Below are 57,671 nucleotides of genomic sequence, written 5' to 3'. Positions count from 1 at the left end.
CGTAACACCGCTACCACCATTTGTGATCTCAAATGCACCATGGACAGTAGTAACAGTTTTCGATCCATCTTTTAAATCGGCATAATTATCGTAGCGCTTATTAATTTGTTCACCTACCAGTGAAGTCTTAAAGCTAATATGATACGCCGTTTTAATTTCATTTTTAAAATGAATCGTTAATGTATTGTTATTATCTTTTGTTGGAGTTTCTATCGTATATTCGCTAGATGGAACAGGATCACCTACTTCAAATCCATGTGCACCACCAGTTAATTTCATATGTCGAACTTCAATAGATTCCGGCATTAATTTTTGGTTATCTCTTAGTACGTCAACGATGGAAGGGTCCTTAATCGTCATATTATTATAGTTAAAACCTATGTCCCATTTAATTTCTTTCGTTTGGGCATTGTAAGAACCGTATTTAAACCCGTTTCCTTTTGTGTAGTAATCCGGATCGAATTTATCATTGGATGAACTATTTTTATCGTCCCCATTTATATCTTTCCATGATAAATTTGCTGTATTTTTGAAGGATTTATTATCCTTCTCTTTGGATAGATTCTCGTAATTAAAGTCTGTTGTGTATGTGATAGTTAAAGTTTTATCCATATTAGACTTATAATCACCAGTTAGTTTTACTTCAAATCCCTTATCTGTTACATCAAGTGTGTAATCAAACTTTGGATCAAGCGTTCGCGAGCCGTCTGTAATTTTGAAACTATCTTTCTGTAACGTTAGGCCACCATAGTCAAACGTATCTTTGATAACAGCATCGTTTAACACGTAGTTGTTATCATTTACAATGATTGTCCACTTTGTTGTTTTCGCATTGTAATCTGTATCGCCTGCATTTTTATTATGTTTCTTTATGATGTTTTGTTGTTGTAATGTAACTTTGTTTGTTTTACTCCATTCACCATCTGCGATAATTTTATTTTCGATTTCGCCATCTTTTATGACATCATTCGTAGCTTTCGATGTATAAGTAATCACATAGGCACTATTAATATCTTCAGTAAACTGTAAATCAAATCCCTCATCGGTTTCTTTTACAGTAAAGTTTGTGGCATTGTCACCTGTAACAAGCTTTCCTGCATCATCGTAAGAAGCATTTTTTACCACGATAGAATTTTTATCAACTTTATGAGATTTATCCAAAATATCTTTTAAAAGCGCATCGGCTTTTTTAATATCTCTCTGGTCACCGTTGTAAGTGATCGTCCATTCAATCGTTTGCGTTTTTGGGTTGTACTTACTAGTTTTCTCTAGATGCGTACCGCGTGATACAGTTACAGTTGCCTCTGCAGCTACATCTTTTTGATTTTTGCTTGATACTTTTGCTTCATTTTTGAAACTAGTAACACTTTCATCCGTAATCTTTGTCGCATATTCAATTTCATATGCTTTATTCGTTTCCTTTTTAAAAGCGATATTTAATTTATCAGAGGATGAAGTAAGTTCATATTCTTCCTTAGGAACTTCTGCACCACGAGTTGTCTTTCCGTTAATATCTACCTCTAAATAATAAACTTTAATAGAATCTTCATTGAGACTTGCTCCATTTGGAATGTTATCTTGGAAGACAGCATTTGTCAGTTTATCTTTTGTCTTGTTCATTTCTACTGTCCAATTAATTTGATTCGTATTAATTGGTCTATCAGGTACACCTTTTTTATTTATAGATTGTGTTACTTTAGGTTTAAAATCAAGCTCAATAATAACGTCTTTTTCTTTAATAGGGAATGGGATTTGTTTTTCTGTAGTCCCTGTAATTTTTACTTCATTAAACTCCGTGCGAATGTTTAAATGTCCAGCTATATTAGGATAATCGTCAACATATTCATTAAAAGTCATCGTTACCTTGCCATCAGGCGTAACAACGAATGATCCAATCGTATTTCCTGTTCCATCTATTAAATCTTCTGTAATGGTATTGTGGACGATAAAGTATTCTGGGAGTTGGAAAGTAAAGTAATCACCTTCTTTGGCGTTCAGCGACTTTAAAATTTCCCATGTAAAATCGATTTGGGTAATAGAATCCGGATTTGGACGATTATCCGTATCATTAAATGGCTTACCATCCTTATCCGTTAGTGTGACACCTGTTAAAATATTTTCTGTAATTTGCTTAGGTGATGGATCTGGATTATCAACAGGTTGTTCTGTTGTTTTATCACCAGGATTCTTCGTAGGTTGCTCTGCATCGCCATTCTTTTTCTCTTCTGCAGGATGCTGAGCATCGTTGTTCTTTTTCTCTTCTGCAGGATGCTGAGCATCGTTGTTCTTTTTCTCTTCTGCAGGTTGCTGAGCATCGTTGTTCTTTTTCTCTTCTGCAGGTTGCTGAGCATCGTTGTTCTTTTTCTCTACCGCAGGTTGCTGAGCATCGTTGTTCTTTTTCTCTTCTGCAGGTTGCTGAGCTTCGCCATTCTTTTGCTCTTCCGTAGGTTGTTGGGCAGTATCCTTATTCGTAGTAGGGGAAGCTGGGTTATCTACTTGAACAGGAACTGAAATAGACTTAGCTGTTGTGCCTAGAGGGAATGAGAGTTGAACAGATTTTGCACCAGGCTTTAAATCAGGATTGAATACTGTATCAAAATTGATTTTTCCGTTAGCACCTTTGGAATCTTTTACTTGATCATTAAATACTAGTTTCATTTTGTTATCATTTGCTGTAACAAAATATTGACCAATAATTTGTTGATCTGCCATTAAATTTCCTTGTTTATCACTTTTAATTTTTAATGCTTTAGGTATTTGGAGCACTGTTGAGTCTGTTTGATGATCTTTTATTGACCAAGCATATTCTAGGTGAATGGTTGATCCTACTTGTATTAAGTTTTTAGGATTTAATGCTTCGTCAATAATATGGTTTGTTGTATCTTTCATTTCAACAGTGTCAAATAATGAATTGCCTGTTAATGTTTCCGCTTTTACTTGATTGTATGGAAAACTAGCAAGCTGTGAAAATAGTACGAATACAATTAAACATACATTGAAAAGTTTTTTCATTGTGCCTCCTTTATGAATCCTTCTATTGCATAAAAATGCTTTGTGAAGGGATTGTTTGTCATGGATCAATAGGACTGATGTGATGCCTCCTTTACTGCGTATACTCTTTAGGGAAAGTATTCATATTCGGTGCTTTGTAACGTAAAACAAAATGCATATTCTAATAATATAGGGAATGAATATACAATTTTCGACAAAAATTGTCGAATGAAATCCTGATAAGGAATGATATCAGACCTTTATAGGTTGTGACTTTTTACGTGGTTCTTTATAAAATAGGTACATGCAAAAAATATGCAGTGAAATGCTTAACCTACTTTATATTGATTTGTATTCTTGCAATGTACAAAGAGTCTTTATAAAGGTGAGTTTTACGATACATGCTAACCAAAATAATGTATCCAATTGTAAAAAAATCGTATTGAGGTAGTAATAAAATGTAGCTTGAATTTGGTCAGGATGAAGAAAATATGTACTGTCTAAAAGAGTATACAATTCGTAGATTAAAGCGTAGATAGCGTTTTATAATAAATAAGAACGCATTCCTTTAATCGATGCTATTAAATAAAAAAAGAAGGTACTCCCTTGATCATCTTTTATGAGAGATAATCATCAATCACCTTCGTTAAAAATTATATACGTAAATGAAAAAGAGTTCAACCGTATTGCCTCTTTTCAAAAAGTATGTAAAAAGAACCGCTTCCTACTAAGAAGCGGTTCTTTTTTATATTTCTGTTAAGATTATCGGCTCGCCGCGTGTTACGACAACTGTATGTTCACATTGTGCAACAAGGCTTTTATCAGGTGTAACGAATGTCCAACCATCATCGCCGCGCTCGATAATGTGATCAGCTTTCATAGAAATAAATGGTTCTACAGCGATAACAAGACCGTCTTTTAGAAGCGCATTATCCATTGGGTCAAAGTAGCTTAAAATGTGGTTTGGCGCTTCATGTAAGCTAAGACCAATACCGTGACCAGTTAAGTTTTGAATTACATTATATCCATTTTTATGTGCAAAGTTTGAAACAGCACGACCAATTTGATTTTGTTTGGAACCAGCTTTCACCTTTTTCATTGCTGCCCAAAATGCATCAACCGCTGCTTGGCAAAGCTTTTCTTTTGCTTCATCTTCGCCAAGTACAAATGAGATACCTGTATCTGCATAATAGCCATCAAGTGCAGCAGATACGTCGACATTTACTAAGTCGCCTTCTTTTAATACGCGATCTCCTGGAATGCCGTGAGCAACTTCTTCGTTTACACTAATACAAGTTACACCTGGGAAATCATATTCTTTTTCAGGTGCAGAAATAGCACCATGCTCATCTAATACTTTTTTACCGATCAAATCAAGCTCTTTCGTTGTCATACCTGGCTTCGCTTCTTTTTTCATTTCTTCACGTGCAAGTGCAACGATGCGGCCGATTTTTCGTAAGCCTTCTAAATCTTGTTCATTACGAATAATCATGAAAACCACTGTCCTTCCTCGAATATATATCTTACCCGATTGTATCATGTTTATTTTCGTCCTGCTACTCGCTTGCGGTATGTAGGTTGATTCCTCTCATAAGGAATACATGACAATTGTCATATCGATGTCATGACGCATCATACTGTTTCCTAAGTTTTCCAACACATACAATGTAAATATAAGAAACAGCGGGGGTGGAGAGATGGAAAAGATTATAGAAGTAAATGGTGTTTCTAAAACATTTAAATATAAAAAGGCAGTAAATAACGTTTCATTTCATGTGAATAAAGGAGAAATAGTAGCACTACTTGGACCGAATGGTGCAGGAAAAACGACGACGATGTCGATGATGCTTGGATTAAAGGATCCGACGGAAGGAACTGTTTCTATATTTGGAAAGAGTCCCAAACATAGAGATGTTCGTAATAGCCTCGGTGCGATGTTACAAGAAGTAAGTGTCATTGATAGCATTACGGTGGAAGAGGCAATTGAGTTATTCCGTAGTTATTATACGAATCCGGTAGCGAAAGAAACGTTACTACAGTTATCAAATTTAGAATCAGAGCGAAAGCAAAGATGTGAGAAATTATCAGGCGGGCAAAAAAGAAGATTAAACTTTGCACTCGCACTTGCAGGAAATCCAGATTTGCTATTTTTAGATGAGCCGACAGTTGGAATGGATATTACGTCTCGAAGAACGTTTTGGGAAACAATTCGAAAGTTAGCAAGTGAGGGGAAAACGATTATTTTAACGACACACTATTTGGAAGAAGCGGATGCATTGGCGAATCGTATTTTATTATTTGCGAATGGAAAGATTATCGCAGATGGTACACCAGATGAGATGAAGGCGACGATTTCGCGAAAAACAATCAAGTTTTATTCGAAGGAAAGTATTCCTGCAAAATTACTAAAAGAATTACCAAACGTAACAGAAGTACAGTCAAACGAAGGGCACTTCACTTTAACAACTGAAGATACAGATGCAACTTTAAAAGCGATTTATCAAAAGAACTTACCTGTAACAGATGTTTCAGTTGAACGTGGAAGTCTTGATGAAGCATTTGAACAGTTTGTCGCAAATCAGGAGGAGGGAATCGCATGAGAGCTTTATGGATGCAATGCAAAATAGAAATTTTACGTACGTTTCGTAATAAATTGTTTATCTTTTTCTCATTACTAATGCCAGTTATGTTTTACTACATTTTCACAAATGTTATTCAAGTGCCACAAAACGGAGATGCTTGGAAAGCGCATTATTTAATCTCAATGGCGACATTTAGTATTGTAGGGACGGCACTTTTTAGTTTCGGTGTAAGGATTTCTCAGGAAAAGGGGCAAGGGTGGACACATTTGTTGAAAATTACACCACTTCCAGAAGGGGCATATATAACAGCCAAAATCATCGCTCAAACTGTAGTGAATGCTTTTTCAATCTTAGTTATCTTTATCGCAGGAATATTAATTAATCATGTTGAGTTAACAGTAGGGCAATGGATTGGCGCTGGATTATGGTTGTTGTTAGGTGTAACACCATTTTTAGCGTTAGGAACAGTAATAGGTTCTATTAAAAAGGCAGATGCAGCAGCGGGTTTAGCGAATATTTTAAATATGAGTCTAGCTGTAATTGGCGGGCTATGGATGCCAATTGAAGTATTCCCAAAAATATTAAGAACAATTGGTGAATGGACACCAACATACCACTTCGGAAGCGGTGCATGGGATATTGTAGCTGGGAAATCAGTTGGTTGGGAAAATATCGCGGTATTAGGAGGTTATTTCCTTATATTTGTTGTAGTATCAATATATATAAGAAAAAGACAGGAAGCGGTATAAATGATAGAGAAGAAGAGGATTGAGATTTTTCCAAAACATATGGGTTTCTTCCCGTATATGTGGTTCGTATATCTGTTATTTCCAATTTACCATTTAGTGCAGGCGTCAGGGTGGAAGCTTGTAATTGGAAGCGGTATGTTGATAGTTTTTATTATCACATACCGTCAGCTTTATTTTGTGCAGAGGACGTTCGTTTTTTGGGCATGTATTCAAATGGTACTTATCTTTTTATTTGCTTTATTTTACAATCCTTTCATGATATTCTTTGGCTTTTTCACCGCAAGTGCGATGGGATTTACGCCAAATAAGAAAGCGTTTCGAGTGCTATTATGTTTGTTAGTTATAATGCTGGGGGCATTTTTATTTGTAAATATGAATCAACTAACAACTACAAGTTTAGTAAATATTGTTCCAATGTTTATTTTAATGCTTCTTACACCATTCGGAATGCGTAATTTTAATCAGAAAAGGATGTTAAGAAATCAATTAGACGAAGCAAACGAACAAATTAAAGACTTAGTAAAACGTGAAGAGCGGCAACGGATTGCAAGGGATCTTCATGATACGTTAGGGCATACGTTATCACTCATTACTTTAAAAAGTCAGCTCGTGGAAAAGTTAATTGTAAAAAATCCGGAGCGTGCAAGTGCGGAAGCAAAGGAAATTACACAAACATCTCGTACCGCTCTAAAGCAGCTAAGGGAACTAATTTCTGATATGCGTATGATTACAGTAGAAGAAGAGCTTGAGCAAATAAAAGCGATCTTACAAGCGGCTACTATTGAATTAGAAATAAAACAAGAAACGAGTGCAAGTTCGTTATCACCCATTGAACAAAATATTTTAGGAATGTGTTTACGTGAGGCTGTGACGAATGTTGTAAAGCATAGTAAGGCGACGCGTTGTACAGTTTCTGTACTAGAATCACAAGGTGAATTAATTTTGACAGTAGAAGATAATGGAATTGGTTTAGCGGATCAAAACCACGATGGAAATGGCATTCGTGGTATGAAAGAGCGCATCGCTCTTATTGATGGGTTTGTTGAACTGGGCACGATCAATCCAGGGACACTATTAATAGTAAAAGTACCAGTTGTCATTAGAACAGGAAAAGATGAGGTGAGGGCATGATTCGAATTATTATTGCAGAAGATCAGCGGATGCTTCGTGGTGCATTGGGGGCCCTACTTGATCTAGAAGATGATATTGAAGTAATTGGGCAAGCTGCGAACGGGGACGAAGCGCTAAAACTAATTGAATCGCTACAACCTGATGTAAGCATTATGGATATTGAAATGCCAATTCAAAGCGGGTTAGATGTTGCGGAAACGTTACAGAAAGAAAAATCAGCATGCAAAGTAATGATTTTAACAACATTTGCGCGCCCTGGATATTTTGAACGAGCAATGAAAGCTGGCGTGCACGGATATTTATTAAAAGATAGCCCAAGTGAAGATTTAGCTGCAGCGATTCGTAATGTAATGAAAGGAAAGCGAGAGATCTCTCAAGATTTAATGTTCGGCTTATGGCAGGAGCAAAATCCGTTATCAGATCGTGAAAAAGAAGTATTGCTACTTGCGAAAGAAGGAAAGACGGCAAATGAAATTGCGAAGGCGCTGTATCTTTCGCCTGGTACAGTACGTAATTATATTTCTGAAGTATTAACGAAGCTTGATGCGAAAAATAGAATTGAGGCAATTACAATTGCGGAAGAAAAGGGATGGATATGAAAAGAAGTTTACCTATGAGTGGTAAACTTCTTTTTTCTTATAAACAAGTATTTCAATAGAGAGTTTCGTCGCAGTCGCATCGCTCAGAATTTGAAGTATATCGCGTAATTTAGATTTTACTTCATTTTTCGACAAAAAATTTGTTATAGTAAGATTAGGTTGTTGGTCTAAATTTTGGACAACTTTACCACTACCAGTTGTAATTACTCCATTTTTATCTACTTTTACAATAAAATCTTGGCAATATACTTTGTAATTTTTGTAAGTTTGTGCAAGGTGAACTTCGGTTTGATTTTCTTTTGTTTCTTTATTTGTAGGTTGGGAATCTACATTCATTTCAATTGCCACTCACTCTTGTTGAGCTTTAGCCTCGTTTATCTCACCCTTTAAATACTTTCTCGCCATATAGTTTTGTATCATTTTGAGGTTGTGTTAATTTTTAAATCGTTAAACTAGGCTGAGTGATTTCAACTTTTACTGCATTTCTATTTAGTTCTTGGGTGTGAATGGCTTCTGCTGATAAAGGATAAAGAAGACCGAATGTAACGAAAGCATGGGCAAATTTTCTATAATTTATCTATAAAATTACTAGTCTATTATATTATGTGAGATGGATTGTATGAAAAATTTGCCGAATTTTATATATATTATGCATTATTTCATATCAAAAATTGTCGAATTCACATTATTGTAGTGGTATGACAACTTAAAAAATTAGATTGTTATAATGGGATGGTGAGTAAGTATGCACGCAGAAAAACTAGGAAGTGAAATTAAGAAAATTAGGGTGATGAGAGGATTAACACAAAAGCAGTTATCCGAGAACATATGTCATCAATCGGAAGTGAGTCGAATTGAATCGGGCGCGGTATACCCAAGTATGGATATATTGCAAGGCATTGCAGCGAAGTTACAAGTTCCCATTATTCATTTTTATGAGGTACTCATTTATTTTGATATTGAGAGGAATAAGCAGTTAAAAGATCGAATTATTATGCTTTGTAAGCAAAAGAAATATAAAGAAATTTATAATAAAGTATGGAATGAGTTGAAAAAGGAAGAATATCATCCTGAGCTTCAGCAATTTCTTCAATGGCAATATTATGTAGCTGCTTACATATTGAAAAAAATCGATTACGAATATTGTATTTTAGAATTAAAGAAATTGCTCAATCAACAATTGGCAGGAATAGATGTATATCAGAACCTTTATATTGAAAACGCAATTGCAAACATTTACGCTGAAAACGGCCATTTTAAGAAGAGTATTAAGTTATATGAAAATATATTAAAACAATTAGAGGTATTACATGATAATAAAGAGTTTGATGTGAAGGTGAGACATAATCATGCAAAAGCATTATTCTTAGACAATCAATACGAAGAAGCGCTTTGTCACGCAAATAAAGCCATTGAACTATCGTGTCAAATTAATAGTATGACATTGATTGGACAGTTGTACTTTCGAAAAGGTGAATGCCTAGCAAAGCTAGGGTGTGATAGAGCAGAAATTGAAGATGCTTACGAAAAAGCGTGCTTCTTTTTCGATATATTAGGAAACCATACGTTAAAAGAAACAATTATAAAAAAAATGAAAAAATAAAAAAGGCATAAAAACAAATATGCATAATTGCATAAGATGTGGATAATTTTTCATGATATATTTAAATAAAAAAATGCGGGTGATGGAATATGAAGAAACTACTTATTGGTAGTCTATTAACGTTAGCGATGGCATGGGGTATTTCATTAGGAGATACAGCATTAGAGAAAAGCCAAATAATTTCTCATAATGATCAAGAGGTACAATTAGCTGGAGAGGTACCTTTTGAATATTAAAAAACAACCGTCTTACTTAGACGGTTGTTTTTTTGTGTAGTAACATCCAAACGTCTTTACTAGAAACAGGCTTGCTAATAAGGAATCCTTGAATGTGGTCACAGTTTTGTTCATATAAAAACTTCCATTGTTCTTCCGTCTCTACACCTTCTGCAATAACTTCTAAATTTAGTTCTTTAGATAGTGTAATGATGGAGGAGATAATCGCTTCCTCTAAAGGACTATTTGTAATTCCGCAAATAAACTCTCGAGCAATTTTTAATGTGTTGATTGGGTATTTTGTTAAATAAGCTAAAGAACTATAACCAGTTCCAAAGTCATCGATTGAAATTTGAATACCGAGATTTTGAAGCTGTTCTAGTTTGGAAATGACAGATTGATTTTGATTAATTGCGATACTTTCTGTGATTTCGATATCTAGTGCTTCTGATTTTAGTTCGGTTTCTTCTAACACTTTTGAAATAGTAGGGATTAAATCTGCATGGTTAAATTGAACAACAGATAAATTCACACCAACTTTTAAGTGAGAAAACCCTTGATTATGCCATCTTTTTGCCTCTAAGCAAGCGGTACGTAAAATCCAATTTCCAAGTTCAATAATAAATCCGGTTTCCTCCGCTAGAGGAATGAATTGGGCAGGAGACACGATGCCGAGTTTTGGGTGCTTCCAACGAATTAATGCTTCAAAACCGATAATTTGTTTTGTTTTTGTGCTTACTTGTGGCTGATATTCAAGGAAAAATTCATTTTGTTGTAATGCTTTTGTAAGTTCACCTTCTAAGAATTGGATTTCATTTTGGGCGATACTTATTTCTTTTGAGAAGAAAACAAATCTGTTTTTTCCATTTGCTTTCGCGCGATACATAGCCATATCAGCATTTTTCATTAATTCAGTAACATCGGTCCCGTAATCAGGATACATGGCAATTCCGATACTCGGTGTAATAGACAGTTCTTCGTCTTTAATGAAGAATGGTTTGTTTAAAACGGTTAAAATCTGTTCAGCTATAAAAGCCGCACTTTTTTCTGAGTACATATCTGGTAATAGAATTGTAAACTCATCTCCACCTTGGCGAGCAACGATATCTTTTGAACGCAAGCAACCACGTAATCTTTTTGCTACTTCAATTAATAATAGATCTCCGACATCGTGACCAAGTCTATCGTTAATTTTTTTGAATCGATCTAAATCAAGGAACATAACGGCAACATCATTCACGCTAGTTTGAGCTGTATTTAAAATGTTTTTTAAATCTTTTTCAAACTTTCGGCGATTTGGTAATCCAGTCAGTGCATCATGAAAGGCTAAATGTTCTACTTGTTTTTGTTTTTCATATAAAGTTGTAATATCACGTGCTATGCCGAACATCCCAACAACTTCTTTGTTTATGAAAGTAGGGATGAGTGTAACGTGAAGGTAATAGTAATAGCCTTCTTTTTCTTTTGTGCGAACTTCTAAAGTTTGTGGTCTACCTTCTTTTGTTATTTGTAAAGCTTTCTTTAGTAGATCATGGTCTTTTGAGTCAATAAAGTGTAGAAGAGAATAGCTTTCTACTTCACAATAGTAGGCAGTAAATAAGCTTTCACAAGCTGTATTAGATTGTTGGAAAATACCATCCATATTTAAAGAGAAAACGGCATCAGGATGATCTTCGAATAACGATTTATAGCGTTGTTCACTCTTTGATAACGCAGATGCACCTTCTTCTACTTTGCCTTCTAGTTGTGTAGTCAACTGTTCATATGTATCGATTAGTGCTTGATTATCTTTCCACATGTAAAGTTGTCGTAGGAATAATAAGATGAGTGATAATACTAGACCGATTAGCATGAACTTATCATCCCAAGGTTGAATAAGAATAAAGGAAAAAGTAATGATTATACTGAAATAGGGTAATATAAAGCGCACATAATCAAATCGATAATACTTTGTTTTCGTTTCATGCTGCATTGGTTTGTCCAAAATGTATAGTATGGAAGATAAACCAATTAATAAAATTGAAGCAGTATGTACTAAATAAGAGACTTCAGAAGAAGTTTTCATCCCCGTGTTTAGTTGGAACAGATGTATATACCCGTACACAAGTATGATAGTAAAACCGATAATTAATGAAATTCTGCTAGCAGAATATTGTTCTCGTCTATATAGGCTAATAACGGCGTAAATTACTAATGCTTGTGCAATAAAGTATCCAATTAAAACCCAGTGATCTGTTGTTAACATACGAAAGCTTGAGAGGTCCAAAATAAAAGTTAAGGTAAAATAAATATTCATAATAACAATAAAGATGCTATCGAATGAAAATTGAGCAAGGCCTCTAATAGAATAATGTTTTATGAATTTGATAGCAAACCCAGAAAAGAGCAAAATATATTGTATGATGAAAAAAGGTAGTGCCTTATATGAGAATATGACTTGATCATATATAGAAAGTGAATGAAGGAATAAAGTTATTTCCATAGTTAGTCCGCATATGCAAGTGCAGAGTAATAAAACCCAAAATAATTTATCACTACGCTTCATTTTCTTAATAGCTTTATATAAGCAATAGCAAGAAAAGAGTGCAGCAAAACAAAATAAGAAGAGAATTCCAATTTCTTTTATATTCAAGTCCTTAGGGATAAGAAATATCCAAAGGGAAAATATAATTATATACATCATGACAAAGTGTACATATTTTTTTTGATTAATCATATTATGGATCCGTTTCAATAAAGTTGAATCGCAGGTGGAAAATGCTAATTCCAATCATAGCATATACAATAGGTTGTTTTTTACTATAAAAATTACTTTTTTTGAAAAAAATAGCTCAACATTACAATTTACCATTGTAATGTTGAGCTATTTACTCTTTTTATCCCTCTTATAGAGGATAATTCATGTATTAATTGCAGCATTGCTAAATCTTTCTGTTTACTTTCAATCATAATATCGAAATTATGGTCGATTTTTTTTGCAATGTGTAAGAAAGGCTTAATAAACTCTAAATCAATATATTCAGAGTGAGCCCTAAATTCTTTTTTTGATTTAGGGGAGGAAATGTGAACTTTAGGAGGGACATTTGTATGTGACCAAGTTTCAAAAATTGCAGGGAGTAACACTTCTAGCGGTTCCTCGCAAAGGTTTGCCATGTGATGATGATAATCAAATACGAATGGAATCTTTTCTTTTTGGCAAATCGATAAAGTTTCAGCAGTTGTATATGTTTTATCATCATTTTCAAGCGTCATTTGCTCTTTTATATGTGTAGGAAGCTTTTTTATGTTTTCATGGAAACGTCCAACTGCTTGTTCTTTATTTCCATAGGCACCACCTACATGGATGTTAATATAAGAAGAATCTGCAATTCCTATTGCATCTAATACTTTATAATGATAGGCCATATCTGTAATAGCGTTAGTTGTAATATGTGGCTTGTCGCTTGTAAATAGCGTAAATTGATTTGGATGAAAACTTACTCGCAAATTGTATTCTTTAATTAATGCCCCAATTTTACGCCAAAGCGGTGTGAACAACCCGATATAATCAAACTCGACTTCGGGATGTGTTGCAAGTGGGACGATGGAAGAAGATAAGCGATATAATGGAATTTCATGAGCTATATTGTAATGAAGAATACGTATTGTATGCTCAAGATTTTGCCGTGTAACATCGTATAATTTATCTTCTCGTTCTTGTTTACTAAGCTTTTGAAAGCTTGTAAATGTCATCGTTTTAGCCGGAGAACAGTCCCAGAGTGCCATTGCATGTGAGACATATCCGAAACGCATAATCATAATGAATACATCTCCTTTATCCATTATCTTTCCTATAGAAAGAAAGCAAGTATCGTTCCTACCCATTCTTTCCCTCTATCAATAAGAGAAAGGGGGCTAACATCTTTAAAGGAAAGTAATGACGCATTTTCTAGATCTTCATGGAATTTGTTTTTTACTGTTTGTATAAAATGTTTATCATATAAAAGGCAGTTGATTTCATGGTTAATATATAAACTTCTCATATCAAAGTTTGCAGTTCCAATATCACAAATATAATCATCGACTATAATAACTTTAGCGTGAAAAAAACCTTGTTGAAATGAGTAAATATTACACCCAGCTTGTATTAACTTTCGGCAATATGGGAATTTTGCTTCGCGAACAAGGGCGTGATCCGCTTTTTCTGGAACGAGAACCGTGATTTGAACCCCACGTTTTCGCGCTTTTAATAATGCATTCATAATTTTCTTCCCAGGAATGAAATATGGTGTACCGATAAAGAGTTCTTTTTCCGCACTTTCGATTAAATGTAAAAATGTATTTTGCAAATAGGCACCATCAGTAGGGATAAAACGATGTAGAATGATTCCTGGTTGTTGCTTAGGAAAATAAAGAGGTGAATCTAATAAATTTTGCTTCGTATCGTCGAGCCAATCATGTAAAAATTGCTTTTGTAAATCTTGTATTCCTTCTCCTGTAAGGCGTAAATGATAATCGCGCCATAATCCTAATTTTTGATTATGCCCTAAATATTCTTCTCCAATATTAAACCCACCAATATAACCAATTTTCCCGTCAATAACTGTAATTTTTCTATGGTTTCTTTGATTTGCAGAAAAGAACAGAAAAGGAAATTTCACTTTATGACAAAATGAAAAAGAGACGCCGTGTTTTTGTAGGGAACGAATTGCCTCGTTTGATAAATAATGGCTTCCCAATCGATCGAGTAAAAGTCTTACTTCAATTCCTTCCTGTGCCTTATCGATAAGTAACTTTAAAAATTCACGACTGATTTTATCGTTTTTTACAATGAAGAATAAAACGTGCACATGGTGCCTTGCTTGTTGTATATCAGTAAATAAAGCATCATATAAATCTTGCCCGTATGTATAAAGGTGAAAATTACTTTGACGTAAAGGGAAAGTACGAGAGCGCACACGCTTTAAATGAAGAATCCTCCCATATAAAAGGTCAATTGTGATCCAAAGAGTAACGCATATTAACAAGAGAGATAAGAAGAACATAAGTGAATTCCCTCCTTTGCATTCTTTTCGCCTTCATTTTACTGGCTGCCCGGAAAATCCCGATTGGCTTCACCTTATCCCATATTAAGGGGGGGTAAGCCTCCTACTTAAAAATTAGGCTTACTTAAAGGAATCAGGCGAGAGGAAACAACCCCCTACGGATTAAAGTTTCACTTTATAGTTTCACCGAAATAAACAGCTTTATTAAAAAATATGTTGTTGTATAACAAAAAACTGTTGACTGAATGCTCACTCATTATATAATGAAGACAGGGGATAAAATTCAGAAAATTATATGTTTTTGAAGATTCTAAAAAAGAAAGAGGGCTTACAAAGAGAGGGGTAGCATAAAAATGAATAGCTTACTGATCATTAATTGGCTGGCTGCCATTGCTGTTATTGCTTATGCAGGATATTTGTTTGTGTATCTTATACGGACGAGGATGGCCTACATACAGTTAGGAAAAAAGATTGAATTTGACCGTCGTTTTAAAGAGCGTTGGGATCTCCTTAAGGTCAATGTTTTCGGTCAGAAAAAGCTGCTGAAAGATAAGAAGAGCGGCATTATTCACGTTATGTTCTTTTACGGATTTATTCTTGTCCAATTTGGAGCAATTGACTTCGTTTGGAAAGGACTCGCACCAGGATCACATCTTCCACTTGGACCACTATACCCTGCATTTACATTCTTCCAGGAAATTGTCACACTTGTTATTTTAATTGCAGTCTTTTGGGCTTTTCATAGACGTTATGTTGAGAAGCTAGTTCGTTTAAAACGTAATTTCAAATCAGGCCTTGTTCTTATCTTTATTGGTGGCTTAATGATTTCTGTGCTACTCGGTAATGGGATGGGAATTATATGGCACGGCGAGGAGCTTTCATGGAGCGAACCGATCGCTTCTGCAATCGCTTACGTTTTCTCGGGAATAAATGAAACCGCAGCCATTTCTGTGTTCTATTTCTCTTGGTGGGTGCATCTACTAATTTTGTTAACGTTTTTAGTGTATGTTCCACAATCAAAACACGCGCATTTAATTGCGGGACCAGTTAACGTTTTCTTCGGACGTCTTTCAAATCCAGGGAAACTTGAAAAGATTGACTTTGAAGATGAAACGCAAGAAACATTTGGTGTTGGTAAAATCGAGGACTTTAGACAAAATCAGCTTATTGATTTATACGCTTGCGTAGAGTGTGGTCGCTGTACAAATATGTGCCCGGCAACAGGGACAGGGAAAATGTTATCGCCGATGGATTTAATTTTAAAACTTCGCGATCATTTGACTGATAAAGGAGCAGCAGTGACATCAAAAGCACCGTGGGTTCCAGTAGTTGCTTTTAATAATACACAAGGAAATCAGTTAGCGATGATGGCAGCTGGGAAAGGGCAACAAGAATCAGCAGCTACAACGCTTGCTTACGATCCGAGTTTAATCGGAGATGTTATTACAGAGGAAGAGATTTGGGCTTGTACAACGTGCCGTAACTGTGAAGATCAGTGTCCGGTTATGAATGAGCATGTTGACAAAATTATTGATTTACGCCGCTATCTCGTTTTAACAGAAGGAAAGATGGACGCGGAAGCGCAGCGTGCGATGACAAATATCGAGCGTCAAGGGAATCCGTGGGGACTGAACCGTAAAGAGCGTGAAACTTGGCGCCAAGGTGATGATGAAGTAACGGTTCCAACTGTAAAAGAAAAATCGAAAGCTGGCGAGGAGTTCGAATATTTATTCTGGGTTGGTTCAATGGGATCATATGATAATCGTAGTCAGAAGATTGCGATATCGTTTGCGAAGTTAATGAACGAAGCAGGCATTTCATTCGCGATACTTGGTAATAAAGAAAAGAATTCTGGAGATACACCGCGACGTCTTGGAAATGAATTTGTCTTCCAAGAGATGGCGACAAAGAATATCGAGGAATTTGAAAAAGCAGGAGTGAAGAAAATCGTTACGATTGATCCTCACGCTTATAACACATTTAAAAATGAGTATCCAGACTTTGGCTTGCAAGCAGAAGTCTATCATCATACAGAATTGTTAGCTCAGTGGGTGAAAGAAGGACGCTTAAAACCTGTTCACGCTATTGAGGAAACAGTTACGTACCATGATTCCTGTTACTTAGGAAGATACAACGAAGTATACGAAGCGCCACGCGATATTTTGAAAGCAATTCCTGGTGTGAATCTTGTAGAAATGGCACGTAACCGTGAAACTGGAATGTGCTGTGGCGCAGGTGGTGGCTTAATGTGGATGGAAGAGACAGCAGGTTCACGTATTAACGTTGCTCGTACAGAACAAGCACTAGCTGTGCAACCATCCATTATCGGTACAGGTTGTCCATATTGCTTAACGATGATTAGCGATGGGACGAAAGCGAAAGAAGTAGAAGAGAAGGTTCAAACTCTTGATGTAACAGAGATTTTAGAACGCTCTGTTATCGGACAGAAGAAAGAAGCGATGTAATTTGTAGGAATGAATACAACTTTAGAGAGAGGTGCAATCATTGCACCTCTTCTCAACGTAAGAACACCGAGCGAGCGCTCGGTCCTAAAAAAAAGAGATGGGGGAAATAGATATGAGTAAAACAGTTATTTTAAGTGCTGCAAGAACACCGGTTGGGAAATTTGGAGGATCTTTAAAAGACGTGAAGGCGACAGAACTTGGGGGAATTGCAATTAAAGCAGCGCTTGAGAGAGCAAATGTTTCTGCTAGTGATGTTGAGGAAGTTATATTTGGAACAGTTATTCAAGGGGGACAGGGGCAAATTCCATCGCGCCAAGCTGCGAGGGCTGCTGGAATCCCTTGGGAAGTACAGACGGAAACAGTGAATAAAGTTTGTGCATCAGGGCTTCGTGCGGTTACGTTAGCGGATCAAATTATTCGTACTGGCGATCAATCACTAATTGTAGCTGGCGGTATGGAGTCAATGAGTAACAGTCCTTACATTTTACGAGGCGCAAGATGGGGATACAGAATGGGTAACAACGAAATCATCGATTTAAACGTTGCTGACGGCTTGACATGCGCATTTTCAGGTATACACATGGGTGTTTATGGTGGAGAAGTTGCGAAGGAAGATGGAATCTCTCGCGAAGCGCAAGATGAATGGGCATATCGTAGCCATCAGCGTGCGGTTTCAGCGCATAAAGAAGGACGTTTTGAAGAGGAAATCGTGCCAGTAACGATTCCGCAAAGAAAAGGCGATCCTATCGTCGTTGCAAAAGATGAGGCGCCACGCGCGGATACAACGATTGAAAAATTAGCGAAATTAAAACCTGTATTTGATAAGACGTCGGCAGTGACAGCGGGTAATGCTCCTGGACTAAATGATGGCGGTGCTGCGCTCGTATTAATGAGCGAAGACAGAGCGAAGCAAGAAGGAAGAAAGCCATTAGCGACAATTTTGGCACATACAGCAATTGCAGTGGAGTCTAAAGATTTCCCAAGAACGCCAGGTTATGCAATTAACGAATTGTTGAAAAAAACAGGCAAGACAATTGAAGATATCGATTTATTCGAGATTAATGAAGCATTTGCAGCGGTAGCAATTGCAAGTACAGAGATTGCAGGAATTGACCCAGACAAATTGAATGTAAATGGCGGCGCAGTGGCAATGGGACATCCAATTGGAGCAAGTGGAGCGCGTATTATCGTTACACTTATCCACGCACTGAAGCAGCGCGGCGGCGGAATTGGAATTGCTTCTATTTGTAGCGGTGGCGGTCAAGGTGACGCAATTATGATTGAAGTTCGTTAATTTACATGTAGGTGATTTTTGATTTATTAACAATTTATATTGAGGGGGAAGAAAGAATGGGTGTACAAAAAATAGTTGTAATTGGTGCAGGACAAATGGGTTCGGGAATCGCACAAGTATGTGCAATGGCAGGATATGATGTGAAGGTACAAGATTTAAAACAAGAGCAATTAGACAGAGGATTGGCTATTATTACGAAAAACTTAGCGCGCCAAGTAGAAAAAGGACGCATGAAGGAAGAAGAGAAGGAAGCGACGTTAAATCGCCTTACAGTAACGCTTGATTTAGATTGTGTGAAGGAAGCGGATCTTGTTATTGAAGCGGCTGTTGAGAAAATGGATATAAAAAAGAAAATCTTTGCGAATTTAGATGAAATTGCTCCAGATCACGCAATTTTAGCGACGAATACGTCATCTCTACCAATTACAGAAATTGCAGCGGTAACGAAACGTCCGGAGAAAGTAATCGGTATGCACTTTATGAATCCCGTTCCGGTTATGAAGCTTGTTGAAATTATTCGTGGTTTGGCTACAGATGATGAGGTGTACGAAACAATTGAAGATATTACGAAAAAAATTGGGAAAGTGCCAGTTGAAGTAAATGATTTCCCAGGATTTGTATCGAACCGTATTTTATTACCGATGATTAACGAAGCGATCTATACGTTATATGAAGGTGTAGCGACGAAAGAAGCGATTGATGAAGTAATGAAACTAGGTATGAATCATCCGATGGGACCACTTACATTAGCTGATTTTATCGGTTTAGATACATGTTTATACATTATGGAAGTGTTGCATGAAGGATTAGGAGATAGTAAATATCGCCCATGTCCATTATTACGCAAGTATGTGAACGCAGGATGGTTAGGACGTAAAACAGGCCGTGGTTTCTACGTTTACGAATAAAGTCCTCCTTTTATTAAAATAGTGGTCTTACCAAATTATTAAAAAGATATATAGCAAACGGAGGCGGAGTACATGAATTTTCATTTTACTGAAGAGCAACAAATGATGAGGAAAATGGTTCGAGATTTTGCGCAGAAGGAAATAGCTCCCTTTGTTCCTAGTATGGAACAAGGGGTGTTCCCAAAAGAGATTTTGCAGAAGATGGGTGAGCTTGGACTAATGGGTATTCCAGCGCCTGCAAAATATGGCGGGGCAGAAATGGATTTTATTTCTTACATTTTAGCAATTGAGGAAATTTCAAAGGTAAGTGCAACGGTTGGTGTAATTTTAGCTGTACATACGTCAGTTGGAATGAACCCGATTTTATATTTTGGAACAGAAGAACAGAAGCGGAAATATGTTTCTAAACTTGCGACTGGTGAATATTTAGGTGCATTTGCATTAACAGAACCAAATGCAGGATCAGATGCAGGGAGTTTGAAATCAAGAGCTGTAAAGAAAGGCGATCACTACATTATTAATGGATCGAAAGTATTTATTACAAATGGCGGTGAAGCAAGTACATACATTGTATTCGCTTCTACAAATCCAGAGGCAGGAAAAAGTGGGATTTCTGCATTTATAGTAGAGAAAGATACACCAGGCTTAGTTATCGGCAAAGATGAGCATAAAATGGGACTTCTTGGTTCTCGCACGGTACAACTTACGTTTGAAGATATGAAAGTGCCGGCCGAGAATTTACTTGGTGAAGAAGGACAAGGATTTAAGGTGGCAATGGCGAATTTAGATGTTGGACGAATTGGAATCGGAGCGCAGGCATTAGGAATCGCGGAAGCGGCGCTTGCATGTGCGATTGATTATGCGAAAGAGCGTGAGCAATTCGGTAAGCCAATTGCGGCGCAGCAAGGAATCGGATTCAAACTTGCAGATATGGCGACTAGTGTAGAAGCGGCGCGATTACTTGTATACAGAGCGGCATCGCTAAGAGCGCAAGGATTACCATGCGGTAAAGAAGCTTCTATTGCGAAATTATTCGCTTCTAAGACGGCTGTTGAAGTTGCGATTGAAGCGGTGCAAGTATTTGGCGGTTATGGTTATACGAAAGACTATCCAGTAGAACGATTTTTCCGTGATGCGAAAATCACGCAAATATATGAAGGAACGAGTGAGATACAGAAACTTGTTATTAGTCGAGCTTTATAAAAGGACAAGGGGGAGACGGGAATGCATTTTAAACTATCAGAAGAACATGAAATGATAAGAAAAATGGTTCGGGATTTTGCTAAGAACGAAGTAGCACCGACGGCAGCTGAGCGTGATGAAGAAGAGAGATTTGATCGTGCATTATTTGATCAAATGGCAGAGCTTGGTTTAACCGGCATTCCGTGGCCTGAAGAATACGGCGGAATTGGAAGCGATTACTTAGCGTATGTGATTGCTATCGAAGAATTATCTCGTGTTTGTGCTTCAACAGGTGTAACGCTGTCTGCACACACTTCACTTGCTGGTTGGCCAATTTTTAAATTTGGAACGGAAGAACAAAAGCAAAAGTTTTTACGACCGATGGCAGAAGGAACGAAAATTGGTGCATACGGTTTAACGGAACCAAGTTCTGGTTCAGATGCTGGCGGAATGAGGACAACTGCGAAACGAGATGGAGACCATTACATTTTAAATGGATCGAAAATCTTTATTACAAATGGCGGTATTGCTGATATTTATGTTGTTTTTGCGTTAACTGATCCCGAATCGAAGCAGCGTGGTACGAGCGCGTTTATTGTGGAAAGTGATACACCAGGATTTTCAGTTGGGAAGAAGGAAAGCAAGTTAGGGATTCGCTCTTCACCAACAACTGAAATTATGTTCGAAGATTGTCGTATTCCTGTAGAGAACCTACTCGGGGAAGAGGGCCAAGGATTTAAAGTTGCGATGCAAACATTAGATGGCGGCCGTAATGGTATTGCTGCGCAAGCAGTCGGTATTGCGCAAGGGGCTTTAGATGCTTCTGTAGAATATGCAAGAGAGCGTCATCAGTTTGGGAAACCAATTGCGGCGCAGCAAGGAATTGGCTTTAAACTTGCAGATATGGCAACGGATGTGGAGGCGGCACGTCTTCTAACATACCAAGCGGCTTGGCTTGAATCGGAAGGGCTTCCGTATGGGAAAGAGTCAGCGATGTCAAAAGTATTTGCAGGGGATACAGCGATGAAGGTGACGACTGAAGCGGTACAAGTATTTGGTGGTTACGGTTATACGAAAGATTATCCAGTAGAGCGTTATATGCGCGATGCAAAGATTACACAAATATATGAGGGAACACAAGAGATTCAAAGGCTTGTAATTTCTCGTATGTTAACGAAGTAGGATCAAAGGCGTAGGTATTTTCCTACGCTTTTTCCTTCCAAAAAATAATAGGGAGAGGTGAAGGGGATGGTTAAACACAATGTACATGCGTCCGTGAAAGATGAAAAATTAGTTGCGTTAAGACGTGAACAAATGATTAAAGGTGCGGTGCAATTGTTTAAGCAAAAAGGGTTCCCACGTACAACAACAAGAGAGATTGCGAAGGCGGCTGGGTTTAGTATTGGAACACTTTATGAGTACATTCGTACAAAAGATGATGTTTTATATTTAGTTTGTGATAGTATTTATGAACATGTAAAAGAAAGATTAGAGGAAGTAGTGTGTACAGAGAAGGGAAGTATAGAAAGCTTAAAGATAGCGATAACGAATTATTTTAAAGTGATGGATGAATTGCAAGAAGAAGTATTAATTATGTATCAAGAGGTACGTTTTTTACCGAAAGAATCACTCCCATATGTATTAGAAAAAGAGTTTCAAATGGTCGGGATGTTTGAGAATATTTTAGAGCAGTGTACAGAAAATGGGACATTTACATTAAATAAAAAAGAGATACAGCTTCTTGCACATAACATTTTCATACAAGGACAAATGTGGGGATTTAGACGTTGGGCCCTGCAAAAACTGTATACGCTTGAAGAATATACAGAAATGCAAATTAGGTATGTACTGCAAGGAGCGCATATGTTTCCGAAATAAGGAATAGACAAATTATAATTTTATTACCATATTAAAGTTTCCCGTTTTTTTTGTAGCATATTTGTGCGACTTTTGTTTATAATGAATAGTATGGATTTTTTTAAGCAGACCGTTATATATAAGGTTATATTTGAAGAAAGGAAGTGCCGCATAAGTGAATTTTAAGCAATATTCACCAGAAGAGCTAAAAGAATGTTCAATGATTGAAGTTGTACATAGCGTTTTAGGGGATAAAAGACAAGCAACGACATTCAACGAGTTGGTTCGAGAAATCGCTCAAGTGCTGGGACTATCTCAAGAGCAAGTTAATGCGAAACTCGCACAATTTTATACAGATTTAAACATCGATGGACGTTTCATTAATTTAGGAGAAAATCGTTGGGGACTACGTAGCTGGTACCCATATGAGCAAATTGATGAAGAAATCTTACCTCAGCCAAAACCGAAGAAGAAACGTAAAGTTGAAGAGGACGGTTTTGACGACTACATCGAAGAAGATGAAGACTTCGACGATGCAGACGCAAGTGAAGAAGAGGTAGAAGATTTGGACAAGGTTCTTGAAGAAGAAGACGGAGATGACGATGATCTTGATGATTTAGATGAAGATGATGAAGATGACTTCGCCGAAGAAGAACTTGAGTACGATGAAGCTGAAGCTGAAGAAGAAGAAGAGGAAGAACTGTAGTTCTTGACTTTTCATTATCGTCCATGTAGAATCATTTTTGGGCTCTTTAAAAAAGGACGATAATACTTTTAAAGTGTAAATATAAAAGAAAATTGCTCCCTACTTATTACTTTATGTGATGAGGGGAGCAATTTTCTTTTTTGTTTTTTGTTTAGAAAATAAAAAGAGTCTAACAATAAGATGGATACAGTGTTATCTACATACGTTGCGCTTTGCAACGGTGATTATATAACAGCAAAATAGGAGGGAGCTTTTTCATGACTAAGTATATTTTTGTAACAGGCGGTGTAGTATCGTCTCTAGGAAAAGGTATTACAGCAGCATCTCTTGGAAGACTTTTAAAAAATCGTGGTTTAAACGTAACGATTCAAAAGTTTGATCCATACATTAACGTAGACCCAGGGACTATGAGCCCATACCAACACGGTGAGGTATTCGTAACAGATGATGGTGCAGAAACTGATTTAGACCTTGGTCACTATGAGCGTTTCATCGACATCAACTTAAACAAATACAGCAACGTAACAACAGGTAAAATTTACTCTTCAGTTCTTCAAAAAGAGCGTCGTGGTGAATACCTAGGAGGAACAGTTCAAGTTATTCCTCACATTACTAACGAAATTAAAGAGCGTGTATACCGTTCTGGTCGCGAAACAAACGCGGACGTTGTTATTACAGAAATCGGTGGAACTGTTGGTGACATCGAGTCTCTACCATTCTTAGAAGCAATCCGTCAAATTAAGAGCGACATCGGTCGTGACAATGTAATGTACATTCACTGTACGTTAATCCCGTACTTAAAAGCAGCGGGTGAAATGAAAACAAAACCAACGCAACATAGCGTTAAAGAGCTTCGCAGCTTAGGTATTCAACCAAATATTATCGTTGTTCGTACAGAATTGCCTGTTTCTCAAGATATGAAAGACAAGCTTGCATTATTCTGTGACATTGATACAAAAGCAGTTATCGAAGCACGCGATGCAGATACTTTATATGCGGTTCCATTATCTCTTCAAGAGCAAAATATGGACCAAATCGTTTGCGATCATTTAAAATTAGACAATCCAGCTGCAGATATGACAGAGTGGACTGCGCTAGTTAATAAAGTACGTAACCTTTCTAAGAAAACAAAAATTGCTCTTGTTGGTAAATACGTAGAGCTTCAAGATGCATACATTTCTGTTGTAGAAGCACTTCGTCATGCGGGTTATTCATTCGACACAGATGTAGAAGTGAAATGGGTAAACGCTGAGCACGTAACACTAGAGAACGTACAAGAATTAGTTGGTGATACAGATGGTATCCTTGTACCTGGTGGATTCGGCGATCGTGGTGTAGAAGGTAAAATCGTTGCAATTCAATATGCTCGTGAAAACAAAGTACCATTCTTAGGAATTTGCTTAGGTATGCAACTTGCATCAATCGAATTTGCACGTAACGTATTAGGATTAGAAGGAGCTAACTCTTCTGAAATTAATCCTGACACACCTTATGCAATCATTGACTTATTACCAGAACAAAAAGATGTAGAAGACTTAGGTGGTACACTTCGTCTTGGCCTATACCCATGTAAGCTTGCTGAAGAAACAAATGCTTACAATGCTTACAACGAGCCGGTTGTATATGAGCGTCATCGTCATCGTTATGAGTTCAACAATCAATTCCGTCCGGATATGGAAAAAGCAGGATTTGTATTCTCTGGTACAAGCCCAGACGGTCGTCTAGTTGAAATCATTGAATTAAAAGACCACCCTTGGTTCGTGGCAGCACAGTTCCATCCAGAACTTGTATCTCGTCCAAATCGTCCACAACCATTGTTCCATGACTTCGTAAGTGCTTCTATTACGAATAAAGAGAGCAAGTAATAAAAAAAGCGCCTGAAATAGGGCGCTTTTTTTAATATTCATTTAACATTTCATCGATTGTAAATTTGATTCCATGATATGCAAATAAAGCTATCATTAAACTTGGGAATCCGTAGCGATTGCCTTCATCGTCTGGAATAAGGCCTTTTAACAGCTTAATATCAATATGTACATCTGTATATTGTTCTAGTGATTCAGTACCTTCTTGAATAGCAGAGATGCCGACAATAGAGTGTCCATCAGCTTGAAGTTTTTTTGCCATTGCTACAACTTCTTCATCTGTTGAAAAACGGCTAATAAGAAGTACACGATCTGCAGAAGTTACTTCTACTTCTTTACCATTTTCAAATAATCGTTTTGCTTGCTTCATTGGTTCAGCACCGAATAATGCTTCCGCAACAACGCCCTCCATTTCATTTGTACCATGTAAATAAATGAAACCGTCGCCAACTAATGCTTGAGCAAGTAGACGGGCGCTATCTTCTATATTCATTTCTTCTTTTTGAGAAACTCTGGAGAAATAACCACTTAATTGAGTTGAAAAAATTTTTAACATAATGTTACTCCCTTTCGTACGTGTTTACCGGCTTTCATTATAGTTTATTTTTTTAGAAAGGTGAAATCGAAGGGTAGCATAACAAAATAGGAAACAGTAAAATAAGAAAGAATAGGAAGGAATTTGGCAAAGAATAGCGAAAATTAATCGTTAAGATATAAGAAGCTTTAAATCTTGTATTTACACAGAAAGGTTGGGAGTTATGGAAGGGAAAATTTTAATCGTTGATGATCAATATGGCATTCGTGTGTTATTACATGAAGTGTTCCAAAAAGAAGGTTATCAGACATTCCAAGCAGCGAATGGATTTCAAGCTTTAGATATCGTGAAAAAAGATAATCCAGATTTAGTAGTGTTAGATATGAAAATTCCAGGTATGGATGGTATAGAGATTTTAAAACATGTAAAGGAAATTGATGAGAGTATTAAAGTAATTTTAATGACTGCTTATGGAGAGCTTGATATGATCCAAGAAGCGAAAGATTTAGGAGCTTTAATGCACTTTGCTAAACCGTTTGATATTGATGAAATTCGTCAAGCGGTGAGAGAACAGCTTGCTGTAGAGGCGTAAAAAATGAATTTTTTATAAAAAATATGGAAAAAAGCGTTTACATGGACTATTGAGCAGGTGAATACGGTTGAGTTTTTGAGTACAAGTTGTTATCCTATTGAGTGTAGAAAAAAGTCCGGTATGTAAATATACATATTTTACCTTATTCTGGTCATACTACCAGCGATAAGAACTTATCGGATACAAAAAACGTTTTTTAGGAGGATTCACCATGCCTTTAGTTTCTATGAAAGAAATGCTAAACACAGCACTAGAAGGAAAATACGCAGTTGGTCAATTCAACATGAACAACTTAGAGTGGACTCAAGCTATCTTAGCTGCTGCGGAAGAAGAAAAATCTCCTGTAATCCTAGGTGTATCTGAGGGTGCAGCTCGTCATATGACTGGTTTCAAAACAGTTGTAGCTATGGTTAAAGCTTTAATCGAAGAAATGAACATCACTGTTCCTGTAGCGATTCACCTTGACCATGGTTCAAGCTTCGAAAAATGTAAAGAAGCAATCGATGCAGGTTTCACATCTGTAATGATCGACGCTTCTCACCACCCATTCGAAGAAAACGTTGAAACTACTAAAAAAGTAGTAGAATACGCACACGCTCGTAACGTATCTGTTGAAGCTGAGCTTGGAACAGTTGGCGGACAAGAAGACGACATCATCGCTGAAGGCGTAATTTACGCTGATCCAGCAGAGTGTAAGCACCTTGTTGAAGCAACAGGTATCGATTGCCTAGCTCCAGCTTTAGGTTCTGTACACGGTCCTTACAAAGGTGAGCCTAACTTAGGATTCGCTGAAATGGAACAAGTTCGTGACTTCACTGGTGTACCTTTAGTATTACACGGTGGTACTGGTATCCCAACTGCTGATATCGTAAAAGCTATCTCTTTAGGTACTTCAAAAATTAACGTAAACACTGAGAACCAAATTGAGTTTACAAAAGCTGTTCGTGAAGCATTAAGCAAAGACCAAGAAGTTTACGATCCTCGTAAATATATTGGACCTGGCCGCGACGCTATTAAAGCAACTGTTGCTGGTAAAATGCGTGAATTCGGTTCTAACGGTAAAGCGTAAGAATAAAATTCCGTTTTGGAAACCGTCTAGTCTTTTAGACGGTTTCCTTTCGTTGTATAATGAAAGCGTGAACAAGTCTAAAGATTTTTATCATTTTGTTTTTGAAATAGAAAATAATGTGCATAGTCCTATTAATAAATGTGATAATGTATCTAAATTGATAATGTAAATTCGATGAATAGTTAATCTTTATCTATTCGTACTACGGGAGAAATGAAGATAATGGTTTCCTATTTATTGAGTGTTAGGGTGGAAAGAGTGATTGTGATTCTTAAGGGGAGCTTTCTATAAGGATATAGAAAGTAAATACATTCATAAGAAGGGAGCTCAATATGGAAAAATTGCTAATTGAAGGCGGAAGAGCTTTAAATGGAACAATTCGAGTGAGTGGTGCAAAGAACAGCGCCGTTGCACTAATTCCAGCGACAATTTTAGCAGATACTCCAGTAACTATTGGTGGTGTCCCTAATATTTCGGACGTGAAAATGTTAGGAGACTTGCTAGAGGAAATTGGAGGAAGAGTAGCTTATGGACAGGAGGAAGAGATGATAGTCGATCCTTCTAACATGGTTGCAATGCCTTTACCGAATGGAAAAGTGAAAAAATTGCGTGCTTCTTATTATTTAATGGGTGCGATGCTTGGCCGTTTTAAAAAAGCTGTTATTGGGCTTCCAGGTGGATGTCATTTAGGACCGAGGCCAATTGATCAGCATATTAAAGGGTTTGAAGCGTTAGGTGCACATGTTACAAACGAACAAGGTGCTATCTATTTAAGAGCAGATGAATTACGCGGGGCACGTATTTATTTAGATGTTGTTAGTGTAGGAGCTACGATTAATATTATGCTAGCAGCTGTGCGAGCGAAGGGTAGAACTGTTATTGAAAACGCAGCGAAAGAACCAGAAATTATTGATGTAGCTACATTGTTAACTAGCATGGGAGCACGTATTAAAGGTGCTGGTACAGATGTAATCCGAATTGATGGTGTGGACTCTTTACATGGCTGTCACCATACGATTATCCCAGACCGTATCGAAGCTGGTACGTATATGATTCTAGGAGCTGCATCAGGAGGAGAAGTAACGGTTGATAATGTGATTCCTCAGCATTTAGAGTCAGTTACAGCGAAGTTAAGGGAAGCTGGTGTCCAAGTTGAAACGAACGATGACCAAATTCGAGTGAACGGTAATAGAAGGTTAAAAGTAGTTGATATAAAAACGCTTGTATATCCAGGATTCCCAACAGATTTACAACAACCATTTACGACGCTTTTAACAAAGGCGCACGGAACGGGTGTTGTAACGGATACGATTTACGGCGCGCGTTTTAAACACATCGATGAGTTACGTCGTATGAATGCACAAATTAAAGTAGAAGGTCGTTCGGCAATTGTAACTGGTCCTGTTTTATTGCAAGGTGCAAAAGTGAAAGCAAGTGATTTGCGAGCTGGAGCGGCTCTTGTTATTGCAGGGTTAATGGCGGATGGAATTACAGAAGTAACCGGACTTGAGCATATTGATCGAGGTTATGAAAATATAGTAGACAAGCTTAAAGGTCTTGGCGCAAACATTTGGCGAGAACAAATGACAAGTCAAGAAATTGAAGAGATGAAGAACGCATAAGTGATACTTCCGCAAGGGGGAAGCGAAGCATCACTACTTGCGGAAGTATACTTTGTAGAGAAACACGGTTCACAAAATACGGCAGAAATATAAAGACTTAAAGGAGAGGGATTATCGTGGAAAGAAGTTTATCTATGGAGTTAGTACGTGTAACAGAGGCTGCAGCATTATCATCAGCGCGTTGGATGGGGCGCGGGAAAAAGGATGAGGCAGACGGTGCAGCAACATCAGCTATGCGTGATGTATTTGATACAATCCCGATGAAAGGTACAGTTGTAATTGGTGAAGGCGAGATGGACGAAGCACCAATGTTGTATATCGGAGAGAAATTAGGTACAGGATATGGACCACGTGTAGACGTTGCGGTTGATCCTTTAGAAGGGACAAACATCGTAGCAGCTGGTGGATGGAATGCTCTTGCTGTTATTGCAATTGCAGATCATGGTAATTTGTTACATGCTCCTGACATGTACATGGATAAAATCGCGGTTGGCCCAGAAGCGGTTGGGGCGGTCGATATTGATGCGCCTATTATCGATAACTTACGTGCGGTTGCGAAAGCGAAAAATAAAGATATTGAAGATGTTGTAGCGACAGTTTTAAACCGTCCACGTCATCAAGCGATTATCGAAGAAATTCGTAAAGCTGGTGCTCGTATTAAATTAATTAACGATGGCGATGTGGCTGGAGCAATTAACACTGCATTTGATCGCACAGGTGTAGATATTTTATTCGGCTCTGGTGGAGCACCTGAGGGTGTATTAGCAGCAGTTGCATTAAAATGTTTAGGTGGAGAAATCCACGGAAAGCTTCTGCCTCAAAATGAAGCTGAATTAGCTCGTTGTAAAAAAATGGGTATTGAAGATATAAATCGTATCCTTCGCATGGAAGACCTAGTAAAAGGTGACGATGCAATCTTTGCAGCAACAGGCGTAACAGACGGAGAACTATTACGCGGCGTTCAATTTAAAGGTAGCGTAGGAACAACACAATCCCTTGTTATGCGTGCAAAATCAGGCACAGTACGCTTCGTAGACGGACGTCATAGCTTGAATAAAAAACCAAACTTGGTTATTAAGTAAAAAGCGTAAGCAGCTCGTTCTGAATGGGAAGGGGATGGAGATTCTAGCCGCTGGAACTGGATTAAATAAAAGCGTAAGCGGCTCGTTCAGAATCGCAGGGCATTGTAGCTCCTGACCATTCTAGCTACTGGAACTAGGTTAAATAAAAGCGAAGACAAATTTTCTTGTCTTCGCTTCTTGTATTTGTGTTTCAACGTATTGATTAAAACTAGATAAAAGGGTTACAATAGTGAATATTACCCTACTTGAACTTATTGCCTTTCATTATTAATTATTTGCCTTCCGTATTTTTTCCCTTTACCCATGTGAAAAGAGAATAACGTTAAAGTGTGGTGTCTGAATGAATTTGTCAATTGCAGCATTAGAAAACATGAAATTAAAAGAGTTATACGAGCTTGCGAAAGAATTTAAGATTTCGTATTATAGCAAATTAACGAAAAAAGAGTTAATCTTCGCTATCCTAAAAGCTCGAGCAGAAAAAGAAGGTTTCTTCTTCATGGAAGGCGTATTAGAAATTATTCAATCAGAAGGATTTGGATTCCTACGTCCTATCAACTATTCTCCAAGCTCAGAAGATATTTATATCTCAGCTTCGCAAATTCGTCGTTTCGATTTACGTAATGGAGACAAGGTTTCTGGTAAAGTACGACCTCCGAAAGAAAATGAACGCTATTTTGGATTATTACAAGTTGAAGCTGTAAACGGAGATGATCCAGAGTCAGCAAAAGAGCGTGTGCATTTCCCTGCATTAACACCATTATACCCAGATCGCCAAATGAAATTGGAAACGGAACCGAAAAAGTTACCGACACGCATCATGGATTTAATCGCACCAGTTGGATTTGGACAACGTGGTTTAATTGTCGCGCCTCCAAAGGCTGGTAAAACAAGTCTATTAAAAGAAATCGCACACAGTGTTACAACAAATCACCCGGAAGCTGAATTAATTGTACTTTTAATTGATGAGCGTCCAGAGGAGGTAACAGACATCGAACGTTCTGTTAAAGGAGATGTTGTAAGCTCTACTTTTGATGAAGTGCCAGAAAATCATATTAAAGTAGCGGAACTTGTGTTAGAACGTGCAATGCGTCTTGTAGAGCACAAAAAAGATGTTATCATTTTAATGGATAGTATTACCCGTTTAGCGCGAGCTTACAACCTTGTTATTCCGCCAAGTGGTAGAACATTATCGGGTGGTATCGACCCAGCTGCCTTCCATAGACCGAAGCGTTTCTTTGGAGCCGCACGTAATATTGAAGAAGGCGGTAGCTTAACGATTTTAGCAACAGCGCTTGTTGATACAGGATCTCGTATGGACGATGTAATTTACGAAGAATTTAAAGGAACTGGAAATATGGAACTTCACTTAGATCGTTCATTAGCTGAGCGTCGTATCTTCCCGGCAATTGATATTCGCCGTTCTGGTACACGTAAAGAAGATCTATTAATTCCGAAAGAACATTTAGACAAGCTATGGGGTATTCGTAAAACAATGCGTGATACACCAGACTTTGTCGAAGGTTTCTTACGTAAACTTCGTCAAACAAAGACAAATGAAGAATTTTTACAAAACATTGTTGCAGACTCAAAAAGATATGTAACAACTAAGTAAAGGGAAAAGATTGGGACTCGCTTATTTTGTGGTAAGCGGGTTTCTTTATGTTTTTTAAGGGAATATTAGAGAGAGTAATATATGGGAAAATTTGTTTTTTGAGATAAAAATCATATTTGGGTCGAGAGTTTGAAGTGTCCCGGATTCTTAACGAGCCGCTTGCGCGTTTAATTATATCCAGCTTCAGCAGCTAGAATGGTCGGTGGCTTCACTTCTTCCTATGAGGCAAAAAGCGCCTCTACGTCAGAAGCTCCATCCCCCTCCCATTCTGAACGAGCTGCTTGCGCTTTTAATTATATCCAGCTCCAGCGGCTAGAATCTCCGGTCATTTCACTCTCTCACTCGAAGCAAAAAGCGCTTCAAGGTCGAGAGCTCCAATGTCCTGCGATTCTGAACGAGCCGCTTGTGCTTTTAATTTTTAAAAAGACAAAAACAGGTAGTTGCAAAATGGAGTTAGCCTTGTTATAATTTCATCATATGTGTTTCATCAATATAGTTGTGCAAGCAGCTGAAGATGAAAAACTCTGTTTCGAAAATGATTCAGGGCGGAAGGAGATGAAAAGAATGAAAGCAGGAATCCATCCAAATTACAATAAAGTTGTATTTATGGACACGAACACAGGCTTCAAATTCTTAAGCGGGTCTACTAAAGGCTCTAGCGAAACTGTTGAGTGGGAAGATGGTAACACTTATCCATTACTAAAAATTGAGATCAGTTCTGATTCTCACCCATTCTACACTGGACGTCAGAAGTTTGCTACTGCAGACGGACGTGTTGACCGCTTCAATAAGAAATACGGTATCAAGTAATAAAGAACATAAAACAGGCAAGTGTATGTATTCGCTTGTCTGTTTTTTTTGCAAAAATATTAAACCTTTACCCTACTTTGGATTAGGAAAGTAGATGAAAGGAGAGCTCAATGTACTTAATGAATCAAAATGGTTGGATTGAAGTGATTTGCGGGAGTATGTTTTCTGGAAAATCAGAAGAGCTCATCCGCCGTATACGCCGTACGCAATTTGCGAAACAACATGCGATTGTATTTAAACCATGTATTGATAATCGTTATAGCGAAGAAGATGTTGTATCACATAATGGATTAAAGGTTAAAGCAGTTCCTGTTTCAGCTTCAAAAGATATATTTAACCATGTAGCAGAAGAAATGGATGTTATTGCAATCGATGAGGTACAATTTTTTGATGGGGACATTGTGGAAGTGGTGCAAGTATTGGCAAATCGTGGCTATCGTGTCATTGTAGCTGGATTAGACCAAGATTTCCGTGGTCTACCATTTGGACAAGTTCCTCAGCTGATGGCGATTGCTGAACATGTAACTAAGTTGCAGGCAGTGTGTTCTGCATGCGGATCTCCTGCAAGTCGTACGCAACGTTTAATCGATGGAGAACCAGCGGCATTTGATGATCCAATTATTTTAGTTGGGGCTTCAGAATCGTATGAACCACGTTGTCGTCATTGTCATGCAGTACCTACAAAACAAAGATAAATGAAACTCGCTATGTAGAGCGGGTTTTTTTCGAAAATAGATGAAGATTGGTGGCCGGCTCTTCGTACAGCTAAGAACTTTAGGCAGTCAGAGCTGAGCAAGCCGCTTACGCTTTTAAATATTATCTAGCTTCAGCGGCTAGAATCTCCGGTCATTTCACTCTCTCGCTCGAAGCAAAGAGCGCTTCAAGGTTGAGAGTTCCAATGTCCTGCGATTCTGAGCAAGCCGCTTACGCTTTTAAATATAATTTGCGTTTTTTTGATTAAGTACCATATACTATTTGTATTAGATACTAGGATGTAGAGGTGAATGGTGTGTTAGATCGTTTGCAGGCTGTAGAAGATCGTTATGAGAAGTTAAATGAATTGTTAAGTGATCCAGAGGTTATTAGCGATACGAATAAGCTTCGTGAGTATTCAAAGGAACAATCTGATATGCAGGAAACGGTAGAGGTGTACCGTGAGTATAAAGATGTTCGTGAGCAATTAAGAGATGCAAAAGCAATGTTAGAAGATAAGTTAGACGCTGATATGCGTGACATGGTAAAAGAAGAGGTTTCTGAATTAGAAGGACAAGATAAAGAATTGTCAGAGCGTCTGAAAATTTTACTTGTTCCAAAAGACCCTAATGATGATAAAAACGTTATCGTTGAGGTTCGTGGTGCTGCTGGTGGTGACGAGGCCGCTTTATTTGCTGGTGATTTATATCGTATGTATAGCCGTTATGCTGAGGTACAAGGTTGGAAAACTGAAATTATCGAAGCGAGCTATACAGAGTTAGGTGGATATAAAGAGATTATCTTTATGATTAACGGTAAAGGTGCTTTCGCGAAGCTGAAATTCGAGAATGGTGCTCACCGTGTACAACGTGTTCCTGAAACGGAATCTGGTGGACGTATTCATACATCTACAGCAACTGTAGCTGTATTACCAGAGGCAGAAGAAGTAGAAATTAGTATTCATGAAAAAGATGTTCGTGTTGATACGTTTGCTTCTAGTGGTCCTGGTGGACAAAGTGTTAATACAACGATGTCAGCGGTACGTTTAACGCATTTACCGACTGGTGTAGTTGTATCGTGTCAGGATGAGAAATCACAAATCAAGAATAAAGAAAAAGCGATGAAAGTATTACGCGCACGTGTTTATGATAAGTTTAGACAAGAAGCGCAAGCTGAGTATGATCAAAACCGTAAACAAGCTGTTGGTACGGGTGATCGTTCAGAGCGTATTCGTACGTATAATTTCCCGCAAAACCGCGTTACAGACCATCGAATCGGTTTAACGATTCAAAAGCTAGATCAAATCTTACAAGGTAAGTTAGATGATTTCATCAATGCCTTAGTGATGGAAGATCAGGCTCAAAAGATGGAGGCAGCTGAGTAATGCGTGTCTATGAAGCCCTGAAATGGGCTTCTTCTTTTTTACAGGAAAATGGACGAGATGAAAATGCGGGAGAACTTGTCCTTTGTCATGTATTAAAGACGAACAGAACCGGAATGCTCATGAATATGCGTGAAGAAATAACTGTGGAACAAGAAACAAGTTTTACGGAGTTTATTCACAAGCATGTAGAAGGTATTCCTATTCAATATATGATTGGTTATGAAATGTTTTATGGACGGTCGTTCTTTGTGAATGAAGAAGTATTAATACCAAGACCGGAAACAGAAGAGCTTATAGTGGGAGTGTTAGAAAGAATCGAGCGTCATTTTGGCGATGAGAAACTACATGTGGCGGACATTGGTACAGGTAGTGGAGCGATTTCTATTACGCTTGCTTTAGAAAATAAAAATCTTCATGTGTATACGGTAGATATTGCACAAGAGTCGATTGAAGTTGCAAAAGAAAATGCAAAAACTTTAGCCGCAGAAGTAACGTTCTATCATGGTGATTTATTGTCACCATTTTATAAAACAGGTCAAAAGTTAGATGTTGTTGTTTCAAACCCTCCATATATACCGGAAGAGGATTGGCGTGGCCTTTCTCCTGTGGTGAAAGAGCATGAGCCAAAGAGAGCGCTTGTTGGCGGTGAAGACGGATTAGATTTCTATCGCCGTTTTATGGAAGAGTTGCCGAATGTGTTGCAGAAGAAAGCAATTGTGGCATTTGAAATTGGGATAGGGCAAGGTGAGGACGTAAAAGAGCTGTTACAACAAGCTTTTCCATATGCTCATGTTGAGGTTGTTTTTGATATTAATGGAAAAGATCGTATGGTATTTGCAGAGATGGAGTAAGGTTCACACCTTACTCTATTTTTTTTGTGAAAAAATTTATATAGATTTTGAATTTAATAGTTTAGAAAGATGAAAGTCTGTCCACACTGTTTGTAGAAGGGACGGTGGAGGAAATGAAAAAACAAGTTATTGCTTATCTTCTTCTATTATTAATTGGTGCACAGTTGCTTGTGCAGTTTGGATATATGAAAGCTGATGCGAAAGGGCCTTCAATTATTCCGAAAGAGGCCGTTCGATTACGGATTTTAGCAAATAGTGATTCAGATAAAGATCAGGCTTTAAAGCGCAAAGTGCGTGATGAAGTAAAAGCACAAATTGATGGATGGGTAGCAGATTTAACTTCATTTGAAGAGGCACGTAAAGTCATTCAAAGTCATATTCCAGAAATCGAAAAAACAGTGGCAAATACGTTGAAAAAAGAAGGAAGTAAAGATTCATTTCAAGTGAAATTTAGTAAGAATGTAAAGTTTCCTACAAAGGTATATGGTAATTTTATTTATCCAGCAGGGGAATATGAGGCGGTATTAATTACAATTGGGGAAGGGGAAGGGGCAAACTGGTGGTGTGTATTATTTCCACCGATGTGTTTCTTAGATTTTTCAAGTGGTACAGCTGTAAGGAAAGAAGAACATGTTGTGAAGGCTGAATCTCCTGAAGAGGAGCAAGTAAAACAAATAGATGATGAAGAAGTAGTAAATACAGAAGAGAAAAAAGAGGATGAGGTGAAAGAAAAGAAAGCTGTAAAGCAGGAAGTCGCAAAAAAAGTAACAGCTTCTGAAAAGAAAGTAGTAAAAAATGAAACGAAAGTAGAAGAACAACCTGTAAGTAAAGAGGAAACAAAAACTGTGGAAAAAGTGGAGAAACCTGTGGAACAAAAACAAGAAAAACAAAATGGGTATGTAAAAGTAGAGGAGGAAGAAGAAAAGCCAGAAGTTAAGTTATTTATTGTAGAAGCTTTTACATCTTTATTCTCTAAATAGTACTATTCGTAAATCCCTTCTCATATATAACAAAGAGGAGGGATTTACTATGAAGGAAGTATATTTTGCTACGAAAGCAGATGTGGAAAGATTGCATTCTTTTTTCGGACAAGCTAATAAAAAAGATGATAAAATAAATGAGTTGTACGCGCAATTTATGATTTTGGAAGAGGCGGAAGAAATACGGGCTGTCATCGGATATGAACAAAGTGAAGAACACGCACTGATTCGTTCTTGTTTATTCACACCTAATGTGGATAAACAGACTTTCTTATATTTTTTCGAAATGTTTTTGCAGTATATGAACGAAAAAAATATTCGACAATTGTACTTACTAACAAATCATCCACAATCTATAACAATCTTTCAGTTTTTTGACTTTGTTACTATAGAGAAAGAAAACGTACCAGAGGGAATTCGACAGTTAGAACACTTTTGTAAAAATATAAAAGAGCCAAATGCAATAATACTAAATTGTCAGCTATTCACAAAGTTATCCACGGATTAATTAGGTTTATCCACATTTTGTGGATAAACCTTGTTTGTCTTTTGGATAAATCTCATAGTAAACTAAAAATAGACAAGTATTTCAGGGTAGAAAAGGACGTGGGAAAAAATGCATACAAATATGTGGGTTGTGGATAATGTTGTGGAAAGAAAAAAATATTATCCACAGTTACAAGAAGCAGCAAAATTATTAAGGGAAAACGAGGCGATTGCCTTCCCTACAGAAACGGTATATGGACTAGGTGCAAACGCGATGAATGATGAAGCAATCGCGAAAATTTTTGAAGCGAAAGGAAGACCGAGCGATAATCCACTTATTGTCCACATCGGTACAAAATCACAGTTAGATGGGATTGTGAAAGAAATCCCGCCAGTTGCAGAGAAGTTAATGGAGCATTTTTGGCCAGGCCCGTTAACAATTATTTTACCTAGAAAAGAAGGGATTTCAGAGAAGGTGACGGCAGGACTTAATACGGTTGGAGTAAGAATGCCTGATCATCCAGTAGCGCTTGCTCTTATTGAAGAGGCAAATGTACCTGTTGCAGCACCGAGTGCGAATCGCTCTGGGCGCCCAAGTCCGACACTAGCTTCTCACGTATATGAAGATTTAAATGAGAAAATTGCAGGTATTGTAGATGGTGGTGCGACGGGAGTAGGTGTTGAATCGACTGTAATTGATTGTACGAGCGAGGTTCCAACGATATTACGCCCAGGTGGAATTACGAAAGAACAATTAGAAGCGGTAATTGGTACTGTTTCTTTAGATCCGGCTTTAAAGGACGAGAAGGAAAAACCGAAATCACCTGGAATGAAATATACACATTATGCACCGAAAGCGCCGCTTAGCATTGTTGAAGGTTCACGTGAATTTATTCAGCTTATTGTGGATAAGAAAAAGGAAGAAGGGTTTAAAGTAGGTGTATTAACGACGGAAGAATATCAGCATGTATATAGCGCGGATGTTGTATTATCTTGTGGTGTTCGAAGCGATTTAGCTAGCGTTGCGACTAAATTATATGATGTACTTAGAACGTTTGATGCAAGTGAAGTGGATGTTATTTTTAGTGAATCATTCCCAAATGAAGGAATAGGGAATGCCATTATGAATCGCTTAACGAAAGCAGCAGGACATCAGATTATTACTGAATCGTAAGGTGCGATTAGCAAACAGAATATTTCTCCTCGGATAAGCATATTTTGAAGTAGCACGTCCGAGGAGGGACATGAATGACGTTTGAACAGCTAATACCTTTAACAATTATGGCATTCGCCTTAGGGATGGATGCGTTCTCGGTGAGTCTTGGTATGGGAATGATGACCTTAAAGGTAAGACAAATTCTGTATATCGGTATGACGATAGGGATATTTCATATTATCATGCCATTTATAGGAATGGTATTAGGTCGCTTTTTATCAGAACAGTATGGAGAAATTGCGCATTTTGCAGGTGCTATTTTATTAATTGGACTAGGATTCTATATTATATATTCATCTATTTTGGAGAATGAAGAGACTAGAACGGCCCCTATTGGAATTAGTTTATTCGTATTTGCATTTGGCGTTAGTATAGATAGTTTTTCAGTAGGTCTTAGTCTTGGTATTTACGGGGCGCAGACAATTATTACGATATTACTTTTTGGATTTGTTAGTATGTTATTAGCGTGGATTGGTTTATTAATTGGTAGACATGCGAAAGATATGCTCGGTACATATGGTGAGATAGTAGGTGGTATCATTTTGGTTGGATTTGGATTATATCTCCTTTTTCCTATATAATTTTAAGGAGGAGGGAGTTATGAATAAATTATTGGAATGGTATATTCGATTTTTAACTTTTTTCCCTAGGTGGTTAAGACGGCTTGTTATTTGGGGTATTATTTTACAAATTTCAATTTTAGGTTGGATGAAGTTAATTCGCGAATGGTAAGATAGTTCCTTTCTGTGCATAGTTTTATTTATACTATACTGATTACACTAAAAAATTATAGATATAGAAAGGATGAGATAAATGACGAGATTGAAGCAAGTTTTTGGTATTATTATTAGTTTTTTTGTTTTTTGGTTTAGTATGCTCGGTGTACAAATGTTTGCTGAGTTTTTAGATATTGAGTCATTGAAGTTTGTGGCGGGAAAAACGGAGGCAGCGCGTGCCTTTTATTCTCCATATCCGTTTATAATCGTTTTTCTTATTACATTGCTTTCCCTATATTTCTTAGTAATTAAGCTTGGGAAACCGAAAAAAGAGAAAGTGCCTACTTTAGAAGAAAAGAAGGAAGAATTACAATGATAAAATCCCCTGCTATTTAGCAGGGGATTTTATGTTTAAGTGATGGAAGGAATCGAGCCGCTTCCGCTTTTTGATATATCCAGTTCCAGCGACTAGAATCTCCGGTGGCTTCGCGTCTTCCAACGAGGCAAAAATCGCCTCTACGTCAGAAGTTCTATCCCCCTCCCATTCTGGGCGAGCCGCTTCTGCTTTTAGATATTATCCAGCTCCAGCGGCTAGAATCTCCGGTCATTTCGCTCTCTCGCATGAAGCAAAAAGCGCTTCAAGGTCGAGAGCTCCAATGCCCTGCGATTCTGAACGAGCCGCTTCCGCCTTTAGATTGGCCTCACCAATTCAAATTGTTCGCCTAGTTTAGCGTAGTTGTGTCCTGCTAGGCGGCTTACTGGTTTTAGTCCTTCTGCATGAATACGGCCGTTTTCGTATAGGTGTTCTGCGACGTGGAAACGAACGACGCGTCCGATTAGTAGATCGCAAGCTGGTGAGTCTTCTGTTCCGCCAAGAGGGATTGCGCGTTCTAGTACGCACTCCATTCGAATATTTGCTTCTTTTACACCTGGAACGGAGATAACATCACTTTCAATTGGTGTTAGTTTTGCTAGTTCAATTTCGCTCTCATTTGGCGGGAGGTTAGCCGCTGTTTCGTTAATTGCTTCTACGTAAGATTCATCAGAGATATGTACGACAAATTCACCTTTTTCAATTGCGTTTCGGGAAGTGTCCTTTCTTTCTCCGGCTTTTCGTTGTACAGAAACTGAGATAAGTGGTGGATTAGCAGCGACAATATTGAAATAGCTATACGGTGCTCCGTTTAATACGCCGTCTTTTGTTACAGAAGTAACGAATGCGACAGGGCGTGGAATGATACTTCCCGTTAATAATTTGTAATTCTCTTTTTCCGTTTGTTCATTTGGATTAATGGATAACATGCGTAAAATCCCCTTTCTAAATATGACGACTTATTGTTTGTTTACAAGATGTTAGTGGAAAACTCCTGCTGAAAATAATATTTTTATTACATAAAAAGAACTTACTTCATTGTGATTGAAGTAAGTTCCGTCTAAAAAATCTCGAATTCAAGATAAAAATTATAATAAAACGTATGCACCAGGTCCGATTAAAGCTACCCCGATAGCAACGGCGATTAACATTAAGTTGTATTCATATCCGTTTTGGGTTACCCAGTAACCATTTTTCCCGTGAACAGTGAAGATTGCCATTAACATTGTTCCGACGATAAATAATGAACCGATTGCAGTGAAAATGCCTGATGCGAATAAGAAACCACCTAATAATTCAGTTGCGCCAGCCATAAATGCCATTAATACACCAGGGCGTAAACCGATTGATTCCATCCAGCCACCTGTTCCTTTTAAACCGTAACCACCGAACCAACCAAATAATTTTTGAGCACCATGACCCATGAATGTAATACCTATAATAAGACGAATAATAAGAAGACCGAAATCCATCATTTTTGAAAACCTCCTAAAAGTTATTAACTTATCTTATGTAAGTAATAATAAAATAGTTACTTACTTTAGTCAAGCGGATTTTGAAAAAAGTTTGAAAAAATTTTACAAATTAAAAACAAAAAACAAAATGTAGTAAAGACCTCTAGACAAGTTGGGTAAAAAAAGAGAAAATATAAGTAGAAGTTAACTTCTTATTGTTATTCAGACAATCAGAATTGACTGGAATTTTGCAAAGAGCTACAATAAGAGTCTATTAGTAATGACGTAATTTATTTCGAAAGCGTTTTTACAGTATAATATTCGAAGTATGAAGTCTTACATGTATCCCGAGTTTTACTAGGGATTGCCCTATAAACTTTTAGGTAAATTATGAGGAGGACTATCCTATGTTTAAAAAATTATTCGGTTTTGGTTCAAAAACAAATGAAGAAACAATCGTAGCTCCATTAACTGGAACAGTGAAAAATATTGAAGAAGTACCAGATCCAGTATTCGCTGGTCGTATGATGGGTGAAGGTGTTGCAATCGATCCTACTGAAGGTGTAGTTGTATCTCCAGTTGATGGTGAAATCGTACAGTTATTCCATACAAAACATGCTGTAGGAATTAAAGCGAAAAACGGTACAGAAATTTTAATCCACGTTGGATTAGAAACTGTAAAAATGGAAGGCGAAGGTTTCGAAGCTCACGTTTCTGAAGGCCAAGCTGTAAAAGCTGGAGATAAATTAATCTCATTCGACTTAGAATTAATCCGTGAAAAAGCGAAAAGTACAATTACCCCAATCGTTATTACAAACACAGATGCAGCTGAGTCTATTAAAACAACTGTAGGCGTAACAGCTACAAAAGGTTCAACAGAAGTAATGAAAGTTACAATGAAATAATTATTGTATAAGAGGAGTCCGTTTCATATGAAATGGATTCCTTATTTTGTTTTGTAGTACGCTTGCTATGTATGTTAAAATACTCTAGGCACTTGGAAATAGGGTTTCACATATATGTGGATAAGGCGCATTTTTCTTAGAAAAAATATAAGAGAAATGCGCCTTTCGTATATTTACATTTCTTTTTTTCTATTCTTATGTACGTTATGATGAAAGGTAGGAAAAAGAAGAAAAGGGGTGGGTTTGGATGAAACGAGTGTTATTTATTTGTACTGGAAATACATGCCGTAGCCCGATGGCTGAGGCGTTACTTCGTCATCATGGAGAAGATAAGTTTGAAGTGCAATCTGCTGGTGTTTTCGCCTATCCTGGTAGTGATGCGTCGATATATGCAAAGGAAGCTTTAGCTGAAAAGGGAATTACAATCGATCATGCTTCGCAACAGATAAATGAAGCTTTGATTGATTGGGCAGATATTGTAGTAACAATGACGGAAAACCATAAGCAAATTGTACTTGGGCATTATCCGAGTGTTGAAAAGAAAGTGGATACATTATATGGAGTAACTGAGGGGATAAGTAAGGATATTTCAGATCCATTTGGCGGGTCACTTTCTATTTATAAAGAAACGTTAGAAGAGATGGAAAAACTTGTACAAACTTTACTGAAAAAACATTCAGAAGGTTGATGTTTCGTGTATAATACGATATTGGAGATTACTTCGTTCCGTTAAGGTAACGAGTGAGAAATGAAGATAATTGATTGAAACTTTGGAGGGGTAAAAATGAAAGTAGTAGTAGCATCTGATCACGGCGGTATGAATATCCGTAAAGAACTTGTAAGTTTATTAGAAGAGTTAAATATTGAATATATTGATTTAGGTTGTGAATGTGAAGCTGGTTCTGTTGATTACCCTGATTTTGCGTTTCCAGCAGCGGAAATGGTAGCGAATGGCGAAGTAGATCGTGGTATTTTAGTTTGTGGGACAGGCATCGGTATGTCAATTGCAGCAAACAAAGTAAATGGTATTCGTTGTGCATTAGTTCATGATACTTTCAGTGCGAAAGCAACGAGAGAGCATAATGATACGAACATGTTAGCAATGGGCGAGCGTGTAATTGGTGCGGGTCTAGCACGTGACATCGCAAAAATTTGGTTAACAACTGACTATGAAGGTGGTCGTCATGAAAACCGCGTAGGAAAAATTAAAACATACGAAACAAAGTAATAGATTCTAACTAGAAGCAGTAGGAAATATAATTTGGTGAACCAACCTGTGAAAGGAAGAGGCGTAATGACAGAAATCGTAAAGGTAAGAGAACAGTTACAAATTTCGCTTGCTGATTTCCAAGAACAAGCTTCATTACAAAGTGGTCAAATTTTTGTAGTGGGGTGTAGCACGAGCGAAGTGCTAGGAGAAAGAATTGGGACATCAGGAACGATGGAAGTAGCAGAGGCGATTTTTTCTGAGTTAAAACAATTTCAAGAGCAAACAGGTATTGAGTTGGCGTTTCAATGTTGTGAGCATTTAAACCGTGCTTTAGTAGTTGAGAGAGAGTTGGCGATGAAATATCAATTTGAAATTGTAACAGTTACGCCTGTTAGATCAGCAGGTGGTGCATTAGCAACATATGCGTATCACAATTTGAAAGATCCGGTAGTAATTGAGTTTGTTAAAGCAGATGCAGGAATGGATATTGGTGATACATTTATCGGTATGCATTTAAAGCATGTAGCTGTTCCGGTTCGTACAGGTGTGAAGGAAATTGGAAGTGCACATGTAACGATGGCAACGACACGTGGAAAACTAATTGGTGGAGCACGTGCTGTTTATGCGGCGAAGGAAGAGACTATAACTTGCCGTTAGACATGAAAAATTATAAAGTCGCATAATAGCTTTATATCGAAAGATAAAAGGTATGTAGTCTGACTTTATAATAGAAGAAAGAAAAGACCGATTTTCGGTCTTTTTTTTCTTTTATGATATAGAAAGTCATGTTAGAATGTAGTTGAAAACATGAAGGTTCGAAAGAATTACAACCTGAATTTTCGTTTTTTCTGAATAAATGAGAAAAAACTATTGGGAATCGATGTAATTCGTTCAGAAAAGGGGGATTTTGGTGGATCATTTAAAACGTCAAGATGAAAAGGTATTTGCTGCAATTGAGGCAGAACTAGGAAGACAGCGTTCAAAGATTGAGTTAATTGCTTCGGAAAACTTCGTAAGTGAAGCAGTAATGGAGGCGCAAGGTTCTGTTTTAACGAATAAGTATGCTGAAGGATATCCTGGAAAACGTTACTATGGTGGCTGTGAGCACGTAGACGTAGTGGAAGATATCGCACGTGATCGCGCGAAAGAAATTTTTGGTGCAGAGCATGTAAATGTTCAACCACATTCTGGTGCACAAGCGAACATGGCAGTATACTTTACGATTTTAGAGCAAGGCGATACAGTACTTGGTATGAATTTATCTCATGGTGGTCACTTAACACACGGAAGCCCTGTTAACTTCAGTGGAGTACAATATAATTTCGTAGAATATGGCGTGGATGCTGAATCTCACCGTATTAATTACGATGATGTATTAGCAAAAGCGAAAGAACATAAACCAAAATTAATCGTTGCAGGTGCAAGTGCATATCCTCGTGTTATCGATTTCAAACGATTCCGTGAGATTGCAGATGAAGTGGGTGCATACTTTATGGTTGATATGGCACATATCGCTGGTTTAGTAGCTGCTGGTTTACATCCAAACCCAGTACCACACGCACATTTCGTTACAACGACAACACATAAAACATTACGTGGTCCACGTGGTGGTATGATTTTATGTGAAGAGCAATTTGCAAAACAAATTGATAAATCAATCTTCCCTGGTATTCAAGGTGGTCCACTTATGCACGTAATTGCTGCAAAAGCTGTTGCATTTGGTGAGACGCTACAAGATGATTTTAAAACATATGCACAAAATATCATTAATAATGCGAACCGCTTAGCTGAAGGTCTTCAAAAAGAAGGACTTACACTTGTTTCTGGTGGAACAGACAATCATTTAATCCTGATTGATGTTCGTAACTTAGAAATCACAGGTAAAGTAGCAGAGCACGTATTAGATGAAGTTGGTATTACAGTGAACAAAAATACAATTCCATTTGAAACAGCAAGCCCATTTGTAACAAGCGGTGTACGTATCGGTACGGCAGCTGTAACATCTCGTGGTTTCGGTTTAGAAGAAATGGATGAAATTGCGTCACTTATTGCTTACACATTAAAAAATCATGAAAATGAAGCTGCATTAGAAGAAGCAAGTAAGCGTGTAGAAGCGTTAACGAGCAAATTCCCAATGTACACAGACCTATAATTGATTAAAGAAGACTGCTGAGACGTAATTGTTTTGGCAGTTTTTTTTTGGACATATATTGTTCTTTAAGTATGTATACAAATGATGAATAAATTTTGGCGATATAATGAAGGATACAGCTCCCATAATTGGTAAAGATACTAGATAGATTCATCGTAAAATCATGATTTTGCCAAATTTGCCCTTGAATATTAGTAGCGTTTTCTTTACAATCGTAAATAGTGTAAAAAAGCGTGCAAACGCATGAATATCATCTAAAGGAGAGATTCACATGGGAAAACTGTATGTATTTGATCACCCGTTAATTCAACATAAGATTACATATATTCGCGATAAGAATACAGGTACGAAAGATTTTCGTGAATTAGTGGACGAAGTAGCAAGTTTAATGGCTTTCGAAATTACTCGCGATCTTCCACTTAAAGACATTGAAATTGAAACACCTGTAAGCAAAGCGACAACAAAAGTGATCGCTGGTAAAAAGCTTGGTTTAATTCCGATTTTACGTGCAGGTTTAGGAATGGTTGATGGAATTCTGAAATTAATTCCAGCAGCAAAAGTAGGACACGTTGGTTTATACCGTGACCCTAAAACATTACAACCGGTAGAATACTATGTGAAACTTCCAACGGATGTAGAAGAACGTGACTTTATCGTACTAGATCCGATGCTAGCAACAGGTGGTTCTGCAGCTGAAGCAATTAACTCTCTGAAAAAGCGCGGTGCAAAACAAATTAAATTAATGTGTATCGTTGCAGCTCCAGAAGGAGTAAAAGTAGTACAAGAAGAACATCCTGATGTTGATATTTATGTAGCAGCATTAGATGAGAAATTAAATGATCACGGATATGTAGTACCAGGTCTTGGTGATGCTGGTGACCGTTTATTCGGAACGAAGTAAGACAACTGACGAGAGGGGATTCCCCTCTCGTTTTTTTGTACTCTGATGAGGTAGGGGAGGGGGGATAAATATACATAGTATATACAACATAAGTTGAATACACACCACATATAATATAGAAGTCTTACGTCTAAAGAGCACTATATTATGGAAGGAAAGCGTTATATCGTAAAAATATAATAGTGACAAACTTGTGAACATTTCCTTCTATTATAATGAGAAAACTGCTAGAAATTGCATATCTCTAACCAGTATTTAGAAGGGGAACGTTTTCATTTTTGGGAGGAAATGACTAATACTCAAATTTTTTGATTTTTTACGATTTCTCGTTGACACTGTTAATACCCTATTGTATGCTAACAACGGGGATAGATGGTAGGGCTTTCAGTGACAAAAATACATCTATTCCGTGACGAAAATGTAAACTTTTTATTTTGTATAGGATTTATGCAGAAAAATGAGTTATTATTAACACATCGTGAATGAGGGTTACATATTGGAGGGATGAATCCTTGCAAAAAAACGATCGCAGCCATATAAAAGCTTATGCTTTAATGTCAGGTATTCTTGCTCAGTTAGTCGGTTCTATTCTTATTGGAATCTTTGGTGGGCAGTGGATTGATAGTAAGGTTGGAACGTTTCCATTGTTTCTTATTATAGGGTTATTACTCGGATTAGGAACAGGGATATACGCAATGATTCGACTCATTCGACATTACTATTCGGGAGAGCAATGATGATAGACGTACATGGACTTGTCCAAAGACAAAAGAAATATATGTACTACTTGCTTGCGCTTCTAGTGCTAGGATGGGGATTCACCTCTTACAAGGATGTATTTCTTGGACTGATTATCGGAACGATTTTCAGTTTTCTTAGTTTGCGCATCATTGCACGTAGAACAGACAAGCTGTTGGATCGCGTAACAAATGGAGAAAACGTGAAGTTTAAGGCGACAGCGGTAAGTACATATTCGAGATTCGCCACGATTGGGTTATTAATTTTATTTGCAGCCAAATATCAAGAGTTAATTGCGATGTGGGGCCTAGGTGTAGGATTGCTGACAGGATACCTTGTCATGATCATAGATTTTCTTTATTTAGAGTATAAGAGCAGGGAAGAGAGGTGAATTACTAGTGGAACACGGTAAATTAGTTGAATTTCTAGGTTTAACGTTCGATTTGTCATCAGTTATGATGGTTACTGTAGCAGCAGTTATTGTTTTCTTAATCGCTGTTATCGGAACTCGCAGTTTAGCCCTTCGCCCAACCGGGATGCAAAACTTCATGGAATGGGTGTTTGACTTCGTGAAAGGGATTATCAATAGTACGATGGATTGGAAAACAGGTGGACGTTTCTTAACGCTTGGCGTTACGCTTATCATGTTTATCATCGTATCGAACTTCCTTGGTTTACCATTCATGTATTCAACAGTTGAGGCTGGCGAACATATTGCATGGTGGAGATCACCAACGTCTGATCCAGCAGTTGCATTAACATTAGCCGTGATGGTAGTTACCCTCACCCATTATTATGGAATTAAGATGAAGGGTACAAAAGAATACGTAAAAGGTTATTTCCAACCTATGAAATTCTTATTCCCATTAAAGGTTATTGAGGAGTTTGCTAACACATTAACGTTAGGTCTTCGTTTATTCGGTAACATTTATGCAGGTGAGATCTTATTAGGATTACTTGCTAAGTTAGGCGGGGCATCATTCCTTGGAGCATTAGGTGCGCTTGTACCAATGTTAGCATGGATGGGATTCAGTGTATTCGTTGGATCAATCCAGTCATTTATTTTCGTTATGTTAACGATGGTTTATATGGCTCATAAAGTAAGCCATGACCATTAATATAATTTAAGTAAGAAAAAATTTATTTTTTTATAATACAAAGGAGGACAAATTAAATGAGTTTAGGTGTAATCGCAGCTGCAATTGCAATTGGTTTATCAGCATTAGGTGCAGGTATTGGTAACGGTCTTATCGTATCACGTACAATCGAAGGTGTTGCTCGTCAACCAGAATTAAAAGGCGCACTTCAAACAATTATGTTCATCGGGGTTGCTTTAGTTGAGGCACTTCCAATCATCGGTGTAGTTATTGCATTCATCGTAATGAACAAATAAGGGAGACTCCCCTTACATAGATGGCGAAGAGTGTTTTTCCGAACTTTCTTCGCCATTGCTTTATGAACGAAACGTATGTCTTTTTTTTTCATATGATCAATTTAGATATTTTGAAGGGAGTGAATCCTTGTGCCAACTTTATTATTAGGGGCTTCCATTCCATTTGGAACGATTGCTTATACATTGTTCATTTTCTTACTTCTATTAGTAATGCTACGCAAATTCGCGTGGGGTCCTTTAATGGGAATTATGAAAGAACGTGAAGAGCATGTTACTAATGAAATCGACGCTGCAGAAAGAAGTAACGCTGAAGCGAAGAAATTAGTAGAAGAACAACGTGAAATGTTAAAACAATCGCGTGTTGAAGCACAAGAGTTAATCGAAAGAGCGAAAAAACAAGCTGTAGATCAAAAAGATGTTATTGTTGCTGCTGCGAAAGAAGAAGCAGAATCAATTAAAGCATCTGCTGTACAAGAAATTCAACGCGAAAAAGAGCAAGCGATTGCTGCTTTACAAGAACAAGTCGCTTCTTTATCTGTTCAAATTGCTTCTAAAGTAATTGAAAAAGAGTTAAAAGAAGAAGATCAAGTTAAGTTAATTCGCGATTATATTAAAGAAGTAGGAGAAGCGCGATGAGCAATGGGATTGTAGCAAAACGTTATGCTGTCGCTCTTTTTAAAATTGCAAAAGAAAAACACGTATTAGAAATGTTTGAAGAGGAATTACGCCTTGTACAAAACGTTTATGTAAAGAACGAAGAACTACATAGCTTTTTAACGCAACCGAACATTTCAAAGGAACAAAAGAAAACGTTTCTTGCAAACGTATTCGGATCTGTTTCTGAATCTATTTTAAATACGTTATATATTTTAATTGATAACAAACGCATTGATATCTTACCTGAAATTGCAGATGAATATGTTGTTCTTGCTAATGAAGAACGTAACGTAGCTGACGCAACTGTATATTCTACTCGTCTTCTATCAGAAGAAGAGAAGCTTAACATTGCAGAAGCATTTGCAAAGAGAACGGGAAAAGATGCAATTCGCGTAAAAAATGTTGTAGATGAAGATTTACTAGGCGGCATTAAAGTACGTATTGGAAATCGCATTTACGACGGAAGCTTACAAGGAAAATTAGCACGTATTCAGCGTGAATTAATGAAGAATAGATAGGGGTGAAGCACATGAGCATCAGAGCTGAAGAAATTAGCGCACTGATAAAGCAACAAATCGAGAACTATCAGTCTGAAATCGAAGTTAGTGATGTTGGTACAGTTATCCAAGTTGGTGACGGTATTGCGCGTGCTCATGGTCTTGATAACGTTATGGCTGGTGAACTTGTAGAGTTCTCTAACGGCGTTATGGGGCTAGCACAAAACTTAGAGGAAAACAACGTAGGTATCATTATTTTAGGACCTTACACAGAAATTCGTGAAGGTGACGAAGTTCGTCGTACTGGTCGCATCATGCAAGTACCAGTAGGAAAAGAACTAATCGGTCGTGTTGTAAACCCATTAGGTCAACCAGTTGATGGTTTAGGCCCAATCAATACAACAAACACTCGTCCAATCGAAAGTCCAGCACCAGGTGTAATGGATCGTAAATCTGTTCATGAGCCACTTCAAACAGGTATTAAAGCGATCGATGCTCTTGTACCAATTGGCCGTGGTCAACGTGAGTTAATCATTGGTGACCGTCAAACAGGTAAAACAGCAGTTGCACTTGATACAATCATTAACCAAAAAGATGAAGATATGATTTGTATCTATGTAGCTATCGGACAAAAAGAATCAACTGTACGTAACGTAGTAGAAACACTACGTAAGCACGGTGCATTAGATTACACAATCGTTGTAACTGCATCAGCTTCTCAACCAGCTCCATTATTATACTTAGCTGCTTATGCTGGTGTAACAATGGGTGAAGAGTTCATGTACAATGGTAAACACGTATTAGTAGTATATGATGACTTATCAAAACAAGCAGCGGCTTACCGTGAGCTTTCATTACTATTACGTCGTCCTCCAGGTCGTGAAGCATATCCAGGGGATGTGTTCTACTTACATTCTCGCTTATTAGAGCGTGCAGCAAAATTAAGTGATGCAAAAGGCGGCGGTTCTTTAACTGCACTACCTTTCATCGAAACACAAGCAGGGGACGTATCAGCTTACATCCCAACAAACGTAATTTCTATTACGGATGGACAAATCTTCTTACAATCTGACCTATTCTTCTCTGGCGTACGTCCAGCGATCGATGCGGGTACTTCTGTATCTCGTGTAGGTGGATCTGCTCAGATTAAAGCAATGAGTAAAGTATCAGGTACACTTCGTCTTGACCTTGCATCTTACCGTGAGTTAGAAGCGTTCGCTCAGTTCGGTTCTGATCTTGATAAAGCAACTCAAGCGAAACTAAACCGTGGTGCTCGCACTGTTGAGGTATTAAAACAAGGATTACACAAACCATTACGTGTAGAGAAACAAGTTATCATTCTTTACGCTTTAACACGTGGATTCCTAGATGATATCCCAGTAGTAGATATCACTCGTTTCGAAGAAGAATTCCATGCTTGGTTAGATTCTAATGCGACTGACTTATTAGAAGAAATCCGCACAACTAAGAAACTTGCGGATGACGACAAATTTGCAGCAGCAATTAACGGATTTAAAAAAGTATTCGTAGCTTCTGAATAATAAATAAAAGTGAAGCCGATTGTGGCTTAGCTAGATCATATAAAAGGCATCTCAAGATTTGAGATTGCTGACGGTTATGTAAAGGAAAAGAGTAGGTGCACCTATTCTTTTCCTTCAATCATGAGCAAGAATATCTTGCAACGTAGATTAGGAAGAGGATTCTTACTAATCGTGCCAACTTCTGGAAAAAAGGTGGTGAAAACCTGTGGCATCTTTACGCGATATAAAAGCGAAGATTACCTCGACAAAGAAAACGAGCCAAATTACGAAAGCGATGGAGATGGTATCTGCATCTAAGTTAAACCGTGCAGAGCAAAATGCTAAATCTTTCGTTCCGTATATGGAAAAGATTCAAGAAGTAGTAGCGAGCATTGCGCAAGGAAGTAAAGGGATTAATCACCCAATGCTAAATTCGCGCCCTGTAAAGCGTACAGGATACATCGTTATTACATCTGATCGCGGACTAGCAGGTGGTTATAACAGTAACGTATTACGTACAGTAAGTAACGTAATTCGTGAACGTCATAATATGGATTCAAACCAATATTCAATTATTGTGCTTGGCCGACTAGGACGTGATTATTTAAAACGTCGCGGCTTTAACATCATTGATGAAGTAGTTGGATTATCTGACCACCCATCATTTACTGATATTAAAGACCTTGCTTCTCGAGCAATTGCGATGTTCGCAGATGGTGCTTATGATGAGCTGTATATTTACTACAACCATTACGTAAGTAAAATTTCACAAGAAGTAACGGAAAATAAAATTTTACCGCTTACTGATGTGGCGTCTGACAAACCGACGACAGCTTATGAATTCGAACCTTCTGAAGAAGAAATTTTAAAAGTATTATTGCCACAATACGCAGAAAGCTTAGTGTACGGTGCATTACTAGACGGTAAAGCAAGTGAACACGCAGCGCGTATGACAGCAATGAAGAGTGCTACAGACAACGCAATGGAAGTTATCGATTCACTTACACTTTCATTCAACCGTGCGCGTCAAGCAGCGATTACGCAAGAGATTACGGAAATCGTTGGTGGAGCAGCAGCGTTAGAATAGTATTAAAAAGCGGAAGCGGTTCTTTCAGGAGAACTGCGAAAGCTACACTAATAAAAAATTAAAAGCCGACTTCTCTTAGAAAGCTGGCTAATTAAAAGAAAGCTAGGAGGGAACCCGATGAATAAAGGGCGCGTTACGCAAATCATGGGTCCGGTTGTAGACGTTAAGTTTGATGGCGGAAAGCTACCAGAAATCTACAACGCCCTTACGGTAAAACAAAGCAACGAAAACGGAACAAACATTAACTTAACATTTGAAGTTGCACTTCATTTAGGTGATGACACAGTTCGTACAGTTGCAATGTCTTCCACAGATGGACTTGTTCGTGGCACAGAAGTAGAAGATACTGGTAAAGCAATCTCTGTACCAGTTGGTGATGCAACACTTGGTCGCGTATTTAACGTATTAGGTGATGCAATTGACTTAGATGGTGAACTTCCTGCGGATGTACACCGTGATCCAATTCACCGTCAAGCACCTGCATTCGAAGAATTATCTACTAAAGTAGAAATTCTTGAAACTGGTATTAAAGTAGTAGACTTACTTGCTCCTTACATTAAGGGTGGTAAGATCGGTCTATTCGGTGGTGCCGGTGTAGGTAAAACTGTATTAATTCAGGAATTAATTAACAACATCGCACAAGAACACGGTGGTATCTCTGTATTCGCTGGTGTAGGTGAGCGTACTCGTGAGGGTAACGATTTATACCACGAAATGAGCGATTCCGGCGTAATTAAGAAAACTGCGATGGTATTCGGACAAATGAACGAGCCGCCTGGAGCACGTCAACGTGTTGCATTAACAGGTTTAACAATGGCTGAGCATTTCCGTGATGAGCAAGGACAAGACGTACTATTGTTCATCGATAACATCTTCCGTTTCACGCAAGCAGGTTCTGAAGTATCTGCCCTTCTTGGTCGTATGCCATCTGCGGTAGGTTACCAACCAACACTTGCAACAGAAATGGGTCAATTACAAGAGCGTATTACATCTACAAATAAAGGGTCTATCACGTCTATCCAAGCGGTATATGTACCAGCCGATGACTATACTGACCCAGCACCAGCTACAACGTTCGCTCACTTAGATGCAACAACAAACTTAGAGCGTCGTTTAACACAAATGGGTATTTACCCAGCCGTAGATCCATTGGCATCTACATCTCGTGCACTTTCGCCGGAAATCGTAGGAGAAGAGCATTATGAAGTGGCTCGTCAAGTACAGCAAACTTTACAACGTTACAAAGAGCTTCAAGATATCATCGCTATCTTAGGTATGGATGAGTTATCTGAAGAAGATAAGTTAGTTGTACATCGTGCTCGTCGAATTCAATTCTTCTTATCTCAAAACTTCCACGTAGCTGAGCAGTTTACAGGTCAAAAAGGTTCTTACGTACCTGTAAAAAATACAGTTAGTGGTTTCAAAGAAATTCTAGAAGGAAAATATGATGACCTTCCAGAAGATGCATTCCGTTTAGTTGGTGGCATTGAAGAAGTTATTGAAAACGCGAAGAAAATGATGGCGTAAGGCCTTAGGAGGGACGAAGTATGAAGACATTTCCAGTCAGTATTGTAACTCCTGATGGACCGGTTTACGAAAAAGAAGTAGAAATGGTAAGCGTAAAAGCAGAGAGTGGGGAAATGGGGATCTTACCAGGTCACATTCCAACTGTTGCACCATTAAAAATTAGTGCAGTTCGTCTGAAACATGGTGGACACACTGATTATGTAGCAGTAAGCGGTGGTTTTATCGAAGTTCGTCCAGATAAAGTAACTGTATTATCATCATCTGCTGAAGAAGCAAACCATATCGATATCCATCGTGCAAATGAAGCGAAGCGTCGCGCTGAGCAACGTATGCAAGATAAACAAGCACATGTTGACTTTAAACGTGCAGAAATGGCATTACAACGTGCTGTGAACCGTTTAAACGTTTCCGATATGAAATAAAAAATCCGTAAAGGCTTTGCCTTTACGGATTTTTTTTGTGCAGTTCATGGATAATTTTACAAAAATGGTATAATTATATTGATGCTTGTATAAGTAGAGAATGTACAACAATTTATAAAGGGGATGAATAAATGATCGGTGAAATGAAACGAGAAGCGTTGCACTCTTTAAAGGGAAAATGGGGACTAGGTGTTGGATCAACGATTTTATATTTTATTTTAAGTTATGTTGTTTCAATGGCTGCAATGCTTATACTTTTAATTCCAGGAGTTATTATATTTTTACTATTTGCTGGTTTAACAGGTTCACTTGAAGAGGAAACAATATCAATCGGAGCAGGTATTACATTTGGTATTTTTTATTGCATCATAATAATTTTGAGTAACGCATCGTATGGAATTACATCATACGGTTATACAAATGTATTTTTACAGATTAGTAAACGAGAAGGTGCTAAAGTAGATCACTTATTCGAAGGGTTTCGTGGCTTTAAAAGAATGATGAAAACGATGTGGGCAATGCTTGCAATTTTGTTATATACAGGTACATGGATTCCAATGTTGCTAGTAGCCTTATTCGCATTTTTCGGTGAAGAAGGAAATACGTCGTTTACTATCGCTTTCTTTGTACTATTAGCTATTTCAATCGTTGTTATGATTGTGATGTATTTTTCTTATGCGATGACGTACTATGTAATGATTGGAAATCCAGAGTATAGTGTGTCACGAGCAATGAAAGAAAGTAAGCATCTTATGAAGGGGCATAAGTTAGATTTGTTTCTTTTATGGCTTAGTTTTATAGGATGGGGTATTTTAGGGATTTTAACACTTGGAATTGGTTTTCTTTGGCTTAGCCCGTATATGAGTACAACGACAGCGCATTTTTATCGTTATCTTTCAAAAGATGAATTGTAGTAGGAACATGCTATACTAATAGAGTTATTACGTATAGGAGGAACAATATGATTAGTGATTTAAAAGGAGAAGCGCTAGATTCATTAGAAGGGAAATGGGGATTAGCTGTCGGGGCAACATTACTGATTTCGATTCTTATTTCAGCTTTTAGCTTTAGTATTGATTTCATTTTCTCTCAATTTTGGGATTGGAAAGAAGTAAATAACTCACTTTCAGTAGACGTTATTACAATATTGATGGTAGGTCCATTAACGCTAGGTGGTTATCATTTAGCATTACATATCATTCGTGAAAAAGAAGCGAGTATTGGGCATATATTCAGATGGTTTACAGAAGGAAGTAAGTTTATAAAGTCATTTTTATTATATATAGTAGTGAACATTTATATTTTCTTATGGTTTTTACTATTTATTATTCCAGGCATTATTAAATCATTTTCTTATGCGATGACGTACTTTATAATAAATGATCATCCTGAGTATTCCATAAATCAAGCTATTACAGAAAGTCGTCGTATGATGAATGGACATAAGATGGAGTATTTCATTTTATGTTTAAGCTTTATTGGTTGGTTTATATTAAGTTGTATTACGCTCGGGATTGGATTCCTATGGCTAATTCCATATTTTTATACGACGTCAGCAGCTTTTTATGAAGAAATTGCAGAGGAGTATTACGAGAAAACAATTCCGACACTATAAAAACACCCAGTATGAGCTATTGGTTTGAAGTGAACCCCGAAAACGGGACACCAATCAAAACACCTAAACCACTTGTTCCCTAAATTCTTTAGGGGATAGGTGGTTTAATTTTTCTTGAATTCGCACACAATTGTAGTAATGAATGTATTCTAGCACAATCTTTCGCACAGTTGTGTTGGATACTTTTGTTATCTCTTGTGAATAGAAAGCTTCACTTTTCAAATGACCAAAGAAGCTTTCCATGACGGCATTATCATGGCAATTTCCTCTCCGGGACATGCTGGTGATAATGCCGTTTTCTTTGGCATACGCTTGAAATTCTTTTGCTGTATAAATACTTCCTTGATCCGAGTGAAGAAGGACATCTTTTACTCTTCGCCCTCTCATTGCTTGTTTCAATGTCTTCATCGCTAATGCCAGTGTTTGTGATTCGCTGATGACACAACTAATAATTTCACGATTAAAGGCATCCATGATCGTTGATAAATACAAGGTACGCTCTCCAAATAAGAGATACGTCACATCTGTAAACCACTTGTCATTTGGTCTGGATGCATCGAATTCACGCTCCAATCGATGAGGGGCTACCATTGGTTCCGCACCATTGATATATTTCTTTTTCTTTCGACGTACTTTTGAAAGAATGTGATTTTGTCTCATGATTCGTAATACTTTTTTATGATTAACACACAGTCCCATTTTTTGAAGAGTAGCCGTCACTCTTCGATATCCATACCGAAATTTATGCCTAAGACAGACGTCCTTTACTTTCTCTTCTATATCATCTTTCCGATCTTCCGTTCGTTGTAACCAGCGATAAAATGTGGAACGGGGTAATTCTAATACGTTACACAATTCTTTTATCGTTATTTTTGTTTTTACATTTTTCCATAAAGTAACTACAGTTTCTGGTTTCAGCCCCTTTCGATTTCCAGATACTTTCCCCATACAAGTAATTTTGTTTTTAGATGCTTATTTTCTAAACGTAGTTGTTCTAATTCACTGAGCTCTTTTGGTCCTTTTCCATAAGAATATTGTTTTCCTATAGGTTGTTGAAAACGATACGTTTGATCTGTACGATACCATTTCATCCATGTCTTAATTTGGGAAACATTTTTAATTCCGAGTTTCTCCATAATTGTACGATTTGAATAACCATCTTTCTTCATTTCAATTACTTTCCACTTTGTTTCTTCTGGGTAATGAACTCTTGTCGTCATACGAAAAAACACCTCCATTGAATTTGCATACTTAGTATGCGAATTCAGGAGGTGTTTTTTTCATGTACCACTATTCGGGTTCACTTCAGTTCATACTGGGTGTTTTTTGTAGAAATTTTATAAATTGATGACTAGTAAGTGGTTTACTGAAATAGTAACCTTGCATATATTTACAGTTGTTCTTTTGTAGAAACTTAAGTTGTTTTTCTGTTTCAATTCCTTCAGCAACGACAGAGAGGTTTAAAGTATTTGCAAGGGAAAGGATAGTGGAAACAATAGCTCGTTCCTCAGGCCGATGATCGGCTAGTTGTGTAAATTCTCTCGGTACTTTTAACGTATCGATAGGGAAAATTGATAAATAAGCGAGAGAGGAATAGCCGGTACCGAAGTCATCAATGGACGTTTGAATACCATATTCCTTTAATTGTTTTAGTCTTGATAATGTTTCTTTTTCGTTGATCATTGCAATTCGTTCTGTTAGCTCAAGTGTTACATGCTTTGGATCGACTTTAATGTCTGTTAGTATTTGTGAAATGTTCTCGATTAAATGATCTTGCTGGAACTCTTTTGCAGATAAGTTCACACTTATTTTTAAATCTGTGTAGCCGAAAGTATGCCATATTTTTAACTGGCGACAAGATTCTTTTAATACCCAATGACCGAGTGGAACGACTTGAGGCGTCTCTTCTACAATTGGAATGAACTCACATGGCGGAATGTCACCTAGGAGTGGGTGTTTCCAGCGTATTAATGCTTCAGCACCAATAATCTTTTTCGTCGTAATATCAATTTGTGGTTGATAGACGAGATAAAACTCTTCGTTTACTAAAGCGAGTGGTAAATCTTTTTCAATTCGAGCTTTTCGTTCCATTTTTTTATACAATTCTTTCGTGTACAGAGAGCTACCATTTTTTCCTTTATTTTTTGCTTCGTACATGGCCATATCAGCATGCTGCAAAATGGACAATGGATCTTCACCTGCTTCAGGATATATTGCAATCCCGATGCTCGGTGAGATTTGTAGATGTTGACTTTCAATTTCAAATGGTTCGTTCATGGCTGCTACAATCGTATCAGCCATTTTTTTTACATCGGGTCTTTTTTTATAATTTTCGATAAGGATTGTGAACTCATCCCCAGCTAGCCGGGCGAGCTTCATATTTGGTGTCGATAGTCTTTCT

General features: G+C 37.6%; 58 protein-coding genes and 1 pseudogene (2 of these 59 cut by a window edge). 48 read left to right on the top strand and 11 right to left on the bottom strand.

What is annotated here, in order from left to right; all coding sequences use genetic code 11:
• Positions 1–3,012 carry the start of a SpaA isopeptide-forming pilin-related protein gene (locus QCI41_RS17305; RefSeq protein ID WP_353837007.1) on the bottom strand. 6,681 nt of this gene lie to the left of the window's left edge, so the window shows 3,012 of its 9,693 coding nt (coding positions 1–3,012); it begins with the start codon at positions 3,010–3,012; its stop codon lies off the left edge, out of view.
• Positions 3,013–3,736: 724 nt separating this feature from the next.
• A complete protein-coding gene (gene map / locus QCI41_RS17300; RefSeq protein ID WP_002096176.1) occupies positions 3,737–4,531 on the bottom strand; it encodes a type I methionyl aminopeptidase in 795 nt (264 codons plus the stop codon).
• Positions 4,532–4,688: 157 nt separating this feature from the next.
• Between map and QCI41_RS17295 the strand changes: the two genes are divergently transcribed.
• The 4 genes from QCI41_RS17295 to QCI41_RS17280 are packed head-to-tail and all read left to right on the top strand — an operon-like array spanning position 4,689 to position 8,052.
• Positions 4,689–5,591: an ABC transporter ATP-binding protein gene (locus tag QCI41_RS17295; protein WP_046955501.1), complete on the top strand. Its 903-nt coding sequence runs from the start codon at positions 4,689–4,691 to the stop codon at positions 5,589–5,591.
• Positions 5,588–6,322: an ABC transporter permease gene (locus QCI41_RS17290; protein WP_001202423.1), complete on the top strand. Its 735-nt coding sequence runs from the start codon at positions 5,588–5,590 to the stop codon at positions 6,320–6,322. Before QCI41_RS17295 ends, QCI41_RS17290 begins: the two co-directional genes overlap by 4 nt.
• A complete protein-coding gene (locus tag QCI41_RS17285; RefSeq protein WP_353837008.1) occupies positions 6,323–7,453 on the top strand; it encodes a sensor histidine kinase in 1,131 nt (376 codons plus the stop codon).
• Positions 7,450–8,052 carry a response regulator transcription factor gene (locus tag QCI41_RS17280; RefSeq protein ID WP_353837009.1) on the top strand — a complete coding sequence of 201 codons (603 nt, stop codon included), beginning with the start codon at positions 7,450–7,452 and terminating at the stop codon, positions 8,050–8,052. Before QCI41_RS17285 ends, QCI41_RS17280 begins: the two co-directional genes overlap by 4 nt.
• 12 nt (positions 8,053–8,064) lie before the next feature.
• Here QCI41_RS17280 and QCI41_RS17275 read toward each other — a convergent pair whose 3' ends face one another.
• On the bottom strand, positions 8,065–8,388 hold the full coding sequence (locus QCI41_RS17275) for a bacillolysin (protein WP_353837010.1): 324 nt from the start codon (positions 8,386–8,388) through the stop codon (positions 8,065–8,067).
• Positions 8,389–8,797: 409 nt separating this feature from the next.
• Between QCI41_RS17275 and plcR the strand changes: the two genes are divergently transcribed.
• Positions 8,798–9,655: a transcriptional regulator PlcR gene (gene plcR / locus QCI41_RS17270; RefSeq protein WP_353837011.1), complete on the top strand. Its 858-nt coding sequence runs from the start codon at positions 8,798–8,800 to the stop codon at positions 9,653–9,655.
• 89 nt (positions 9,656–9,744) lie between these two features.
• The gene (locus tag QCI41_RS17265; protein WP_046958556.1) at positions 9,745–9,891 is read left to right on the top strand and encodes a quorum-sensing peptide PapR; all 147 of its coding nucleotides are present in this window, start codon (positions 9,745–9,747) and stop codon (positions 9,889–9,891) included.
• Between the two features lie 16 nt (positions 9,892–9,907).
• Here QCI41_RS17265 and QCI41_RS17260 read toward each other — a convergent pair whose 3' ends face one another.
• The 3 genes from QCI41_RS17260 to cls all read right to left on the bottom strand — a co-directional run bounded on the left by QCI41_RS17260 (position 9,908) and on the right by cls (position 14,894).
• A complete protein-coding gene (locus tag QCI41_RS17260) occupies positions 9,908–12,586 on the bottom strand; it encodes a DUF4084 domain-containing protein (RefSeq protein WP_353837012.1) in 2,679 nt (892 codons plus the stop codon).
• Between the two features lie 128 nt (positions 12,587–12,714).
• Positions 12,715–13,668 carry a UV DNA damage repair endonuclease UvsE gene (uvsE, locus tag QCI41_RS17255; protein ID WP_000605889.1) on the bottom strand — a complete coding sequence of 318 codons (954 nt, stop codon included), beginning with the start codon at positions 13,666–13,668 and terminating at the stop codon, positions 12,715–12,717.
• Positions 13,669–13,700: 32 nt separating this feature from the next.
• Positions 13,701–14,894: a cardiolipin synthase gene (gene cls / locus QCI41_RS17250; protein WP_353837013.1), complete on the bottom strand. Its 1,194-nt coding sequence runs from the start codon at positions 14,892–14,894 to the stop codon at positions 13,701–13,703.
• A 353-nt stretch (positions 14,895–15,247) separates the two neighbouring features.
• Here cls and QCI41_RS17245 point away from each other — a divergent pair, with 353 nt between their 5' ends.
• The 8 genes and pseudogenes from QCI41_RS17245 (at position 15,248) to pyrG (ending at position 25,171) form a co-directional block, all read left to right on the top strand.
• Complete coding sequence (locus QCI41_RS17245; RefSeq protein WP_001086763.1) at positions 15,248–17,359, top strand: (Fe-S)-binding protein; 2,112 nt, start codon at positions 15,248–15,250, stop codon at positions 17,357–17,359.
• Positions 17,360–17,368: 9 nt separating this feature from the next.
• Positions 17,369–18,653, top strand: a pseudogene (locus QCI41_RS17240) (acetyl-CoA C-acetyltransferase).
• 56 nt (positions 18,654–18,709) lie between these two features.
• Positions 18,710–19,561 carry a 3-hydroxybutyryl-CoA dehydrogenase gene (locus QCI41_RS17235; RefSeq protein ID WP_048566720.1) on the top strand — a complete coding sequence of 284 codons (852 nt, stop codon included), beginning with the start codon at positions 18,710–18,712 and terminating at the stop codon, positions 19,559–19,561.
• Between the two features lie 72 nt (positions 19,562–19,633).
• Positions 19,634–20,764: an acyl-CoA dehydrogenase gene (locus QCI41_RS17230; RefSeq protein WP_353837014.1), complete on the top strand. Its 1,131-nt coding sequence runs from the start codon at positions 19,634–19,636 to the stop codon at positions 20,762–20,764.
• Positions 20,765–20,785: 21 nt separating this feature from the next.
• Positions 20,786–21,925 (top strand): acyl-CoA dehydrogenase AcdA, encoded by a 1,140-nt coding sequence (gene acdA / locus QCI41_RS17225; protein WP_000545531.1) that lies wholly within the window; start codon positions 20,786–20,788, stop codon positions 21,923–21,925.
• 66 nt (positions 21,926–21,991) lie between these two features.
• Entirely contained in the window at positions 21,992–22,621 is a 630-nt protein-coding gene (locus QCI41_RS17220; protein ID WP_000238598.1) for a TetR/AcrR family transcriptional regulator, read from the top strand.
• A 154-nt stretch (positions 22,622–22,775) separates the two neighbouring features.
• On the top strand, positions 22,776–23,306 hold the full coding sequence (gene rpoE, locus QCI41_RS17215) for a DNA-directed RNA polymerase subunit delta (protein WP_353837015.1): 531 nt from the start codon (positions 22,776–22,778) through the stop codon (positions 23,304–23,306).
• A 257-nt stretch (positions 23,307–23,563) separates the two neighbouring features.
• Positions 23,564–25,171 (top strand): CTP synthase, encoded by a 1,608-nt coding sequence (gene pyrG, locus QCI41_RS17210; RefSeq protein ID WP_046958551.1) that lies wholly within the window; start codon positions 23,564–23,566, stop codon positions 25,169–25,171.
• Positions 25,172–25,202: 31 nt separating this feature from the next.
• On the opposite strand, the gene QCI41_RS17205 is transcribed toward pyrG, so the two are convergent.
• Positions 25,203–25,727, bottom strand: coding sequence for a DUF2529 domain-containing protein (locus QCI41_RS17205; protein WP_353837016.1), 525 nt, complete (start codon positions 25,725–25,727; stop codon positions 25,203–25,205).
• 202 nt (positions 25,728–25,929) lie between these two features.
• On the opposite strand from QCI41_RS17205, the gene spo0F reads away from it, so the two are divergent.
• The 15 genes from spo0F to QCI41_RS17130 all read left to right on the top strand — a co-directional run bounded on the left by spo0F (position 25,930) and on the right by QCI41_RS17130 (position 39,195).
• Positions 25,930–26,298: a sporulation initiation phosphotransferase Spo0F gene (spo0F, locus tag QCI41_RS17200; RefSeq protein ID WP_000398593.1), complete on the top strand. Its 369-nt coding sequence runs from the start codon at positions 25,930–25,932 to the stop codon at positions 26,296–26,298.
• 211 nt (positions 26,299–26,509) lie between these two features.
• Positions 26,510–27,367 carry a class II fructose-bisphosphate aldolase gene (locus tag QCI41_RS17195; RefSeq protein ID WP_001131858.1) on the top strand — a complete coding sequence of 286 codons (858 nt, stop codon included), beginning with the start codon at positions 26,510–26,512 and terminating at the stop codon, positions 27,365–27,367.
• A gap of 332 nt (positions 27,368–27,699) precedes the next feature.
• The gene (gene murA, locus QCI41_RS17190; protein WP_353837017.1) at positions 27,700–28,989 is read left to right on the top strand and encodes a UDP-N-acetylglucosamine 1-carboxyvinyltransferase; all 1,290 of its coding nucleotides are present in this window, start codon (positions 27,700–27,702) and stop codon (positions 28,987–28,989) included.
• Positions 28,990–29,105: 116 nt separating this feature from the next.
• On the top strand, positions 29,106–30,071 hold the full coding sequence (gene glpX, locus QCI41_RS17185; RefSeq protein WP_000442336.1) for a class II fructose-bisphosphatase: 966 nt from the start codon (positions 29,106–29,108) through the stop codon (positions 30,069–30,071).
• A gap of 340 nt (positions 30,072–30,411) precedes the next feature.
• Complete coding sequence (rho, locus tag QCI41_RS17180; RefSeq protein WP_001053898.1) at positions 30,412–31,683, top strand: transcription termination factor Rho; 1,272 nt, start codon at positions 30,412–30,414, stop codon at positions 31,681–31,683.
• A 564-nt stretch (positions 31,684–32,247) separates the two neighbouring features.
• A complete protein-coding gene (locus QCI41_RS17175) occupies positions 32,248–32,493 on the top strand; it encodes a type B 50S ribosomal protein L31 (RefSeq protein WP_000643447.1) in 246 nt (81 codons plus the stop codon).
• 110 nt (positions 32,494–32,603) lie between these two features.
• Positions 32,604–33,188 carry a thymidine kinase gene (locus QCI41_RS17170; protein WP_000281084.1) on the top strand — a complete coding sequence of 195 codons (585 nt, stop codon included), beginning with the start codon at positions 32,604–32,606 and terminating at the stop codon, positions 33,186–33,188.
• A gap of 314 nt (positions 33,189–33,502) precedes the next feature.
• Positions 33,503–34,570: a peptide chain release factor 1 gene (gene prfA / locus QCI41_RS17165; RefSeq protein ID WP_002096180.1), complete on the top strand. Its 1,068-nt coding sequence runs from the start codon at positions 33,503–33,505 to the stop codon at positions 34,568–34,570.
• A complete protein-coding gene (gene prmC, locus QCI41_RS17160; RefSeq protein ID WP_353837018.1) occupies positions 34,570–35,421 on the top strand; it encodes a peptide chain release factor N(5)-glutamine methyltransferase in 852 nt (283 codons plus the stop codon). Before prfA ends, prmC begins: the two co-directional genes overlap by 1 nt.
• A gap of 113 nt (positions 35,422–35,534) precedes the next feature.
• Entirely contained in the window at positions 35,535–36,401 is an 867-nt protein-coding gene (gene spoIIR / locus QCI41_RS17155; RefSeq protein ID WP_353837019.1) for a stage II sporulation protein R, read from the top strand.
• A gap of 49 nt (positions 36,402–36,450) precedes the next feature.
• The gene (locus tag QCI41_RS17150) at positions 36,451–36,909 is read left to right on the top strand and encodes a GNAT family N-acetyltransferase (protein ID WP_098058435.1); all 459 of its coding nucleotides are present in this window, start codon (positions 36,451–36,453) and stop codon (positions 36,907–36,909) included.
• Positions 36,910–37,017: 108 nt separating this feature from the next.
• Positions 37,018–38,061: an L-threonylcarbamoyladenylate synthase gene (locus QCI41_RS17145; protein ID WP_000557344.1), complete on the top strand. Its 1,044-nt coding sequence runs from the start codon at positions 37,018–37,020 to the stop codon at positions 38,059–38,061.
• A gap of 74 nt (positions 38,062–38,135) precedes the next feature.
• Positions 38,136–38,684 carry a manganese efflux pump MntP gene (locus QCI41_RS17140; protein WP_000142488.1) on the top strand — a complete coding sequence of 183 codons (549 nt, stop codon included), beginning with the start codon at positions 38,136–38,138 and terminating at the stop codon, positions 38,682–38,684.
• A 19-nt stretch (positions 38,685–38,703) separates the two neighbouring features.
• The gene (locus tag QCI41_RS17135; RefSeq protein ID WP_001037624.1) at positions 38,704–38,835 is read left to right on the top strand and encodes a hypothetical protein; all 132 of its coding nucleotides are present in this window, start codon (positions 38,704–38,706) and stop codon (positions 38,833–38,835) included.
• An 81-nt stretch (positions 38,836–38,916) separates the two neighbouring features.
• Positions 38,917–39,195 (top strand): DUF3935 domain-containing protein, encoded by a 279-nt coding sequence (locus tag QCI41_RS17130; protein ID WP_000197467.1) that lies wholly within the window; start codon positions 38,917–38,919, stop codon positions 39,193–39,195.
• A gap of 314 nt (positions 39,196–39,509) precedes the next feature.
• Here the strand turns inward: QCI41_RS17130 and QCI41_RS17125 are convergent, their stop codons facing one another.
• Together QCI41_RS17125 and QCI41_RS17120 are read right to left on the bottom strand one after the other, a co-directional pair.
• Entirely contained in the window at positions 39,510–40,121 is a 612-nt protein-coding gene (locus QCI41_RS17125) for a flavin reductase family protein (RefSeq protein WP_046960139.1), read from the bottom strand.
• Positions 40,122–40,280: 159 nt separating this feature from the next.
• Complete coding sequence (locus tag QCI41_RS17120) at positions 40,281–40,667, bottom strand: DoxX family protein (RefSeq protein ID WP_353837020.1); 387 nt, start codon at positions 40,665–40,667, stop codon at positions 40,281–40,283.
• Between the two features lie 386 nt (positions 40,668–41,053).
• Between QCI41_RS17120 and QCI41_RS17115 the strand changes: the two genes are divergently transcribed.
• The 19 genes from QCI41_RS17115 (at position 41,054) to QCI41_RS17025 (ending at position 55,270) form a co-directional block, all read left to right on the top strand.
• Positions 41,054–41,551, top strand: a complete 498-nt coding sequence (locus QCI41_RS17115; RefSeq protein ID WP_353837021.1) for a PTS sugar transporter subunit IIA — start codon at positions 41,054–41,056, stop codon at positions 41,549–41,551.
• 247 nt (positions 41,552–41,798) lie between these two features.
• Positions 41,799–42,239: a low molecular weight protein arginine phosphatase gene (locus QCI41_RS17110; protein WP_088123785.1), complete on the top strand. Its 441-nt coding sequence runs from the start codon at positions 41,799–41,801 to the stop codon at positions 42,237–42,239.
• 96 nt (positions 42,240–42,335) lie between these two features.
• Positions 42,336–42,779, top strand: coding sequence for a ribose 5-phosphate isomerase B (rpiB, locus tag QCI41_RS17105; protein ID WP_000869917.1), 444 nt, complete (start codon positions 42,336–42,338; stop codon positions 42,777–42,779).
• A gap of 66 nt (positions 42,780–42,845) precedes the next feature.
• On the top strand, positions 42,846–43,418 hold the full coding sequence (locus tag QCI41_RS17100) for a TIGR01440 family protein (protein ID WP_353837022.1): 573 nt from the start codon (positions 42,846–42,848) through the stop codon (positions 43,416–43,418).
• Between the two features lie 253 nt (positions 43,419–43,671).
• Positions 43,672–44,913 (top strand): serine hydroxymethyltransferase, encoded by a 1,242-nt coding sequence (gene glyA, locus QCI41_RS17095; RefSeq protein ID WP_000349796.1) that lies wholly within the window; start codon positions 43,672–43,674, stop codon positions 44,911–44,913.
• 271 nt (positions 44,914–45,184) lie between these two features.
• A complete protein-coding gene (gene upp, locus QCI41_RS17090) occupies positions 45,185–45,814 on the top strand; it encodes a uracil phosphoribosyltransferase (RefSeq protein ID WP_000517539.1) in 630 nt (209 codons plus the stop codon).
• 372 nt (positions 45,815–46,186) lie between these two features.
• Positions 46,187–46,300 carry a DUF4024 domain-containing protein gene (locus QCI41_RS17085; protein WP_000232961.1) on the top strand — a complete coding sequence of 38 codons (114 nt, stop codon included), beginning with the start codon at positions 46,187–46,189 and terminating at the stop codon, positions 46,298–46,300.
• Positions 46,301–46,326: 26 nt separating this feature from the next.
• Positions 46,327–46,551 carry an AtpZ/AtpI family protein gene (locus QCI41_RS17080; protein WP_001171220.1) on the top strand — a complete coding sequence of 75 codons (225 nt, stop codon included), beginning with the start codon at positions 46,327–46,329 and terminating at the stop codon, positions 46,549–46,551.
• On the top strand, positions 46,551–46,943 hold the full coding sequence (locus QCI41_RS17075; RefSeq protein ID WP_000567600.1) for an ATP synthase subunit I: 393 nt from the start codon (positions 46,551–46,553) through the stop codon (positions 46,941–46,943). Before QCI41_RS17080 ends, QCI41_RS17075 begins: the two co-directional genes overlap by 1 nt.
• A 7-nt stretch (positions 46,944–46,950) precedes the next feature.
• Positions 46,951–47,670 (top strand): F0F1 ATP synthase subunit A, encoded by a 720-nt coding sequence (atpB, locus tag QCI41_RS17070; RefSeq protein ID WP_000399874.1) that lies wholly within the window; start codon positions 46,951–46,953, stop codon positions 47,668–47,670.
• Positions 47,671–47,726: 56 nt separating this feature from the next.
• Entirely contained in the window at positions 47,727–47,945 is a 219-nt protein-coding gene (gene atpE / locus QCI41_RS17065; protein ID WP_000052064.1) for a F0F1 ATP synthase subunit C, read from the top strand.
• Positions 47,946–48,074: 129 nt separating this feature from the next.
• Entirely contained in the window at positions 48,075–48,581 is a 507-nt protein-coding gene (gene atpF / locus QCI41_RS17060; protein ID WP_001142625.1) for a F0F1 ATP synthase subunit B, read from the top strand.
• Entirely contained in the window at positions 48,578–49,120 is a 543-nt protein-coding gene (atpH, locus tag QCI41_RS17055) for a F0F1 ATP synthase subunit delta (RefSeq protein ID WP_046960138.1), read from the top strand. The genes atpF and atpH overlap by 4 nt, the downstream gene beginning before the upstream one ends.
• Before the next feature lie 11 nt (positions 49,121–49,131).
• Entirely contained in the window at positions 49,132–50,640 is a 1,509-nt protein-coding gene (gene atpA, locus QCI41_RS17050; RefSeq protein WP_000027510.1) for a F0F1 ATP synthase subunit alpha, read from the top strand.
• A gap of 205 nt (positions 50,641–50,845) precedes the next feature.
• Complete coding sequence (gene atpG / locus QCI41_RS17045; protein WP_000157704.1) at positions 50,846–51,706, top strand: F0F1 ATP synthase subunit gamma; 861 nt, start codon at positions 50,846–50,848, stop codon at positions 51,704–51,706.
• Positions 51,707–51,823: 117 nt separating this feature from the next.
• On the top strand, positions 51,824–53,233 hold the full coding sequence (gene atpD / locus QCI41_RS17040) for a F0F1 ATP synthase subunit beta (protein ID WP_353837023.1): 1,410 nt from the start codon (positions 51,824–51,826) through the stop codon (positions 53,231–53,233).
• A gap of 20 nt (positions 53,234–53,253) precedes the next feature.
• On the top strand, positions 53,254–53,655 hold the full coding sequence (atpC, locus tag QCI41_RS17035; RefSeq protein ID WP_060487972.1) for a F0F1 ATP synthase subunit epsilon: 402 nt from the start codon (positions 53,254–53,256) through the stop codon (positions 53,653–53,655).
• Positions 53,656–53,786: 131 nt separating this feature from the next.
• Positions 53,787–54,569: a DUF975 family protein gene (locus tag QCI41_RS17030; RefSeq protein WP_353837024.1), complete on the top strand. Its 783-nt coding sequence runs from the start codon at positions 53,787–53,789 to the stop codon at positions 54,567–54,569.
• A 47-nt stretch (positions 54,570–54,616) separates the two neighbouring features.
• Positions 54,617–55,270, top strand: coding sequence for a DUF975 family protein (locus QCI41_RS17025; protein ID WP_353837025.1), 654 nt, complete (start codon positions 54,617–54,619; stop codon positions 55,268–55,270).
• A 63-nt stretch (positions 55,271–55,333) separates the two neighbouring features.
• On the opposite strand, the gene QCI41_RS17020 is transcribed toward QCI41_RS17025, so the two are convergent.
• Positions 55,334–56,490 (bottom strand): IS3 family transposase gene (locus tag QCI41_RS17020; protein WP_353836606.1). Its coding sequence is split into 2 segments (ribosomal slippage): positions 55,334–56,238 and positions 56,238–56,490, totalling 1,158 coding nucleotides; the frame shifts between segments, so codons are not numbered across the junction.
• Between the two features lie 85 nt (positions 56,491–56,575).
• A protein-coding gene (locus QCI41_RS17015) for a putative bifunctional diguanylate cyclase/phosphodiesterase (protein WP_353837026.1) crosses the window boundary here: on the bottom strand, positions 56,576–57,671 show its 3' portion. It continues 1,631 nt past the right edge of the window; the window shows 1,096 of its 2,727 coding nt (coding positions 1,632–2,727); its start codon lies off the right edge, out of view — the gene reads right to left on this strand; the stop codon is at positions 56,576–56,578.

It is taken from the genome of Bacillus cereus group sp. MG4 (assembly GCF_040460055.1).
GTDB lineage: Bacteria > Bacillota > Bacilli > Bacillales > Bacillaceae_G > Bacillus_A > Bacillus_A wiedmannii.
This window is presented reverse-complemented; position numbering and strand designations above follow the sequence as displayed.

Excerpts from the sequence above, each read along its gene's own strand:
- map (WP_002096176.1), bottom strand. The coding sequence starts at position 4,531 with ATGATACAATCGGGTAAGATATATATTCGAGGAAGGACAGTGGTTTTC.
- QCI41_RS17295 (WP_046955501.1), top strand. The coding sequence starts at position 4,689 with ATGGAAAAGATTATAGAAGTAAATGGTGTTTCTAAAACATTTAAATAT.
- QCI41_RS17290 (WP_001202423.1), top strand. The coding sequence starts at position 5,588 with ATGAGAGCTTTATGGATGCAATGCAAAATAGAAATTTTACGTACGTTT.
- QCI41_RS17285 (WP_353837008.1), top strand. The coding sequence starts at position 6,323 with ATGATAGAGAAGAAGAGGATTGAGATTTTTCCAAAACATATGGGTTTC.
- QCI41_RS17280 (WP_353837009.1), top strand. The coding sequence starts at position 7,450 with ATGATTCGAATTATTATTGCAGAAGATCAGCGGATGCTTCGTGGTGCA.
- QCI41_RS17275 (WP_353837010.1), bottom strand. The coding sequence starts at position 8,388 with ATGAATGTAGATTCCCAACCTACAAATAAAGAAACAAAAGAAAATCAA.
- plcR (WP_353837011.1), top strand. The coding sequence starts at position 8,798 with ATGCACGCAGAAAAACTAGGAAGTGAAATTAAGAAAATTAGGGTGATG.
- QCI41_RS17265 (WP_046958556.1), top strand. The coding sequence starts at position 9,745 with ATGAAGAAACTACTTATTGGTAGTCTATTAACGTTAGCGATGGCATGG.
- QCI41_RS17260 (WP_353837012.1), bottom strand. The coding sequence starts at position 12,586 with ATGATTAATCAAAAAAAATATGTACACTTTGTCATGATGTATATAATT.
- uvsE (WP_000605889.1), bottom strand. The coding sequence starts at position 13,668 with ATGATTATGCGTTTCGGATATGTCTCACATGCAATGGCACTCTGGGAC.
- cls (WP_353837013.1), bottom strand. The coding sequence starts at position 14,894 with ATGTTCTTCTTATCTCTCTTGTTAATATGCGTTACTCTTTGGATCACA.
- QCI41_RS17245 (WP_001086763.1), top strand. The coding sequence starts at position 15,248 with ATGAATAGCTTACTGATCATTAATTGGCTGGCTGCCATTGCTGTTATT.
- QCI41_RS17235 (WP_048566720.1), top strand. The coding sequence starts at position 18,710 with ATGGGTGTACAAAAAATAGTTGTAATTGGTGCAGGACAAATGGGTTCG.
- QCI41_RS17230 (WP_353837014.1), top strand. The coding sequence starts at position 19,634 with ATGAATTTTCATTTTACTGAAGAGCAACAAATGATGAGGAAAATGGTT.
- acdA (WP_000545531.1), top strand. The coding sequence starts at position 20,786 with ATGCATTTTAAACTATCAGAAGAACATGAAATGATAAGAAAAATGGTT.
- QCI41_RS17220 (WP_000238598.1), top strand. The coding sequence starts at position 21,992 with ATGGTTAAACACAATGTACATGCGTCCGTGAAAGATGAAAAATTAGTT.
- pyrG (WP_046958551.1), top strand. The coding sequence starts at position 23,564 with ATGACTAAGTATATTTTTGTAACAGGCGGTGTAGTATCGTCTCTAGGA.
- QCI41_RS17205 (WP_353837016.1), bottom strand. The coding sequence starts at position 25,727 with ATGTTAAAAATTTTTTCAACTCAATTAAGTGGTTATTTCTCCAGAGTT.
- spo0F (WP_000398593.1), top strand. The coding sequence starts at position 25,930 with ATGGAAGGGAAAATTTTAATCGTTGATGATCAATATGGCATTCGTGTG.
- QCI41_RS17195 (WP_001131858.1), top strand. The coding sequence starts at position 26,510 with ATGCCTTTAGTTTCTATGAAAGAAATGCTAAACACAGCACTAGAAGGA.
- murA (WP_353837017.1), top strand. The coding sequence starts at position 27,700 with ATGGAAAAATTGCTAATTGAAGGCGGAAGAGCTTTAAATGGAACAATT.
- rho (WP_001053898.1), top strand. The coding sequence starts at position 30,412 with ATGAATTTGTCAATTGCAGCATTAGAAAACATGAAATTAAAAGAGTTA.
- QCI41_RS17175 (WP_000643447.1), top strand. The coding sequence starts at position 32,248 with ATGAAAGCAGGAATCCATCCAAATTACAATAAAGTTGTATTTATGGAC.
- QCI41_RS17170 (WP_000281084.1), top strand. The coding sequence starts at position 32,604 with ATGTACTTAATGAATCAAAATGGTTGGATTGAAGTGATTTGCGGGAGT.
- prmC (WP_353837018.1), top strand. The coding sequence starts at position 34,570 with ATGCGTGTCTATGAAGCCCTGAAATGGGCTTCTTCTTTTTTACAGGAA.
- spoIIR (WP_353837019.1), top strand. The coding sequence starts at position 35,535 with ATGAAAAAACAAGTTATTGCTTATCTTCTTCTATTATTAATTGGTGCA.
- QCI41_RS17150 (WP_098058435.1), top strand. The coding sequence starts at position 36,451 with ATGAAGGAAGTATATTTTGCTACGAAAGCAGATGTGGAAAGATTGCAT.
- QCI41_RS17145 (WP_000557344.1), top strand. The coding sequence starts at position 37,018 with ATGCATACAAATATGTGGGTTGTGGATAATGTTGTGGAAAGAAAAAAA.
- QCI41_RS17140 (WP_000142488.1), top strand. The coding sequence starts at position 38,136 with ATGACGTTTGAACAGCTAATACCTTTAACAATTATGGCATTCGCCTTA.
- QCI41_RS17135 (WP_001037624.1), top strand. The coding sequence starts at position 38,704 with ATGAATAAATTATTGGAATGGTATATTCGATTTTTAACTTTTTTCCCT.
- QCI41_RS17130 (WP_000197467.1), top strand. The coding sequence starts at position 38,917 with ATGACGAGATTGAAGCAAGTTTTTGGTATTATTATTAGTTTTTTTGTT.
- QCI41_RS17125 (WP_046960139.1), bottom strand. The coding sequence starts at position 40,121 with ATGTTATCCATTAATCCAAATGAACAAACGGAAAAAGAGAATTACAAA.
- QCI41_RS17120 (WP_353837020.1), bottom strand. The coding sequence starts at position 40,667 with ATGATGGATTTCGGTCTTCTTATTATTCGTCTTATTATAGGTATTACA.
- QCI41_RS17115 (WP_353837021.1), top strand. The coding sequence starts at position 41,054 with ATGTTTAAAAAATTATTCGGTTTTGGTTCAAAAACAAATGAAGAAACA.
- QCI41_RS17110 (WP_088123785.1), top strand. The coding sequence starts at position 41,799 with ATGAAACGAGTGTTATTTATTTGTACTGGAAATACATGCCGTAGCCCG.
- rpiB (WP_000869917.1), top strand. The coding sequence starts at position 42,336 with ATGAAAGTAGTAGTAGCATCTGATCACGGCGGTATGAATATCCGTAAA.
- QCI41_RS17100 (WP_353837022.1), top strand. The coding sequence starts at position 42,846 with ATGACAGAAATCGTAAAGGTAAGAGAACAGTTACAAATTTCGCTTGCT.
- upp (WP_000517539.1), top strand. The coding sequence starts at position 45,185 with ATGGGAAAACTGTATGTATTTGATCACCCGTTAATTCAACATAAGATT.
- QCI41_RS17085 (WP_000232961.1), top strand. The coding sequence starts at position 46,187 with ATGGTAGGGCTTTCAGTGACAAAAATACATCTATTCCGTGACGAAAAT.
- QCI41_RS17075 (WP_000567600.1), top strand. The coding sequence starts at position 46,551 with ATGATAGACGTACATGGACTTGTCCAAAGACAAAAGAAATATATGTAC.
- atpE (WP_000052064.1), top strand. The coding sequence starts at position 47,727 with ATGAGTTTAGGTGTAATCGCAGCTGCAATTGCAATTGGTTTATCAGCA.
- atpH (WP_046960138.1), top strand. The coding sequence starts at position 48,578 with ATGAGCAATGGGATTGTAGCAAAACGTTATGCTGTCGCTCTTTTTAAA.
- atpA (WP_000027510.1), top strand. The coding sequence starts at position 49,132 with ATGAGCATCAGAGCTGAAGAAATTAGCGCACTGATAAAGCAACAAATC.
- atpD (WP_353837023.1), top strand. The coding sequence starts at position 51,824 with ATGAATAAAGGGCGCGTTACGCAAATCATGGGTCCGGTTGTAGACGTT.
- atpC (WP_060487972.1), top strand. The coding sequence starts at position 53,254 with ATGAAGACATTTCCAGTCAGTATTGTAACTCCTGATGGACCGGTTTAC.
- QCI41_RS17030 (WP_353837024.1), top strand. The coding sequence starts at position 53,787 with ATGATCGGTGAAATGAAACGAGAAGCGTTGCACTCTTTAAAGGGAAAA.
- QCI41_RS17025 (WP_353837025.1), top strand. The coding sequence starts at position 54,617 with ATGATTAGTGATTTAAAAGGAGAAGCGCTAGATTCATTAGAAGGGAAA.